This window comes from Streptomyces sp. NPDC001902, from assembly GCF_042891295.1.
Classification (GTDB): domain Bacteria; phylum Actinomycetota; class Actinomycetes; order Streptomycetales; family Streptomycetaceae; genus Actinacidiphila.
In genome coordinates, this window is sequence record NZ_JBIATA010000009.1 from 1 (window position 1) to 57,321 (window position 57,321).

The window sequence follows — 57,321 nt, forward strand, 5'->3', positions numbered from 1 at the left end:
GACAACTTCACCGCCCCGTTCTTCGGTGACGGCAACGTGCTGTCCAACAACTACGTCAACAAGAAGATCACCGGCGAGCTGATCCCGCGCACCGCGGCCGAGGACGGCCGCGCCGCGACCAGCGGCGACTTCGAGGAACTGCAGGACATCGTCGCCGACGACGTCCCGATCATCCCGCTGTGGCAGGGCAAGCAGTACGTGGTGTCCAAGGACAACATCAACGGCCTGGAGTGGACCCTCGACCCGTCCACCATCTTCCGCTTCTGGGAGATCCAGAAGGGCGTCTCGACCTCCTAGCCGCCGCCTGGTCCGGGCCGCCCGGCCCGGACCACGACGCGACGAACGCCCCGGGGACGCTACTGCGCCCCGGGGCGCACCAGTCCGCTCTCGTACGCGTACACCGCCGCCTGCACCCGGTCGCGCAGCGCCAGCTTCGTCAGCACATGCCCCACGTGGGTCTTCACCGTCGTCTCGCTCACGAACAGCTCCGCGGCGATCTCCGCGTTCGACAGGCCGCGCGCCACCAGCTTCAGCACCTCGACCTCCCGCTCGGTGAGGGTGTGCAGCGCCTGCGGCACCGGCTCCTCACCCGACGGCAGCCGCCCCGCGTACTTGTCCAGCAGACGCCGCGTGATGCTCGGCGCGAGCATCGCCTCACCCGCCGCGACCACCCGGATCGCCTGCACCAGCTCGTGCGCCGGAGCGTCCTTCAGCAGGAAGCCGCTCGCCCCCGCACGCAGCGCCTCCACCACGTACTCGTCCAGATCGAACGTGGTCAGCACCAGTACCTTCGCCGGACCGTCCCGGCCCGGCCCGGTGATCTGCCGGGTCGCCTCCACCCCGTCCATCCGCGGCATGCGGATGTCCATCAGCACCACATCGGGCTGCAGCACCCGCACCTGCTCCAGGGCCTGCTGGCCGTCCCCCGCCTCGCCGACCACCGCCAGGTCGCCCTCGGCCTCCAGGATCATCCGGAAGCCCGTACGCAGCAGCGGCTGGTCGTCCACCAACAGGACGCGAATAGCCACAAGATCTCCTTCGCCCTCAGGACTCCCCATTCTTCCCCACCACGGGCAGCGGATACGGTGGGGGAGTCCCCCCGAAAGAGGGGCACACCGCCCGGTGGTCGCACCAGTCGCACAACCGGCTCGGCCGCGGCCGCCAGTCACCCGACTCCGTGGCCCGCGTGATCGCCTCCCACAGGGCCTCCAGCTTCCGGCCCACCGCCCGCAGCTCACCCTCCGACGGGTCGTACGTCAGCACCTCGCCGCTGCCCAGGTAGACCAACTGCAGCCGGCGCGGCACCACGCCCCGCAGCCGCCACAGCACCAACGCGTAGAACTTCATCTGGAACAGCGCCTCGTCCGCGTACTCGGGGCGCGGCGCCCGGCCGGTCTTGTAGTCCACCACCCGCAGGTCGCCCGAGGCCGCCGCGACGTCCAGACGGTCCACGTAACCGCGCAGCGTCAGCCCCGACTCCAGCTCCGTCTCCACGTACAGCTCGCGCTCGGCCGGCTCCAGCCGCGTCGGGTCCTCCAGCGAGAACCACCGCTCGACCAGCCGCGCCGCCTCCTCCAGCCACTCCGCCAGCCCCTGCCCGTGCGCCGCGGCGAACAGCTCCGACAGCTCCGGACGCTCCTCCAGCAACCGCTGCCACTGCCCCGGCACCATCGCCCGGGCCCGGTCCGCCGTCCGCTCCGCCGCCGGCACGTCGAAGAGGCGCTCCAGCACCGCGTGCACCACCGTGCCCCGCGTCGCGGCCTGGCTCGGCTTCTCCGGCAGCTTGTCGATCACCCGCAGCCGGTACAGCAGCGGACACCGCATGAAGTCGGCGGCGCGCGACGGCGACAGGGAGGACGGCGGCCTGGGAGGAACGGCTTCGGTGCTGGTGCCCATGGCAGGACCCTACGGGGTGGCGCCGACAGCCGGTGTCGGGTCCCCGCAACCGGGCAATACCATCGACGTCGGAGCGTCAGCGACACGAGGGGAACCAGTGAGCGAGAGCCAGCAGCCGCCGCCGGGCGGCGAGAGGACTCCCGGACCCGACGACGGGCCCGCCAAACGTCCCCCGGGACCCGGCGGCGGCATCCTCATGGGCCGCTTCTTCGGCGTGCCCGTCTACGTCGCCCCCAGCTGGTTCCTCGTCGCGGCCCTCATCACCTGGGTGTTCGGCGGACAGCTCGACCGCGTCCTGCCCGAGCTCGGCGGCGCCCGCTACCTCGTCTCGCTCTTCTTCGCGGTCGCCTTCTACGCCTCCGTGCTCGTCCACGAACTCGCCCACACCATCGCCGCCCTCCGCTTCGACCTGCCCGTGCGCCGCATCCAGCTGCAGTTCTTCGGCGGCGTCTCCGAGATCGAGAAGGAGTCCGAGACCCCCGGGCGCGAATTCGTCCTCGCCTTCGTCGGCCCGCTGCTCTCCCTCGTCCTCGCCGGGGTCTTCTACCTCGGCATGTACGGCGTCGACCCCGACACCGTCCCCGGCGTACTCCTCGCCGGACTCATGATCAGCAACCTGCTCGTGGCCGTCTTCAACCTGCTGCCCGGCCTGCCCCTCGACGGCGGCCGCATGCTCCGCGCCGTCATCTGGAAGATCAGCGGCAAGGCCATGACCGGCACCGTCGCCGCCGCCTGGACCGGCCGCGCCCTGGCCATCGCGGTCCTCGTCGGCCTGCCCCTGCTCTCGTACGCCGGCGGCATGAGCGACGGCGGGGACGGCGCCACCGGCTTCGACTCCCTCACCGACGCCCTGCTCGCGGCCATCCTCGCCGCCATCATCTGGACCGGCGCGGGCAACAGCCTGCGCATGGCGCGGCTCCGCGAGCACCTGCCCGAACTCCAGGCCCGCTCGCTCACCCGGCGCGCCCTGCCGGTCTCCTCCGACACCCCGCTGTCCGAGGCCCTGCGCCGGGCCAACGAGGCCGGCGCCCGCGCCCTCGTCGTCGTCGACGGCCAGGGCACCCCCACCGCCGTCGTCCGCGAGGCCGCCATCGTCGGCGTCCCCGAACACCGCCGCCCCTGGGTCGCCGTCTCCGGCCTCGCCCAGGACCTCAAGCCCGGCATGAAGGTTTCCGCGGAACTCGCCGGCGAGGACCTCCTGGACACCCTGCGTGCCACCCCGGCCACGGAGTACCTCGTCATCGAGAACTCCGGCGAGGTCTACGGCGTCCTGTCCACCGCCGACGTCGAAAAAGCCTTCCTCGCCGCCATGGCCAGGCCTTCTTCTTAGGGCTCGTTCGCCTCCGGGGCGCTCAAGACGGTGTCGACAGTCGACCGTGCTCGGTCACTCGTTCCTCGCGACCTCCGCGGTCCCCCGGCTACCGCCGGGAGGTGCCCCCACCCTTTCGACACCGTCCGCGCCCCTTTGGCTCACTCGCCGAGGCAGTCCGTCGACGTGCTGCTCCGGAGCAACCCGCAGGGGCGGCTGCCTCGGCCCATCGCGCCCGGTCGGTGCCCACTCGTGCCCTGGCGAGTGAGCCGAAGGGGCGCGCGCCTGTCGAAAGGGAGAGCGCGCGGAGGCTCCGAGGAACGAGGAGCCGAGCACGGTCGACCGTCGACAGGTGCAGAGGGCGCCCCGGAGGCGAACCGAGCCTCAAAAAGGCGAGCGCCCCGGAGGCGAACGGAGCCCTTAAAAATGAACGGTAGGCTTGTCCGCATGTCCGAACCGACCGGTGCCGCCCGCCGTCGCGGGCCCTTCAAGGTCGGGGACCAGGTCCAGCTCACCGATCCCAAGGGACGCCACTACACGTTCACGCTCGAGGCCGGGAAGAACTTCCACACCCACAAGGGTTCCTTCCCCCACGACGAGCTGATCGGTGCCCCCGAGGGCAGTGTGGTCCGAACCACGGGAAACGTCGCCTACCTCGCGCTGCGCCCCCTGCTCCCCGACTACGTCCTGTCCATGCCCCGCGGCGCCGCCGTGGTCTACCCCAAGGACGCGGGGCAGATCCTGTCGATGGCCGACATCTTCCCCGGCGCACGCGTCGTGGAGGCAGGCGTCGGCTCCGGCTCGCTCAGCATGTTCCTGCTGCGCGCCGTCGGCGACCAGGGGATGCTGCACTCCTACGAGCGCCGCGCCGACTTCGCCGAGATCGCCACCCAGAACGTCGAACGCTACTTCGGCGGCCCGCACCCCGCGTGGCAGCTCACCGTCGGCGACCTCCAGGACAACCTCAGCGACGCCGACGTCGACCGGGTCATCCTCGACATGCTCGCCCCCTGGGAGTGCCTGGAGGCCGTCTCCAAGGCGCTGGTCCCCGGCGGCATCCTCTGCGCGTACGTGGCCACCACCACCCAGCTCGCCCGCACCGTCGAGGCGATCCGCGAGCACGGCACGTTCAACGAGCCGTCCGCCTGGGAGACCATGGTCCGCACCTGGCACATCGAGGGCCTGGCCGTGCGCCCCGACCACCGCATGATCGGGCACACCGGCTTCCTGCTCACCGCCCGCCGTCTCGCCGACGGCGTCGAGCCCCCCATGCGGCGCAGGCGCCCCGCGCCCGGCGCGTACGGCGAGGACTACACCGGCCCGGGCGGCGGCAAGCCGGCCACCGGCGGAGCGTAACCACCCGACCCCGAAGCGCCGTCGCCGGCAGGACCGGCGGCGGCGCTTCGTCACACCCCCGCGGACATCTCCCGAAACACGGGCCCCGGTCGTACCAACCGACTGTGACCTGTGGCACCATGCTGGCCACCCCGCTCGACCAACTCCACAGGAGACAGGCGCGTGCAGCCATCCGCAGGGCCGGCCCTTCCGCACACCCGAGCCCGTTCGGTGCACTGGATCACGACCGCCGCGGTGATCGCCGCCGTCATAGGCAGCGCCGCGCTCGTGCAGCCCGCCGGCGCCTCCACGGGCAGGCCCGCCGCGGACGCCAGGACCGGCAAGCCCGCGACCGCCGCCGTGACGCCGCCGGACCCCCGTGCCGCGCACTTCCCCCTGGAATGCGCCGGGGCGCCCGTGGACGTCGTGGACCAGGCGTCGGGAGACCTCGACGGGGACGGCCGCCCCGAGACCGTCGCCGTCGTCCGCTGCCACTCCGAGACCGGCACCCCGCCCAGTGGCCTGTACGTGCTGTCGGCGGACCCCGCCGCCGGCGCCGCCCCGCGCATCGTCGAGACCCTCGTCGATCCCAAGGAGCAGCGCAGCTTCAAGGACCTGAAGATCGACGGCCGCACCGTGCGGGCCACCGTGCTCGGCTACTCCACCGACGACGTGCCCCGTTGCTGCCCCGACCAGATGCGCGACTACAGCTGGGAGTGGAGGTCCGGGACCTACTACGAGATCCCCGGACCGCTCGCGAACAGCGTGTGACAGATCACTCCGCGTCGGGTCCGTACAGTTCTACACTGTCCGAAACCCGACGCACATGAATACAGTCGCCAGGGCAGTCCCTGGCCGAATCCACCACATCGGTCAACAACGGCAGGGGAACCGGGACCGTCGCCCCGGGTGCCTGACGGAGTTCGTCGTCGTCGCCCTTGACGTAGGCGAGCCCGTCGATGTCCAGCTCGAAGACCTCGGGCGCGTACTGCACACAGATGCCGTCCCCGGTGCACAGGTCCTGATCGATCCAGACCTCAAGCGCCTCGACGACTTCCTCGCTCACCGCTACCTCGCCTGCCGTTCATCGTTCGGGAAGGGACAGCCCTTGACGGGCGTTGACCGAACCGACGATACAACCGGCCGCTTTCGGATGGTGATGGCTGGGTATCTCCCTGGCGGGAGGACGTGCGCAAGGGTGAAGATCGGACACACCCAGGACGTCTTTGTGATCTAGGGGTTTCAACCCCTACTGGCCCAGGTAGGGTCTGGAAGCGTCCAGCTCCCCTTGGAGGAGGTGAGGACCGTGGCGGCCCACGACGACGACATCAACCGTGGCGGCCGACCCGCTCGTGGATCGGAAGACCCCATGAGCCAGGTCGCCTTTCTTGAGCAGGAGATCGCCGTCCTGCGACGTAAGCTCGCCGACTCTCCGCGGCACACGAGGATTCTCGAGGAGCGGATCGTCGAGCTGCAGACCAACCTGGCAGGCGTGTCCGCTCAGAACGAGCGGCTGGCCAACACCCTCCGAGAGGCCCGCGACCAGATCGTGGCCCTCAAGGAAGAGGTGGACCGGCTCGCACAGCCCCCTGCCGGATTCGGTGTGTTCCTGCAGGCGAACGAGGACGAGACGGCCGACATCTTCACCGGCGGCCGCAAGCTGCGGGTGAACGTCAGCCCGTCCGTCGAACTGGACGGCCTCCGGCGCGGCCAGGAAGTCATGCTCAACGAGGCGCTCAACGTGGTCGAGGCCATGGAGTTCGAGCGCATCGGAGACATCGTCACCCTCAAGGAGATCCTCGAGGACGGCGAGCGGGCCCTGGTCATCGGGCACACGGACGAGGAACGGGTGGTGCGGCTCGCCGAGCCGCTGCTGGACGGCACCCTCCGCGCCGGCGACGCGCTGCTGCTCGAACCGCGCTCCGGGTACGTCTACGAACGGGTCCCCAAGAGCGAGGTCGAAGAGCTCGTCCTCGAAGAGGTCCCCGACATCGACTACCGCCAGATCGGCGGCCTCAGCAACCAGATCGAGCAGATCCGCGACGCCGTCGAACTGCCCTACCTGCACGCCGAGCTGTTCAAGGAGTACGAGCTCCGCCCGCCCAAGGGCGTGCTCCTCTACGGCCCGCCCGGCTGCGGCAAGACGCTCATCGCCAAGGCCGTCGCCAACTCCCTTGCCAAGAAGGTCGCCGAAGTCACCGGGCAGCCCCAGGGCAAGAGCTACTTCCTGAACATCAAGGGCCCCGAGCTGCTCAACAAGTACGTCGGCGAGACCGAGCGGCAGATCCGGCTGGTCTTCCAGCGCGCACGCGAGAAGGCCAGCGAGGGCACCCCCGTCATCGTCTTCTTCGACGAGATGGAATCCCTCTTCCGGACCCGCGGCTCCGGCGTCAGCTCGGACGTGGAGAACACCATCGTCCCCCAGCTGCTCGCCGAGATCGACGGCGTCGAGGGCCTGGAGAACGTCATCGTCATCGGCGCCTCCAACCGCGAGGACATGATCGACCCCGCGATCCTGCGGCCCGGCCGCCTGGACGTGAAGATCAAGATCGAGCGGCCGGACGCCGAGGCGGCCAAGGACATCTTCTCCAAGTACCTGGTGACGACCCTCCCGCTGCACGGCGAGGACCTCTCCGAGCACGGCGGCTCGCCCGGGGCCACCGTCGAGGCCATGATCCAGTCCGTGGTCGAGCGGATGTACTCCGAGTCCGAGGAGAACCGCTTCCTGGAGGTCACCTACGCCAACGGTGACAAGGAAGTCCTCTACTTCAAGGACTTCAACTCCGGCGCCATGATCCAGAACATCGTGGACCGGGCCAAGAAGATGGCGATCAAGGCCTTCCTCGACCACAACCAGCGGGGCCTGCGCGTCTCCCACCTGCTCGCCGCCTGCGTGGACGAGTTCAAGGAGAACGAGGACCTGCCCAACACCACCAACCCGGACGACTGGGCCCGCATCTCCGGAAAGAAGGGCGAGCGGATCGTCTTCATCCGCACCCTCGTCACCGGCAAGCAGGGCGCCGACACCGGTCGCTCCATCGACACCGTCGCCAACACGGGCCAGTACCTGTAACACGCGACCACCCTCCGGCTGCGGGTGCCCACGCAGGGGCACCCGCAGCCGGAGCATTTCACCCCGGCACCACCCAGGAAAGCGCGTAATGATCTCCCCACCACCGCCATCGCGTTCTAGGCTCAGCGGTACCGCACGAGGGCCAATTGCGAAGCGGTACTTGAGCGACCGGCCCAGCACGGGCCGCAGCCGGGCAAGGAGGGCCGCATGACCGTACGGCGAGTAATGGGCATCGAGACGGAGTACGGGATCTCCGTTCCGGGCCACCCGAACGCCAATGCCATGCTCACCTCGTCCCAGGTCGTCAACGCGTACGCGGCGGCGATGCACCGGGCGCGCCGCGCCCGCTGGGACTTCGAGGAGGAGAACCCACTGCGGGACGCCCGCGGCTTCGACCTCGCCCGAGAAGCCGCGGACACCAGCCAGCTCACCGACGAGGACATCGGCCTGGCCAATGTCATCCTCACCAACGGAGCCCGGCTCTACGTCGACCACGCCCACCCCGAGTACAGCGCCCCGGAAGTCACCAACCCCCGCGACGCCGTCCTGTGGGACAAGGCCGGCGAGCGCATCATGGCCGAAGCCGCCGAGCGCGCCGCCCAGCTCCCGGGCGCCCAGCCCATCCACCTGTACAAGAACAACACCGACAACAAGGGCGCGTCCTACGGCACCCACGAGAACTACCTGATGAAGCGGGAGACCCCCTTCTCGGACATCGTGCGCCACCTCACGCCCTTCTTCGTCTGCCGCCAGGTCGTCACCGGAGCCGGCCGCGTCGGAATCGGCCAGGACGGCCACGAACACGGCTTCCAGATCAGCCAGCGCGCCGACTACTTCGAGGTCGAGGTGGGCCTGGAGACCACCCTCAAACGGCCCATCATCAACACCCGCGACGAACCGCACGCCGACGCCGAGAAGTACCGCCGGCTGCACGTGATCATCGGCGACGCGAACCTGTCGGAGATCTCCACCTACCTCAAACTCGGCACCACCGCCCTGGTGCTGTCGATGATCGAGGACGGCTTCATCAACGTCGACCTCGCCGTCGACCAGCCCGTCCGCACCCTCCACCAGGTCAGCCACGACCCCACGCTGCGCCGCCTGATCACCCTGCGCAGCGGCCGGACACTGACCGCCGTCCAGCTCCAGATGGAGTACTGCGAACTCGCCCGCAAGTACGTGGAGGACCGCTTCGGCACCGACGCCGACGACCAGACCAAGGACGTCCTCGGCCGGTGGGAGGACGTGCTCAACCGGCTCGAGGGCGACCCCATGAGCCTCGCCGGCGAACTGGACTGGATCGCCAAGCGCGAGCTCCTCGAGGGCTACCGGCGCCGCGACTCCCTGGGCTGGGACGCCGCGCGGCTCCACCTCGTCGACCTCCAGTACGCCGACGTGCGCCCCGAGAAGGGCCTCTACAACCGTCTGGAGGCCCGCGGCCGCATCCAGCGGCTGGTGACCGAGGACGAGGTCGTCCGGGCCATGAGCAAGCCTCCGGAGGACACCCGCGCCTACTTCCGCGGCCGCTGCCTGGAGCAGTACGCGGACGACGTCGCGGCGGCCTCCTGGGACTCCGTGATCTTCGACCTCCCCGGCCGGGACTCGCTGCAGCGCGTCCCCACCCTGGAACCGTTGCGGGGCACCCGCAACCACGTCAAGGAGCTGCTGGACCGCTGTCGCACCGCGGAGGAGCTGGTGCGGATCCTGTCGGGCGGCTGAGCAGGGCTGAAATCCGTCCGAACCGGGAATCATCGGGGTGGCCCCCGGACGTTGGGCAATACCGGGGGCCGAAGTCAGACCCTCCTTGTAGGGTCTGATCTTGTAGGACATGGACACCGAGCGGGGTGAGGGACACATGGCTACCAAGGACACCGGCGGCGGGCAGCAGAAGGCCACGCGTTCGACCGAGGAGGTCGAGGAGACCGCGCAGGACGCGCAGGCCGCCTCCGACCTCAAGGAGCGGCAGGAGAAGCTGTCGGACGACGTGGACTCCGTGCTGGACGAGATCGATGACGTCCTCGAGGAGAACGCCGAGGATTTCGTGCGATCATTCGTACAAAAGGGCGGACAGTAGAGCAATTCGGGCATTTCTGCCATTCGGGATGAAGAAATGCTCTACGTGTCAGCGCGTGCTGCCGTCTCTCGCATTCGCTGCCAATAGGTCGAGGTCCGATGGCCTCCAGACGAGCTGCCGGGAGTGCTCCGCGGAGTTCTACCGCCGACGTCAGGAGGCCAAGGGCAAGACGGTTCGTGTCAAGGTGCACGTCCCCCAGGGGCACAAGCGCTGCCCTCAGTGCGGTGAGGTCAAGCCGTACGGCGAGTGGGAGCGCAATGCCATGTCATCGGACGGCTTCGCCAGCTACTGCAAGGCGTGCCGCGCCGAACGCAACCGCGCGGCCTACTTCAAACGCAAGTACGGCATCACCACGGTCGAACTGGACGCCATGATTGCCGGGCAGTTCGGTATCTGCTGCATTTGTTTGGACGCCCCGGCCGAACATGTGGATCACGACCACGGGACGGGTAGGGTCCGTGGCGTACTGTGCTTCAGCTGCAACGCCGCGCTGGGGCAGTTCAAGGATCGGCCCGACGTCATACGGCGGGCGGCCGCATACGTGGAAGGAAACGTGTGGAAGCCAACACTCGTAGCACCGGGCGTCTACCAGCTGCCTTCCTGACGCCTGGCTCGTCCTCGTTCGTGGACTTCCTGGGGGCGCACGCGCCGGCGATGCTCCCGGGCAACCGCACCCTGCCCGCCGTGAAGGGGGCCGTGGAGCTCCCGCACGGCACGACGATCGTGGCGGCGGCCTTCCCCGGCGGCGTGGTGCTCGCCGGTGACCGGCGGGCCACGATGGGCAACGTCATCGCCCAGCGGGACATCGAGAAGGTGTTCCCGGCCGACGAGTACTCGGCGGTCGGCATCGCGGGCACGGCGGGCCTGGCGGTGGAGATGGTCAAGCTGTTCCAGCTGGAGCTGGAGCACTACGAGAAGATCGAGGGCGCCACGCTCTCCCTGGAAGGCAAGGCGAACCGCCTGTCGACCATGATCCGGGGGAACCTGGGGATGGCGCTGCAGGGGCTGGCGGTGGTGCCGCTGTTCGCCGGCTACGACACGGACCGGGAGAAGGGGCGGATCTTCTCGTACGACGTGACGGGCGGGCGTTCGGAGGAGCACGGTTTCGCGGCGACGGGTTCGGGTTCGGTGTTCGCGCGGGGCTCGATGAAGAAGCTGTACAAGCCGGATCTCACGGAGTCGCAGACGGTGACGCTGGTGATCCAGGCGCTGTACGACGCGGCGGACGACGATTCGGCGACCGGTGGCCCGGATCTGGGGCGGCGGATCTTCCCGATCGTCACGGTCATCACCGACGAGGGCTTCCGCAAGCTGACCGAGGCCGAGACGTCGGAGATCGTCCGGGCCGTCCACGAGCGGCGGCTGGAGCTGCCGGACGGCCCGCGGGCCGGGCTGCTCTGACCTGGTCGTCCGAGATGCACTCGCTACTGACAGAAAGGGACGGATAGCCGGTGTCGACGCCGTTCTATGTCTCACCCCAGCAGGCCATGGCCGACCGTGCCGAGTTCGCCCGCAAGGGCATCGCGCGCGGGCGCAGCGTCGTCGTGCTGCAGTACACCGACGGCATCGTCTTCATCGCCGAGAACCCGTCCCGTGCCCTGCACAAGGTCAGTGAGATCTACGACCGGATCGCCTTCGCGGCGGTGGGGAAGTACAACGAGTTCGAGAACCTGCGGATCGGTGGTGTGCGCTACGCCGACCTGCGGGGTTACACCTACGACCGGGACGACGTGACCGCGCGCGGCCTGGCGAACGTGTACGCGCAGACGCTGGGCACGATCTTCTCGAGCGTGGGGGAGAAGCCCTACGAGGTGGAGCTGATCGTCGCGGAGGTGGGCGCGGACCCCTCCGAGGACCAGATCTACCGGTTGCCGCACGACGGTTCGATCGTCGACGAGCACGGTGCGGTGGCGGTCGGTGGCAACTCGGACCAGATCGGCAGTTACCTGGACCAGCGGCACCGTGACGGCATGACGCTTGCGGAGGCGCTGAAGCTGGCGGTGGAGTCGCTGAGCCGGGACAACAACGGCAGTGACCGGCAGCTCACGGCGGAGCAGCTGGAGGTCGCGGTGCTGGACCGTACGCGGCCGCAGCAGCGCAAGTTCAAGCGGATCCTGGGCCGGCAGTTGTCGCGGTTGCTGGAGGGGGAGGGGGCGGCGCCGTCGGTGGAGAAGGCGGAGAAGTCGGAGAAGCCCGCTCCGCCTGCGGCTCCGGTGGAGGGGGACGACGACCTTCCGGAGTTGGACGAGGACGTGTGACGGGTTCCGGCCCGTTGCCGACGCCCCGGCCCGCCTGTGCGGTGGCCGGGGCGTCGGTCGTTTCAGGGGTTGCGTGGTGGGGCGGTGGAGCCGCGGACGACGAGCCGGACGGGGAGTTCGGTGCCGGTGGCGGGGCGGTCGGCGAGGGTGTCGAGGAGTGCGGTCATGCCTCCGGCGCCGACGGCGTCGGCGGGGAGGGTGACGGTGGTGAGTTCGGGTTCGACGGCGGTGGCGAGGGCGGAGTCGTCGTAGCCGGTGACGGAGACGTCGTGGGGGACACGTAGTCCGTGGCGGCGCAGGGCCTTGCAGGCGCCGACGGCGAGGACGTCGTCGTCGCAGATGAGGGCGGTGGGGGGTGGGCCGGGCCGGGTGAGGAGGCGTTCGGTGGCCTGGCGGGCGTCCTCGTAGGTGAGCGGGGAGCGTTCGGTGGGTGGGGTGGTGCCGAGGGTGTCGGCGAGGGCCTGGGCGCGTTCGTGGAAGGTCCAGGTGTCGATGTCGGCGGCGAGGTGGGCGACGTCCCGGGGGTGGTGGCCGAGGCCGAGGACGTGCCGGGTGATCTGGCGCATGCCGTCGGCGATGGCGAGGTTGACGGTGGCGGCGGGGCCGGGTGCGGCGGGGTCGGCGTCGAGCATGACGAGGGGGAGGCCGCCGTCGCCGATGGCGGCGAGGGCGTCGGCGGCCATGGAGGAGGCGATGATGCCGTCGAGGGCGGCGCGGGCGGAGCCGAAGGGGTCGCGGGCGGGGCCGACGCCTTCGGGGGAGGGGTAGAGGACGACGCCGAAGCCGTGGTCGTCGGCGACGCGGGCGGCGCCGGTGTAGACGCGGGCGAAGTACTCGTTGGTGAGGGTGGGCACGACCAGGAGCGCGGTGCGGGTGCGGCCGAGGCGGAGGTTGCGGGCGGCGAGGTTGGGCCGGTAGCCGAGGTCGCGGGCGGCGGTGCGGACGGTGTCGGCGGTGCGTTCGGAGACCCGGCCGCGCCATTTGTCGCCGAGGACGAGGGAGACGGTGGCCTGGGAGACGCCGGCGGCGCGTGCGACGTCGCGTGAGGTCGGGCGCGCTGTGTCGGTCACCGTGGGGGCCTCTTTCGGCTGGGTGGGCGGGTGGCGGCGGGGTGTGCGGCTGGACCGGTGGACTGGGCTCATGGTACGTATGACCCACGACGTTATACGTACAACTAGCGAAGGGGCGGGCATGGGGACCGGTTACGCGGACCTGCTGCGGGCCCGGCACGCGGTCCGGCTGCTGACCGGCACCCTGGTCGGCCGGCTGCCGAACGCGACGGCGGCCCTGGGCATCGTGCTGCTGACCCGCGCGCAGGGCGGCGACTTCGCCCTGGCGGGGGCGCTGTCGGCCGTCTACGGCCTCGCCAACGCCGTGGGGCAACCTTTGCTGGGGCGGGCGGTGGACCGCCTGGGGCAGCCGAGGGTGATGTTCCCGGCGGCGGTGGTCTCGGCCGTGGGCATGGCCGTCTTCGCGCTCTCCGGGCCCCGGCCGCTGCCGCTGGCGTACGCCGCGATGCTGGTCGCGGGCTTCTTCACCCCGCCCCTGGAGGGCGGGCTGCGGGCGCTGTGGCCGGGCGTGCTGAAGCGCGAGGACCGGATCCACGCGGCCTACGCGCTGGACGCGGCCGCGCAGGAGGTCATGTTCGCGGTCGGCCCGCTGCTGGTGACGCTGCTGGTGGCGGCGTTCTCGGAGACGGCGGCGCTGCTGTGGATCGCGGCGGTCGGTGTGGCGGGGGCGCTGAGCGTGGTCACCGCGCCGCCGTCGCGGGCGTGGCGGACGCAGCCGCGCACCCCGGACTGGCTGGGGCCGCTGCGCGCGCCGGGCCTGCGGGCGCTGGTCGGCTCGTTCTTCTTCGTGGGGCTGGCGCTGGGCTCGATCGCGGTGGCCGCGGTCGCGTACGCCGACGAGCACGGCGGCGGGATGGTCTCCAGCTACGTGCTGTCGGGGATCGGCGCCGGGGCGCTGGCCGGCGGGGTGTTCTACGGGGCGCGGCAGTGGGCCGGGGTCCCCGAGCGGCGGCTGCGGCTGCTGATGGCGGGCCTGGCCGTGTGCTACCTGCCGCTGGTGCTGGTGCCGGGCGTCGCGGCGATGTCGGGCCTGGCGGTGCTGGCGGGGTTGTTCCTGGCGCCCTCGCTGGCCTGTGCGTTCGTGGTGGTCGACCGGCACGCCCCGGTGGGCACGGTGACCGAGGCGTTCTCATGGATCGTCACCACGTTCGGGGTGGGCGCGGCGGTCGGCACGGCGGTCGCGGGACCGGCCGCGCAGTACGGCGGGACCGCGGCGGCGTTCGGCGTGGCGGGTGCCGGCGGGGTGGTGGCGCTGGTGGTGCTGCTGGCCAGTGGGCGCTACCTCACGGTTCCAAACCCGGCAAGCGGGACAGAAAAAGATCGAATCGCCGCGGTCGAACCCGGTTTGAGGTCCACGCATCAGGCGTAAGGTCTCATCATGGACCGCCGCATTTTCGGGCTGGAGAACGAGTACGGCGTCACGTGCACGTTCCGGGGACAGCGGCGTCTGTCCCCGGACGAGGTGGCGCGGTACCTCTTCCGCCGTGTCGTGTCATGGGGTCGCAGCAGCAACGTCTTCCTCCGCAACGGCGCCCGTCTCTACCTCGACGTGGGTTCGCACCCGGAGTACGCCACTCCCGAGTGCGACAACGTGACGGAACTGGTCACCCACGACAAGGCGGGGGAGCGCATCCTCGAGGGCCTCCTGGTGGACGCAGAACGACGCCTGCACGAGGAGGGCATCGCGGGCGACGTCTACCTCTTCAAGAACAACACCGACTCCGCGGGGAACTCCTACGGGTGCCACGAGAACTACCTCGTCGCCCGGCACGGGGAGTTCTCCCGCCTCGCGGACATCCTCATCCCCTTCCTGGTCACCCGGCAGCTGCTGTGCGGCGCGGGCAAGGTGCTGCAGACCCCGCGCGGCGCGGTCTACTGCGTCAGTCAGCGCGCGGAGCACATCTGGGAGGGCGTCAGTTCCGCCACGACCCGCTCCCGGCCCATCATCAACACCCGGGACGAGCCGCACGCGGACGCCGAGCGCTACCGGCGGCTGCACGTCATCGTGGGTGACTCCAACATGTCCGAGACGACCATGCTGCTGAAGGTCGGCGCGACCGACCTGGTGCTGCGCATGATCGAGGCGGGCACCGTGATGCGGGACCTGACGCTGGAGAACCCGATCCGGGCGATCCGCGAGGTGTCGCACGACATAACGGGCCAGCGCAAGGTCCGTCTCGCCTCGGGCCGGGAGGCCTCGGCCCTGGAGATCCAGGAGGAGTACTACTCCAAGGCGGTGGACTTCTGCGACCGGCGCGGCATCCGCAGCGGTGTCATCGAGCAGGTCCTCGAACTGTGGGGCCGGACCCTGGAGTCGATCGGCAGCGGTGACCTGGACAAGATCGGTACCGAGATCGACTGGGTGATGAAGTACCGCCTGATCGAGCGTTACCGGGCGCGGGACAACATCACGATGTCGCACCCGCGCATCGCGCAGATAGACCTCGCGTACCACGACATCCACCGCCGCCGCGGGTTGTACTACCTGCTGGAGAAGCGGGGTCAGGCCAAGCGGATCTGCAACGACCTGAAGATCTTCGAGGCCAAGTCCGTGCCCCCGCAGACGACGCGGGCGCGGCTGCGCGGCGACTTCATCCGCCGTGCCCAGGAGCAGCGGCGCGACTTCACCGTCGACTGGGTGCACCTGAAGCTCAACGACCAGGCGCAGCGCACGGTGCTGTGCAAGGACCCGTTCCGGTCGGTGGACGACCGGGTGGAGAAGCTCATCGCCGGTATGTAGGGGCGGTGGCACAGGCGACGCGGGGCCCCGTACGTGTTCGTACGGGGCCCCGCCCACGCCGTAGAGTGGCGCGCACGCCAGACAACGCAAGATCGACCTGATGGGGATCCCCGTGCGCCGACGCTCTCTTCTCCTCGCCGTCCCTGCCGGCCTGCTCACCCTCGCCGGCTGCGGTGACGACAAGTCCGGCAAGTCCGCGACCAGCGCCACCCCGTCGGGTTCCGCGTCCGCGTCCGCGCCGGTGAAGATCGTGGACGGCCCGCTGCCGGACATCACCGCCGGTACGAAGTTCGGCGAGAAGCCGACGGTCGCCAAGGGCACGGGCCAGCCGAGCAAGGACCTGGCCGTCAAGACGGTGATCCAGGGCAACGGCACCACCGTCGCCTCGGGTGACTACCTCCAGGCGAACTACCTGGGCCAGATCTGGGACACGGCCAAGGTCTTCGACAACTCCTGGGACCGGGGCGCGCCGGCCATCTTCCCGATCGGCGTCGGGCGGGTCATCCCGGGCTGGGACAAGGCCCTGGTGGGCAAGAAGGTCGGCGACCGGGTCGAGCTGGCGATCCCCCCGAACCTGGGCTACGGCGCGCAGGGGCAGCCGGACGCCGGGATCAAGGGCACCGACACGCTGGTCTTCGTCGTCGACGTGGTGGACACCTTCAACGGCAAGAGCTCCGCCCAGGGCAAGGCCGTCCCGCAGACCGACGCCAAGCTGCCCAAGGTCGGCACCGGCACCGACGGCAAGGCGCCCTCCATCGAGGTCCCCAAGACGGCCGCGCCGGCCAAGCTGGTCGCCAACTACGTGCTGGAGGGCGACGGTGCGGCGGTCAAGCCCACCGACACCCTGCTGCTGCAGTACAAGGGCGTGGTGTGGGACGGCGGCAAGGAGTTCGACTCCAGCTACAAGAACGGCCAGTTGGCCCAGTTCCCGCTGCAGCAGCTGATCAAGGGCTGGCAGGAGGGCCTGGTGGGCAAGAAGGTCGGCAGCCGCGTCATGCTCGTGGTGCCGCCGGACCTGGGCTACGGCGACAAGGCGCAGCCGGGCATCCCGGCGAAGTCCACGCTGGTGTTCAGCCTCGACATCCTCGCGGTGATGTAAGACTAAGCAGGTTGTCCGCACCTCTTTAGGAGCACGTACGTGAGCATCGAGAAGCCCGAGATCGACTTCCCCGGCGGTGAGCCGCCGGCCGAACTGGTGATCAGGGACATCTGGGAGGGCGAGGGCGCCGAGGCGAAGGCGGGTCAGAACGTCACCGTCCACTACGTCGGCGTGGCCTTCAGCACCGGCGAGGAGTTCGACGCCAGCTGGAACCGCAACTCTCCCTTCAGCTTCCCGCTGGGCGGCGGCCGGGTCATCAAGGGCTGGGACCAGGGCGTGCAGGGCATGAAGGTCGGCGGCCGTCGTGAGCTGACCATCCCCGCGCACCTGGCCTACGGCAACCAGAGCCCGAGCCCGCTCATCAAGCCGGGTGAGACGCTGATCTTCGTGGTGGACCTGCTGTCCGTCTGAGCGGCGTCCGGCCCGACCACGGCCCGTAGCCCCCGCCGACCGGCACCGCCGGCCCGGCGGGGGCTCCGTCGTACGAGGGCCGGCAGGGGCGGTCACCGGAACCGGCCTTCGCTTCAGCCACGCGGCCCGGTCGCGATAGGGTCTCGACGGAGAGCTGAACACGGAAGAAGGTTGCTTCGAGTGGCGATTGCCAAGGCCGAGCGGCTGATGAACCTGGCGCTGTGCCTGATGAACACCCGGCGCCCGGTCAGCAAGCGGGAGCTGCGCGCGTCCATCGAGGCGTACCACGAGATCGGCTCCGACGAGGCGTTCAACCGCATGTTCGAGCGCGACAAGGACGACCTGCGTGAGCTCGGCATGGTCATCGAGACGGTGGAGAGCCTGGACGGTGAGATCGGCTACCTCGCCCGCCGTGACCGCAACCGCCTCCCCGAGATCGCCCTGGACGCCGAGGAGGCCGCCGCGCTGAGCCTGGCCGCGAAGGTCTGGCAGCAGGCGCGCTTCGCCGAGGCCGCCAGCGGAGCCCTGCAGAAGCTGCGGGCCGCGGGCGTGCCCTTCCACGACGAGGGTGACGACGGCGTGCGGGAGGCGGCCGGGCACAGTGCCCTGGAGCCCCGCATCCCCACCCCCGAGCCGGCGTTCGAGCCGCTGATGGTCGCCACCCGTGAGCGCCGCCCCGTCTCCTTCGACTACCGCAAGGCCAACGCCGTACGCCCCGAGCCCCGCCAGGTCGAGCCCTGGGCGCTGGAGTGCTGGCGCGGCCACTGGTACCTGGCCGGCTGGGACCGCGACCGGTCCGCCGTGCGCGTCTTCCGGCTCTCCCGGATCACCGGCCGGGTCCGCACCCGCGGCGGCGCCTTCACCACCGAGGTGCCCGACCACGTCGACGTGCGCGCCGCCGTCGCCAGCTGGGCCGGGGAGGGCGCGACCGCGACCGCCAGGATCCGGCTGCGCCGCGACTCCGGGTACCCGCTGCGGGCCCGCGCGGTGGAGATACTGCCGGTCGACGCCGACTGGGACGAGCTGGAGATCCCGTACGGGCACGGACTGGACGCCTGGCTGGTGGAGTTCGGCCCGGACGTGGTCGTACTGGGGCCCGACGAGCTGCGGGCCGACGTCGTGGACCGGCTGCGCGCCGTCGCCAAGGGCTGAGCGGGGGAGTACGGAGAGATGGCCAACGCGATCGACCAGACGCGCCGGATGCTGTCCCTGGTGACGTATCTGCGCGAGCGCCCCGGCGCCCGCGTGAGCGACGTCGCCCGGGCGTTCGGGGTCACCGAGGCCGAGCTGATCGGCGACCTGAACGTGCTGCCGCTGTGCGGCACGAGCTTCAGGGGCGGCGACCTGCTCGACATCGACACCGACGGCGAGCGGATCTGGTGGCACAACGTGGACGACGTCGCGCAGCCGCTGCGGCTGGCCGCCGACGAGGCCGCCGCGCTGCTGGTCGCCGCCCGTGCCGTCGCCAACCTGCCCGGGCTGCGGGAGAGCGACCGGCAGGCCCTGCTGCGCGCCACCGCCAAGATCGAGGGAGCGGCCGGCGAGGCCGCCGGCGCGTCCTCCCGGCTGTCGGTCACCTTCGAGTCCGAGGGCAGCGTCTTCGCCGACGTCGACCGCGCCATCGCCGAACGGCGCCGGCTGTGGATCCGCTACTACTCGCCGTCCCGGGACGAGCTCACCGAGCGCGAGGTCGACCCGATCCGGCTGTTCGCGGTCGGCCACACCTACTTCGAGGGCTGGTGCTACCTGTCGGAGGACCGGCGCACCTTCCGACTGGACCGGGTCGCCGAGATCCGGCTGCTGGACACGCCCAGCGACCCGCCGCGCGTCGAGCCGCGCGACCTGTCCCAGGGGCTGGTGCAGCCGGCCGGCGACGACCCGGAGGTCGTGATCGAGGTCGGCCCCGGCGGCCGCTGGGTCGCCGAGTACTACCCGCACGACCTCGCCGAGGAACTCCCCGACGGCGGCCTGCGGGTCACCCTGCGCACCCCCGACCCGGGCTCGCTGCGCCGTCTCGCGCTGCGGCTCGGCCGCGACGGGCGGATCGTCTCCCCGGCCGGACTCGCCGGCAGCGCCCGCGACGCGGCCGCCCAGGCCCTCGCGGCCTACGGCGAGTGAGGTGAGCGCCGGCATGGACGACCTCGACACCCTGGACACCCTCGGTACCGTCGGCGACCCCGGCACGACCCCGCCCGGGGTGATCTTCAGGGCCTCCTGCCCGGAGTGCCGGACCAGCTTCGAGCTGTCGGCCGACGCCCTGCGGCTGGCCATCGGCGGCAGCCACCGGACCACCTTCTACTCCTTCACCTGCCCCGACTGCGGCTCCTCCGTCCGCAAGCCGGCGGGCGACCGCATCGTGGAGCTCCTCACCGACGGCGGTGTCCGCACGATGCGGCTGCACATCGGCTGAGCCGCTACGCTCGGCTCCCATGTGGTGGCTCTACCTGTACGTCGGCCTCGCGACCGCCGGCCTGCTCGTGCTCGGTGTCCTCGGCTTGCGTGTGTACGCCGAGGTGCGCGGCCTCGCCCGCCAGGTGGGGCGCAGCAGCGACCGCCTGCGACAGGCCTCCGAGGACCTGCGGCGGGCCGCGGAGCCGCTGGCGCGCGGCGCCGGCGAACTGTCGCGCTGACGACGCCGTCCCGCAGGCCGTGCCCGGACGCCGGGTCGGTGCCGTCCGCGGCACCCTCGTCCTCCCCCCTCCAGGAAGGTACGCTGCTGAAGCGGCCCCGATAGAGCGCGGCGGGGGCGGCAACGGCAAGGACGCCGGGGGATTGCCAGGCGTTTACCCCCGCAGGTTACGATCGCTGGCAGAGCGGACACCGTGTCCACGGACCCGGAGCCCGCTGCTCAAGAACCCATGCCGCCTCGGTGAGAAGGTAAAGCTTATGTTCGGCAGGCTCGGCGCCCCTGAGATCATCCTCATCCTTGTCGTCGTTCTGCTGCTGTTCGGGGCCAAGCGCCTCCCGGACATGGCCCGCGGCCTTGGGAAGTCGATGCGCATCCTGAAGAGCGAGGCGAAGGCGATGAAGTCGGACGACACGGCCGCCCCGCAGGCGCCGGCCGACGCGCCCGCCGACGCCCAGGCCGCACCGAAGACCATCCAGGCCGCGCCCGGTGACGTCGCCAGCGCCCGCCCGGTCTCCGAGACCCAGCAGCCCAGCCAGACGCAGAGCTGACACGACGACACAGGTACGGGCCGCCGGCGGGGACGCCGGCCACCGCGTGAGATGAGGACCTGGGTTGCTCAAGTCTGCCCGCAGTAAGCCGACGAAGGACCCCGAGGGGCGCATGCCCCTGGTGGAGCACCTGCGTGAGCTGCGCAACCGGCTCGCCAAGAGTGTGCTCGCGATCGTCGTCGTGGCGATCGTGGCCGCCTTCTACAGCCAGCAACTCCTGGAGTTCCTGGCCTCTCCGGTACCCAAGTGCGGCCCCGGGGTCGTCAGCAGCGGCGGCAACTGCGCCATCGTCACGTTCGACTCGCTGACGGCGCCGTTCGCGCTCACGATGCAGGTCTGCTTCATGGCCGGCGTCATCGGAGCCAGCCCGGTCTGGCTGTACCAGCTGTGGGCCTTCATCGCCCCCGGCCTGCACCGCAACGAGCGCAAGTACACGTACATGTTCGTGGGCGCGGCGCTCCCGCTCTTCCTGGGCGGCGCCTTCCTCGCGTACAAGATCATGCCGGTCAGCATCAAGGTGCTGATCAGCTTCACGCCCGAGGGCTCGTCCAACCTCCTGAAGCTCGACGGGGTGCTGGACTTCACCATCCGCATGGTGCTGGTCTTCGGCCTCGCCTTCGAACTGCCGCTGCTCCTGGTCATGCTCAACCTGGTCGGCATGGTCAGCGGCCGCCGCATGGCGGGCTGGTGGCGGGCCGTGGTCATGGGCGTCTTCGTCTTCGGCGCCGTCGCGACGCCGACCACCGACCCGGTCAGCATGATCGCCCTGTCCGGTCCGATCGTCGTCCTCTACTTCGGCGCGGTCGCCTTCAGCCTGGTCAACGACCGGCGTCGGCGCTGGCGCAACCCCGACGCGGAACTCTCCGACGACGAGGCCTCCGAGCTGGACCTCACCCCGGAGTCGATCGACACCGGCGAGCGCGTCACGGCCTCCGTGCCCGAGCAGGCCGGGCCCGTCGAGGACGGACGCCGCTCCGGCGACTTCGACGACGCGACCTGACGCCGTGTGACCCCCGGCGGGGCCCCGCCCGGACCAGCCGGGCGGGGCCCCGTCGTCATGGCGCGCAGGAGGCCGTCAGCAGTGGTCGCCCTTCGACGCGACGAAGGCCATGGGCCTGTTCCACGCCACCGTGTGGCCCCTGCCGTCCGCGCCCACGACGGCGCACCCCTTGTTGTTGAACAGCGCGTTGGCCGTGCCCGCGATGGTCGCCCGGTCTGCGACGCCCCCCGATCCTCCCCGCCGGAACACGGCCCTCCGTAGGCCCCGAGGATGATCACGACCCCGCCGGAAGAAGGGGTGCCGGTGATCTCGACGGGTGGACTACCGCACGGTAGGGTCCGCGCGTGACCAGCGAGATCACCCTCATCGCCAACCCCACCGCGGGCCGTGGACGGGGCGCCCGCGCCGCCGGACCGGCCGCGGACGCACTGCGCCGCGCGGGCTTCGGCGTGCGCACCGTCGTCGGCACCGACGCGGCCGACGCTCTGGCGCGGGCCCGCGAGGCCGTCGCGGACGGCACGGACGCGCTGGTCGCGGTCGGCGGCGACGGCATGGTGTCGCTGGCCCTGCAGGCCGTGGCCGGGACCGGCACGCCGCTCGGCGTCGTCGCCGTCGGCACGGGCAACGACTTCGCGCGGGCGACCGGACTGCCGATACGCGAGCCCGCCGCGGCCGGGGAGGCCATCGCGCGGGCGCTGAAGGAGGAGACCGTCCGCGAGATCGACCTCGGCCGCGCCGGCGAACGGTGGTTCGGCACGGTCCTCGCCTCCGGCTTCGACTCCCGGGTCAACGACCGCGGCAACCGGCTGCGCTGGCCCAGTGGGCGGCTGCGCTACGACGTGGCGATGCTGGCGGAACTGGCCGCGCTGCGCCCGATCCCGTACCGGATCACCCTCGACGACGGCGCCGAGACGGAGATCGAGGCGACCCTCGTGGCCGTCGGCAACGGCACCTCGTACGGCGGCGGCATGCGGATCTGCGCCGGAGCCGAACTCGACGACGGGCGCTTCGACGTGTGCGTGGTCGGGCCGTGCAGCCGCAGCACGCTGCTGCGCGTCTTCCCGAGGGTCTACCGCGGCACCCACCTCGGCCACCCCGTGGTGACGGTGCACCGCGCGGCCGCGATCACCCTCGCCGCCGACGGCATCACCGGCTACGCCGACGGTGAGCCACTGGGCCCCCTGCCCCTGACCGCGCGCACCGTACCGCGAGCGCTGCGCCTGCTGGCGCCGCGGTAGCGCGGTGCCGAGCCGCGGGGGCGAGGTTTGTCGGGCTGCGCCCGGCGGGCACGTCCAGCCGCAGCCGGCCGCCCGGCCCGGCGTGCACCGCTCGGGCGGGCCCGGAAGACCCCGGGCGGCCGCACCCCGGCCACCGGCCGCGCCGACCGGAGTCCCTCACCGCGTCCCCCTGCCCCGGCGCCCACTCGGCGGCGGGGGACCACGGCCGCCGCACAGGCCGGCGTCCCGTCACCTCACCTAGTCGGCGATCCTGTGCTGGCCGTCCCCGGACGCGGCCACGGCATCCGCCACCCCTGGCGGCCGAAGCGCCGGACGTCCGGGGGAGCCGTGGGCGAGGGCGTCGTGGGCTCAGGCGGCGGGGGTGGAGCGGAGGGTGTCGACGGCGAGGGTGAGGTCGACGAGTTCGCGGGGGTGGGTGAGGCGGCGGCCGGTGAGCAGTTCCAGGCGGCGCAGGCGGTTGAGGACCGTGTTGCGGTGGCAGTCCATGCGCTCGGCGGCGGCGCGGGGGGAGCCGTCGCACTCCATCCACGTGGCGAAGGTGCCCAGCAGGGACTCGCGTTCCTCGTCGGCGAGCCCCCGCAGCGGGCCGAGGACACGCTCGGCCAGCTCGCCCGCGAGCCGGCGGTCCGAGGCGGCCACGACCGTCGGCATCCGCTCCTCCCACAGCGCCACCTCGCCGTCGGAGGCGCACGTGGGCAGCGCCAGTTCGGCGAGCGTCAGGGCCCGGTGCAGCTGGGCCAGGCCGTGGACGACCGGGCTGACCCCCGCCCGCAGCCCGGGGACGGCGCCCAGGAGCGCGGCGAGCGCCCCGGGGGACCGGTCGCCCAGCAGGACGACCAGGACCTCGCCCGTGCCGCGGGGTGCCCGCAGTACCCGGCTGCCGGCGCCCACCGGGAAGGCGTCGTCGCCGGGCGTGCCGGAGGCCGAGGCCCGCACGCTGGTCACCGCGACGACGAAACGGCCGTCGCCCGGTACGCCCAGGGCCTGGGCGGCGGCGCCCACGCCGAGGCTCTCGGTCCGTCCTTCGAGCAGGGCGCCCAGCACGCGGGCGGCCCGCCTGCTGCCGCCGGCCCCGCCGTCGCCCAGCGTCTCGCGGTAGGCGTCGGCCAGGATCGCGGTCGTGCGCCGGCGGAACCCCCACATCCGCGGGGCGATGTGCACCATGAGCGGGATGTCGCCGGGATGGTGCGCGGCGACGGTGTCGACGAGGTCCTGCCACACGACCGCGCCGCCCACCCCGAAGACGTGTGCCAGCAGCTCCAGCGGCATGCCCCGCTCGGCCTGGCGGCGGCCGGCCTCCCGCATGTGCCGGGCCGCGTCCGCGTCGCGCTCCGGGTCGACGAGCCGGTCCAGGTGCATGGTGATCATCGTCGCGAAACCGTCGAGGGAGCAGTCGGGGTCGTCGGCGTGGTCCACGAAGCCGGGGACCTTGGTGTGCAGCCGGGCCATGACCCGCTCCGACAGCTCGCCGGTCCGCTCCTTCATCCGCAGCGCCGCCGTCCGCAGCAGCTCCCGGGCCGCCTCGTCCTGCGCCTGCGGACGCGCCGTCACCGGGGCGCTCCGGGGCCGTGCGCCGCGGAGATCCGCTCGGCGTCCAGGGCGAGCGCCAGGTGCACCACGTCGCGCGGTCGCGCCACGGAGCGTCCGGTGAGCTCCTCCAGCCGCCGCAGCCGCCTGCGCACCGTGTTGGCGTGGCAGAACAGGGCGGTCGCGGCCTTCTCGACGGAACCGTCGGTGTCCAGCCACGCCCCCAGGGTCTCCAGGAGCACCGTGGCCTCCGTGGCCTCCACGCCCCGCAGCCCGCCCAGGACGCCGGCGGCGACCTCGCTCGCGACGTCCGGGCGGCGGGCGAGCAGCCCGGCCGGGTAGCGGCGGTCGAGGACGGCCACCTCGCCGTCCCGGGTGCAGGTGCGCAGCGCGAGTTCGGCGAGTTCCCTGGCGTGTCCGACCGCGCCCAGCCGGTCCACCTCCGGGCTCAGGCCCGCCCGCGTCCCGGTGGGCACCTCCAGCGCGGCCGCGAAGTCGCCGAGCGTCAGGTCGCCCAGGTCGGCCAGGAGCACCTCGCCGCCGACCGGGAACGCCCGGTGCACCCGCACCCCGGCGGGCACCCCGGCCCGCCGCCGTACGGGCGGAGGGGCCCCCGTCGAGCCCCGTACGACGGCGACCGCGAAGCGGCCGTGCTCGGGCAGGCCGAGGGCGTCCGCTGCCTCGGCGAGGCCCGGGGCGTCCACCCGCCCGGCGAGGAGCCCCTCCAGCGCCCTGCGGCCGCGCTGCCGGTGGAACGTCACCTCGCCGCGGGCCCGCAGGTAGGCGTCGGCCATCAGCCGGCTGTCCCGCTCGAACAGGTCCCAGACCTCCGCGGCGGCGCGGGCGATCAGCTGCGTCCCCTCCGGCCCCCGGCCCTCCCCGGCCCGGACCAGCGCCAGCCACAGCGCGTCACCGGCCGTACGGCAGGCGCCCATCATCGGCTCCAGGGGGAACCCCTGCCACGCCCGGCGTTCCCCCACCCACGACAGGTACGCGGCGGACACCGCGGAGCGCCCCGGGTCGGCGAGCGAGTCGAGGACGGCGGCGACCGAACCCTCGGTCTCCTCCAGCAGTCCGGACGGTGCCAGCGCGGGCTCCCGGTAGGCGGGGTGCCGGTCCCGGATCCGCTCGACGATGTCCGCCGCCACCGGCCCGACCTGCGCGCGCACCTGCAGCGCGGCGGCTCTCAGCATCTCGCGGTGCTCCCGCCCGGAGGCGCCCGCGATGCCCGCGGTGCACATCGGACGCGTCGTGGCGGGGGTGGCCATCCGATCTTCCTCTCGGCTCTGCGGGCGCGGAGCCCGGGTGGGCGGGCACCCGCACGGCATTCCTACCGGCTGGTAGTCCGGCCCCGGAAGACGGGTGACGCAAACGTGACCGACATCCGGACAGAACCCACACATCACCGAACACGCGGTCGTACGGGACGGCTCGGGCGGTGCCGCTGCACAGCCGGGCCCCGGCGCCGTTGGGAACCGCGACCAGAAACGCCCCCGACCCTCGCCGAACCGCCCGCCATCTCTTCCCATGGAGCTCCCGCATCACCGGCCCCGGACGGTGGCCCCCGGCCGCGCCCGCGGCGGCCCCCCGCGGCCCACCCCTCCAGGAGCAAGCACACCGTGACCCGGAAACAGCGCCTCAGGTCCACCGTCGTCCTCACCGCCGCCCTCACCTGCGTCCTCACGGCCTGCGGCGGGGACGAGGGCACCGCCGCGGTCGACGGTCCGGTCGACGCGAACGGCGTCAAGACGGGGCCCGGCATCACCGACTCCACCATCACCCTGGGCGTCCTCACCGACCTGTCCGGCCCGTACGGCCCGCTGGGCCGCTCGGTGCTGCAGGCGGAGAAGCTCTACGCCGACCAGGTCAACGCCGAGGGCGGCGTGTGCGGCCGCAAGCTCAAGCTGCTCGTCCGCGACCACGGCTACGACGTCGACACGGCCGTCGTCCACTACGGCGAGATGGAGCCGAAGATCGCCGCGATGCCGGGCCTGCTCGGTTCGACGATCATCAACGCGCTGCTCGACAGCATCGAGGTCGACGACGTCATGACGACGTCGCTCGGTTACTCCTCGGCCCTGCTCGGCCAGCCCACCCTGACGACCATCAATGCCACCTACGACGTCGACATGATCAACGGCTTCGAGTACCTGGCGGACACCCAGGGCCTCGGGCCGGGCGACCGGGTCGGCTACATCTACCTCGAGGGCGACTACGGGAGCAACGCGCGCCGCGGGGCCAGGTTCGTCGCCGACAAGCGCGGCATGACCCTCGTCGAGAAGAAGGTCGGGCCGGCGCGCAAGGACCTGTCCGAGGAGGTGCGGGAGCTCGGCGAGGCCGGGGTGAAGGCCGTCCTGATCAGCACCAGCCCCGCGCAGACCGCCGCGGCGGTCGGTGCCGCCGCCGCGGGCGGGCTCGACGTGCCGTTCCTCGGCAGCGCCGTCGGCTACGACCCGCAGCTGCTGAAGACCCCGGCGGCGCCGGCGCTGCTGAAGATGCTGCAGCTCGTCGCCCCCACCCCGGCGATGACCAGCGACACCCCCGAGGTCAGGAAGCTCGTCGCGGACTACAAGCGCCGCTACCCGGGGGACCCGCTGGACCAGGGGCTGGAGACCGGGCACAACACGATGGCCGTCGCCGTCCAGGACCTGAAGTCGGCCTGCGAGGCGGAGGACCTGAGCAGGGAGGGCATCATCGCGGCGCACCGCCGGCTCAAGGGGTTCGACCCCGGGCTGGGCCCGGCCCTGGACTTCTCCGACCCGTGGCGGCCCAGCGCCACCCGGAGCTACATCGTCAAGCCGGACCAGGGCGTGCCCGGCGGTCTGGCCGGGGTGAAGGACGCCTTCAAGGTCCCGCTGGTGGAGCAGTACCTCACCACCATCTGAGCTTCCCGGGCGCGGGGCGCGGAGGTGGGGCGGGCGCGACACGCCCGGCCTCCGCGCCCCGGGTTTTGCTTCGGCAAAAAGATCATGTCGGCTGTCAGTGCGGCCCGGTAGTCTCGTTTTCAAGATGAACGAAGAGATGTCTCCCGCCGAGCGGTACGCCGCTTCCCGGCTCCGCGCCGCCGAGCAGGCCACCGCACTCGCGGGCTTCCGCGAGCTGTACGAGTTCGGCCTGGACCCCTTCCAGATCGAGGCCTGTCAGGCCCTCGAGGCCGGCAAGGGCGTGCTGGTGGCGGCACCCACCGGCTCCGGCAAGACCATCGTGGGCGAGTTCGCGGTCCACCTGGCCCTCCGCGAGGGCCGCAAGTGCTTCTACACCACCCCCATCAAGGCGCTGTCGAACCAGAAGTTCACCGACCTCGTCAAGCGCTACGGCGCCGAGCGGGTCGGCCTGCTGACCGGCGACAACAGCGTCAACGGGGACGCGCCGATCGTGGTCATGACCACCGAGGTGCTCCGCAACATGCTGTACGCGGGCTCCCAGGCCCTCGACGGCCTCGGCTACGTGGTCATGGACGAGGTGCACTACCTCTCCGACCGCTTCCGCGGCGCGGTCTGGGAGGAGGTCATCATCCACCTCCCGCAGTCCGTGACCCTGGTGTCGCTCTCCGCGACCGTCTCCAACGCCGAGGAGTTCGGCGACTGGCTGGACACCGTCCGCGGCGACACGCAGGTCATCGTCTCCGAGCACCGCCCGGTGCCGCTGTGGCAGCACGTCCTGGCGGGCCGCCGGATGTACGACCTGTTCGAGGAGGAGCAGGGCTCCGGCACGGGCGGGCAGCGCGCCGCCGTCAACCCCGACCTGGTGCGGCTGGCCCGCACGGAGAACCAGCGCGCCTTCAACGGCCGCGACCGGCGCGGCGGCAGGATGCGCGAGGCCGACCGCGAGCGCGAGCGGCGTCAGCAGCGCAGGATCTGGACGCCCAGCCGGGTCGAGGTCATCGAGCGGCTGGACGCGGAGGGGCTGCTGCCCGCGATCACGTTCATCTTCAGCCGCGCCGGCTGCGAGTCGGCGGTGCAGCAGTGCCTGCACGCGGGCCTGCGGCTCAACAACGAGGAGAACCGGGCGAAGGTCCGGGCCATCGTCGAGGAGCGCACCAAGTCCATCCCCGACGAGGACCTGAACGTCCTCGGCTACTTCGAGTGGCTGGAGGGCCTGGAGCGCGGCATCGCCGCGCACCACGCCGGCATGCTGCCGACCTTCAAGGAGGTCGTCGAGGAGCTCTTCGTGAAGGGCCTGGTCAAGGCCGTCTTCGCCACCGAGACGCTGGCGCTGGGCATCAACATGCCCGCGCGCTCCGTGGTCCTGGAGAAGCTCGTCAAGTGGAACGGCGAGACCCACGCCGACGTCACCCCCGGCGAGTACACGCAGCTCACCGGCCGTGCCGGACGCCGTGGCATCGACGTCGAGGGCCACGCGGTCGTGCTGTGGCAGCGCGCCTTCGACCCCGTCCACCTGGCGGGTCTGGCCGGTACGCGCACCTATCCGCTGCGCTCCTCCTTCAAGCCCTCGTACAACATGGCCGTCAACCTCGTCGGCCAGTTCGGGCGGCACCGCTCCCGTGAGCTGCTGGAGACCTCGTTCGCGCAGTTCCAGGCCGACCGCTCGGTGGTCGGCATCTCCCGCCAGGTGCAGCGCAACGAGGAGGGCCTGGAGGGCTACCGGTCCTCCATGACCTGCCACCTCGGTGACTTCAACGAGTACATGTCGCTGCGCCGGCAGCTGAAGGACCGCGAGGCCGAGCTGTCCCGGCAGGGCGCGAACCAGCGCCGGGTGGCCGTGGCGGACGCGCTGGAGAAGCTCCGCCCGGGCGACATCATCCACGTCCCCGCCGGCAAGTTCGCGGGGCTGGCCCTGGTCCTCGACCCGGGCGTGCCCGCCGGCCGCAGCCCCGGCCACCACAACCGGCACGACCCGTTCCAGCACGACGGCCCCCGCCCGCTGGTGCTCACCGCGGAGCGGCAGGTCAAGCGGCTCGCGCAGATCGACTTCCCGGTGCCGGTCGAGGCGCTGGACCGGATGCGCATCCCCAAGTCCTTCAACCCGCGCAGCCCCCAGTCCCGGCGCGACCTGGCCTCCGCCATGCGCTCCAAGGCCGGTATGGCCGGCATAGCGCCGCAACGGCAGCGCCGCCAGCGCTCGGCCGCCGCGGACGACAACGAGATCGCCCGGCTGCGGACCGAGATCCGCGCGCACCCCTGCCACGGCTGCGACGAGCGCGAGGACCACGCCCGCTGGGCCGAGCGCTACCAGCGGCTCCAGCGCGACACCAAGCAGCTCGAGCGCCGTATCGAAGGCCGCACCAACACCATCGCCCGCACCTTCGACCGGATCTGCGCCCTGCTCACCGACCTCGGCTACCTGGAGGCCGACAAGGTCACCGCCGACGGCCGCCGGCTGGCCCGGCTCTACGGTGAGCTCGACCTCCTGGCCAGCGAGTGCCTCCGTGACGGGGTCTGGGACGGCCTCGGCCCCGCCGACCTCGCCGCCTGCGCCTCCGCGTTGGTCTACGAGTCCCGCTCCGCGGACGACGCCCTGCCGCCGCGGCTGCCCTCCGGCAGCGCCAAGCAGGCACTCGGCGAGATGGTCCGCATCTGGGGCCGCCTCGACGCCCTGGAGGAGGACCACCGCATCAACCAGGCCGAGGGCGTCGGGCAGCGCGAACCCGACCTCGGCTTCGCCTGGGCCGCCCACCGCTGGGCCTCCGGGCACGGCCTGGACGCGGTGCTGCGCGACGCCGACATGCCGGCGGGCGACTTCGTGCGCTGGACGAAGCAGCTCATCGACGTGCTCGGCCAGATCGCCGACGCCGCCCCCGAGGGCAGCCCGGTGCGGCGCAACGCCCGCAAGGCCGTCGACGGACTCCTGCGCGGCGTCGTGGCGTACTCCTCGGTGGGCTGAGCTGCCGCGGGGCTGCGCTACCGCGGGGCCGGGCGGGCGGCCGCGAGGTACGCCCGCCAGCCGCCGTGCTCCGTGATGTCCCGGGCGCCCGTCAGCGCGGCCGGCTCGCACAGGAAGCCCGGGACGGCGGTACCGTCCGCGAGACGGACCGGGCCGAGGGCCATCGGGTGGGGGAGCGCGGCGAGGAGCCGGCCGAGGCCCTCGGCGGGGAGTTCCCACACCTCGCACTCCACGGTCGCGCCCTGGTCCGGTGGCACGCGCACCAGGCCGGGCTTGGGCGGTGTGGTCGGCAGGGCGTACAGCCGGTACTCGGCGGCGGTCGTGGTCGCACGGAGCAACCGGGCGCCCAGGGCCCGCAGTTCGCCGTTGAGCGGCTGGCCCGACAGGTGGGCGCCGACGACCGTGAAGGGGACGGTGGGGCCCAGCAGGCCCGCGATGGCGCTCTGGCGCTCCTCGGTACGGGCGCGGCCCAGCAGCATCACCCCGAACGGCAGGCCGCCGACCTCGCCGGCGGGCACCGCGACCCCGCACATGTCCAGGAGGTTGGCGGAGTTGGTGAACCGGCCCAGGCGGGCGTTGGCCCCGACCGGGTCGGCGGCGACCTCCGCGAGCGTGGGGTGCCCGGGGGCCGTCGGCAGAAGCAGCGCGTCGGCGTCGCCGAGTGCGTCCATGGCGCGGTCCGTGAGCGCGGCCAGCCGCTCACGGTCGGCAAGGAGGCGGTGCGCGGGGATGTCGCGGGCGGCGGTGATGATGCGCGCGACGGTCGGGTCCAGGTCCGGGCTCCCGGTGTGTTTGTCGATGAAGCCACCCACGGCGGTGTAGCGCTCCGCCACGAAGGCGCCCTCGTAGAGCAGCGCCGCAGCGGCGGAGAACGGCGTCAGGTCCACCGGGCGCACCTCCACGCCCGCGGCCGCCAGGCGTCCTGCCGTCCAGGAAAAGGCCTCCGCCCACCCCGGGTCGAGCTCCCCGAGCTGCTCCAGGGGCGGCACCGCCACGCGCCACGGCCCCGGACGGCGGGCGGGCGGCGGCGCCTGCGGCACGTCGGCGACGACACCCAGCGCCCGCTGCGCCTCCGGGAGCGTGCGGGCGAACACCGTGACGCAGTCCAGGCTCGCGCAGGCGGGCACCACGCCCTCCGTCGGCACCAGCCCCCGGGTCGGCTTGATCCCCACGATCCCGTTGAACGCGGCGGGCACCCGCCCCGAACCTGCCGTGTCCGTGCCGAGGGCGACGTCCACGATCCCGAGCGCCACGGCGACCGCCGAGCCCGCACTCGAACCGCCGCTGACCCGCGCCGGGTCGTACGCGTTGCGCACCGCCCCGTACGGGCTCCTGGTGCCGACCAGGCCCGTCGCGAACTGGTCCAGGTTGGTCGTCCCCAGCACCACCGCACCGGCGGCGCGCAGCCGGGCCACGGCGGGCGCGTCGGCGTCCGGCAGGTACGCGTACGTGGGGCAGCCGGCGGTCGTGGGCAGCCCCGCGACGTCGATGTTCCCCTTGACGGCGACCACGGTCCCGGCCAGCGGCAGCGGGTCCGCGGCGTCCAGGGCGGCGGCCTCGGCCTCCACGTCGGCCTGCGGCCGCAGCGTGATCCACACCTCGGGGCGGTCCACTTCGCGGATGCGCGCGTACGCGGCCCGGACCCGGTCGAGGGCGGGGGTGCCGGAGGGGGTCGGAGTGGGCATGTCGGGTTCTCCTTCACGGGTGTCTTCCCGCCCGGTCACCCCCTACCCGGGACGGCGCCGCGATCACGGCACCGGCGCCGATCAGGGCGTGGGTGTGGCGCCCGGGCTGAGGCGGGTGAGGCGGGTAGGCGGGTGAGGCGGGTGCGGTCGGTCGGATGGCGGCCGGTGGTGTCCGGCCGGCCCGGGCGGGTGTCCCGGTCACGGGCACCGGCGGCGACCGGCGGCGACCGGCGGCGACCGGTGGGGCGGGCGGGACGCCCAGGCGTCGAGGATCGGAGGCAGGTGGAGCAGGGGCGGGCTACACGGGGCGCAGCGTGAGCAGCACCGTGCCGGCGTCGACCTGGTCCCCCGGGGTGACCAGGACCGCGTCCACGACGCCGTCCACGGGGGCCTCGACCGGGGACTCCATCTTCATCGCCTCCAGCGCCAGCAGCCGCTGCCCGGCCCGTACCCGGTCACCCGGACGGACCGCGACCTGCCACACCGACGCCGGGAACTCCGCCTCGACCGCGCTGCCGCCCTCGGGCACCGTGACGCCCGCCGTGGCCGCGCCCGCCGCCGGGGACGCGGCCGCCTCCGCACGGGCGAACTCCCCGGCCGCCTCCCACGCGTCCCGCTCGGCGGCGAACGCGGCCGCCTGCCGGGCCCGGAAGGCGCCGATGGACGCGGCGTTGGCGTCGAGGAAGGCCTGGTGCTCGGCGAGGGCGAACTCGCCCTCCTCGACCCGCAGTTCCAGGCGCCCTGCGGCCATGTCGGCCCGCATCTCCAGCAGTTCGCCGGCCTCGACCGGGAACCACCTGATCCGGTCGAAGAACCGCAGCAGCCACGGCCGCCGCCCGGCCGTCGCGCCCCGCCCCCAGACCTGGACGGTGCGGCCCACGAACTGGTAGCCGCCGGGCCCCTCCATGCCGTACACGCACAGGTAGGCGCCGCCGATGCCGACGGAGTTCTCGGCGGTCCAGGTCCGCGCCGGGTTGTACTTCGTGGTCACCAGCCGGTGCCGTGGGTCGAGCGGGGTCGCGACGGGCGCGCCCAGGTAGACGTCACCGAGCCCCAGCACCAGGTACTCCGCGTCGAAGACGGTGCGCCGGACGTCCTCCACCGACTCCAGCCCGTTGACACGGCGGATGAACTCGATGTTCCAGGGGCACCAGGGCGCGTCGTCCCGCACCCCCGCCATGTAGCGGGCGACGGCCTCGCGCGTGGCGGGGTCGTCCCAGGACAGCGGCAGGTGGACGGTGCGGCTGGGCACCACCAGCCGCTCGGCGGGCGGCAGGTGCCCCTCCGCCTCGCGCACGCAGTCCAGCAGCTTGGCCGTGGACAGCACGTCCGGGTCGACGTGCACCTGGAGCGAGCGGATGCCCGGCGTGAGGTCGACGACCCCCGGCAGTCCGGCGGCGGTCAGGTGCTCCGCGAGGGCGTGGACGCGCATCCGCAGGGCGAGGTCGAGCTGCATCGGCCCGTACTCGACGAGCAGGTTGTCGTCGCCGCTGCGCCGGTACGTCACCGACGGACGGCCCTCGCCCTCCGGAAGGCGCCCGAGGACGCCGCCGTCGCCGAGCACGGGTCGCGAGGCGCGCGGCACGACGGCGGGGGAGCGCCGCAGGGCGGCCGCCGTGTCCTCGGTGACCGGCACGAACCGCACGGTGTCGCCGGGACGGAGCTGCCCCAGCTTCCAGCGCTGCCCGGTGACGACGGTCGCCGGGCACACGAAGCCGCCCAGCGAGGGCCCGTCGGGGCCGAGCAGCACGGGCATGTCGCCGGTGTAGTCGACGGCGCCGACCGCGTACGGGGTGTCGTGGATGTTGGAGGGGTGCAGCCCCGCCTCACCGCCGTCGGCGCGGGCCCAGCGCGGTTTGGGCCCGACCAGGCGGACGCCGGTCCGCGCGGAGTTGAAGTGCACCTTCCACTGCGCCGCGTAGAAGTCGCGGACGTCGTCCTCGGTGAAGAACTCGGGCGCGGCGTGCGGCCCTTCGACGGCGGCGACGTGCCACGCGGTGGTGAAGTCCGGTCGCCGGTCCACGGGCACGGGGGTGCCGCCGCAGGGCCCGCCCCCGTGGAGCACGTCCCCGGAGCGCAGCGCCCGGCCGCCGTGGCCGCCGAACCGCCCCAGGGTGAAGGTGGCCGCGCTGCCCAGGTACGCGGGGACGTCGAGCCCGCCGTCGCCGAACAGCACGTACGTCCGCAGCCCCGGGCCCTGCGGAGCCGGTACGTCCAGCTCGCCGCCGGCCGGTACGGTGACCGGCTCCCACTGCGGCACCGGCCTGCCGTCCACGGTCACGGCGACGGGCGCGCCGGTGACGCAGACGGTCGTCGGGTGCGTGAAGCGCAGCCGCGGGCCGAGCAGGGTGCACTCCAGGCCGGGGGCGCCCTCGTCGTTGCCCAGCGCCTCGTTGCCGAGCCGGAAGGACAGGTCGTCCATGGGCCCGCAGGGCGGCACGCCGACGTGCCAGAGCCCGGTGCGGCCGGGCCAGTCCTGGACGGTGGTCAGCGTGCCCGGCCGCTGCACCTCGACGCGTGGCGTCGGGTCGGCGACGCCCTCCAGGGTCGCCGTGGTGTGCACGGCCGCGCGCAGCGCCGGCTCGGCGACGGCTGCCCGCAGCAGGCCGAGGTTGGTCTCGATGCCGCCCACCCGGGTCGCGGTGAGCGCGTGGGCGAGCCGGTCGAGGGCGTCCTCGCGGTCGGTGCCGTGGGCGATGACCTTGGCCAGCATCGGGTCGTACGCGGTGGTCACCTCGGTTCCGGTCTCGACCCAGGCGTCCACGCGGACGCCCTCGGGGAACGCGACCTCGGTCAGCACGCCCGCGCCGGGCCGGTGCCCGCGGCTGGGGTCCTCGGCGTAGACACGGGCCTCCACGGCGTGGCCGCGCGGCGGGCCCGGCTCCCTGACCACGCCGGTGTCGCCCTGCGCGAGGCGCAGCATCCACGCCACGAGGTCGACGCCGTACACCTCCTCCGTCACCGGGTGCTCCACCTGCAGGCGCGTGTTGACCTCCAGGAAGTACGCCTCGTCGCGGGCGGCGTCGTACACGTACTCCACCGTCCCCGCCGAGCGGTAGCCGACGGAGGCGCACAGGTCGCGGGCGCTGCCGGCGAGGCGGCGGCGCACGGCGTCCGGCAGACCGGGGGCGGGGGCCTCCTCCAGGACCTTCTGGTTGCGGCGCTGCAGGGAGCAGTCGCGGTCGCCGAAGTCGACGACGCGGCCGCGCCCGTCGCCGAAGACCTGCACCTCGACGTGGCGTGCCCGCTCCACCAGGCGTTCCAGGAACACGCCCGCGGAGGAGAAGGAGGCCGCGGCCACGCGCCGCACGCTCTCCCAGGCCTCGGTCAGCTCGGTGGCGGAGCGGCAGGCCCGCATGCCGATGCCGCCGCCTCCGCCGGTGGCCTTGAGCATCACCGGGTAGCCCAGGGCCCGCGCCGCCTCCAGGGCGGCGTCGAGGTCCGCCAGCAGCCCGGTGCCCGGCAGCAGGGGCACCCCGGCGGCCTCGGCGGCGGCGCGCGCGGTGTGCTTGGTGCCGAAGAGCGCCAGCTGCTCCGGTGTCGGCCCGACGAAGACCAGGCCGGCGGCCTCGCAGCGGCGCGCGAAGTCCGCGTCCTCGGAGAGGAACCCGTAGCCGGGGTGGACCGCCCCCGCCCCGGTGGCGCGGGCGGCGGCCAGGACGGCGTCGGCGTCCAGGTAGCTGGCCTTGGCCGGGGCCGGGCCGAGCCGTACGGCGTGGTCGGCGAGGCGCACGTGCGGGGCGGAGCGGTCGGGGTCGGAGAAGACGGCGACCGTGCGCAGGCCCATGCGCCGGGCGGTGCGGATGACGCGGACGGCGATCTCGCCGCGGTTGGCGACGAGGAGGGTGTCGAAGGTGGCGTGGCTCACGGCGTGGGTCATGCGCGGCCGCCGGAGACCGTCATCTCGACCGGGGTCGGGTCGAAGCCGTTGCAGGGGTTGTTGACCTGAGGGCAGTTGGAGACCAGGACGAGGACGTCGGTCTCGGCCCGCAGCACGATCCGGAGCCCTGGGGCGGAGATGCCGTCGACGATGCCGAGGGTGCCGTCGGGCTCGACGGGCACGTTCATGTACCAGTTGACGTTGCCCACCAGGTCGCGCTTGCCGAGGCCGTACCTGGCGCCCTCGGCGAGGAAGTTCTCCACGCAGGCGTGCTGCGACCAGGTGTGGTGGCCGTAGCGCAGGGTGTTGGACTCCTTGGAGCAGGCGCCGCCGATGGTGTCGTGGCGGCCGCAGGTGTCCTCCACGACGGTCATCAGCGGGGTGTGCTCGTTGGAGAGCAGCACGCTGCCGGTGGTCAGGAAGATGCCGCCCTGGGCCTGGAGGGTGTCCGGCGCGCTGTAGCGGACGGCCGTGTCGTGGGCGTCGTACACCAGGAAGTCCACGGCCTGGTTGCCGCCCAGGTCGGTGACGGTCAGGCGCTCCCCGGCGCGGACCACCGCGGACCAGGGCGCGCGGGCGGGGACGACGGTGGTCTCGCTGGTCACTGCAGCCCCCTGGCGGCGAGGTGGTCGGCGGTGTTGAGGAAGGCGCGGCGGCCCTCGGGAGTGGCGTCCCACAACGGGTCCCCGGGCGCGGTCGGCGTAGCGCGCCAGGCCAGCACCTCCAGGGGCGTGCAGACGTACTCCGGCCGCGGGTCCAGCGGGTGCGGCACGTTCGCGATCAGCACGGTCAGCGGCTGCTCGGCGCGCAGGGTGACGGACGCGCCGGGGCCCGCGGAGCCGGTGAACTCCAGCTTCCCGTCGGCGACGACGCGGACGCCCTGGAAGAAGGAGACCGACGGCGGCAGGTCGCGCGGCTCCAGGCCGTTCTTCAGCGCGGCCAGCTTCAGCAGCTCGCGACCCGCGGGGGAGGGGCCGTGCGCCGAACCGTCCCCGTACAGCGCGGTGTTGCGGACGGCGGTGGAGGTGCCGCAGAGCGCGTCGTGGCGGCCGCCGGTGTCGGCCACGACCGAGGCGAGCACCCGGCCCTGGTCGGACAGGAGCAGGTGGCCCGCGCCGAGGTAGGCGTTCCACAGCACCTTCACGGTGTCGGCGGTGTTGAGCCGCTCCCAGGGACGGTCGGCGACGTACAGCAGCAGGTGGGCGCAGGCGTCGCCCGTCAGGTCGGTGAGCCGCAGTTCGCTGCCGCGGGCGAGCACCTTGTGCGTGTAGGTGCCCCCCGCGACGGTCTCCGCCCAGACCAGGTCGCGCGGCTCGACACCGGGCGGCGGCCGCTCCGGCCAGTGCGCGGCGGGCAGCACGGGCATGGCGTCCACGCGCGTCCCCTCCTGCGCGCGGGCGTGGTCCCGGGCTCCGTGAGGCGTCCCTGTCGACACGGCGTTCCACCTCCAATTTCTGTCGTCCGACAGAAATTACGTGGCGGTGGATTCGGCGCCGTTGCCCGTGCGTTTCCCGGCGGTTACCGGGTGCTCACGCCCGCGCGGCGCGTGATCCCGGTGGCGCCGGACCGGCGCCCGGTGTGCCGGGGCAGTCGCCCGGACGCCGGGCGGCACCGGTCACTTCGGGGCTCGCCGCGGGGCCGATCGGCTGTGCGAGGATCGAGGCGTGAGCACCACGGGACGGCGTGTCGGGCGGCCGCGCGCGCAGACGCGGCCGGACAGCGGCCTGACCGCCCGCGAGGAACTCCTCGCCGCCGCGGCCGAACTGTTCAGCACGCAGGGCTACGCGGCCACCACGACCCGCGCCGTCGCCGAGCGCGCCGGGATGCGGCAGGCCTCGATGTACCACTACTTCAGCGGCAAGGAGGACCTCCTCGCCGCGCTCCTGGAGGGCACCGTCCGCCCGTCCCTGGACCTCGCGCACTCGCTCGTCGCCCGCACGGACGCCCCTGCCGAGGCCCGGCTGTGGGCGCTGTGCCGGGCGGACGTCGCCCTGTTGTGCGGGGGGCCGCACAACCTCGGCGCGCTCTACCTGCTCCCCGAGGTCCGTGCCGAGCGCTTCGCCGGTTTCCGCGCCGTCCGGGACGAGTTGAAGGCCGCCTACGCCGCCCTGCTGGCCGCGACGGTGCCGGGCGCCGCGCTCGGCGCCGCCGATCTCGCGGTCCGCGCCGACCTCGTCTTCGGCCTCATCGAGGGCGTCATCCTCATCCGGCGCGACAACCCGATCCCCGACGGGCCGGCCTTCGCCTCCGCGACCGCCGACGCGGCGCTGCGCGTCGCCGGCTGCCCGGACGGCGGCCTGGCCACCCTGCACCGCGAGGGCGAGGCCCTGCTGGCGGTGTGACGCGGCCCCTGCAGGTCAGTCCCCGGTCAGCCGGGCCGCCAGGGCGATCAGGTCGGCGACGCGCAGGACGCGGCCGGGCCAGCCCGGTACCGGCACGTGCAGGCGGGCCGTCCAGCGCTCGGGTACGGCCGCGAGGCCGTACACCGCGCCGGCGAGGGTCCCCGTGACGGCGGCGACGGTGTCGGTGTCGCCGCCCAGGTCGACCGCGGCGCGCAGCGCGGCCTCGAAGCCGCCGGTGGTCCGCACGGCCCAGACCGCGGAGCCGAGGCACGGCCAGACGGCGCCGTTGAACTCCGTGGCCAGGCCGGGGTGCCAACCGGGCGCGAGGACGGCGGCCCACCGCTCGTGGAAGGGCTCGGGGACCTGCGCCAGCGCGTCGGCCACGACCGCGGCGGCGACCGGGTCGCCGCCGTCGAGGGCCACGCGTACCAGGTCGTGGAGGATCGCGCTGCCCTCCCAGGCGGCGCGGTCGCCGTGGGTGAGGGCGGCGATCCTGCGTGCGGCGTCGAGGGAGGCCGCGCGTCCGTGTCCGGCGAAGTGGACGGCGGCGGGGGCGGCCCGCATCAGGGCGCCGTTGCCCGCCGCCCGGTGATGCGTCTGGAAGTGCACCGGCGCGGCCAGGTCCCAGGGGTCGCCGGAGGTCAGGACGGCCTCGGTCTGCAGGCCGATGTCCTTGGGGTCGGTGGCCGCCCACCGTACGAACCGCGCGAAGACGTCGGGGAGGTCGAGCGTGCCCGACTCCAGCAGGGAATCGGCCACGAGCACCGCCATCTGCGTGTCGTCGGTGGCCTCACCGGGGTCCCAGCCGCCGCCTCCGCACATCTCGTCACCCGCGCCCGGTGCGGGGAAGCGGGCGCTGAACGCGCCCGCCGGGCCGAACTCGAAGGGCGCGCCGAGCGCGTCGCCGACGGCCGATCCGACGATCGCGCCCGCAGCGCGCGCCTCACGGTGCGTCACTTGTCAGCGCCCGCGCGACTGCCATGCCCGGTGGTCCACGCCGACGGACGGCGCGCCGCGCCGCCCGGTCGCCCTCCGCGACGCGTGGCGGGCTCCGAGCCCGAGGCCGACGGGCAGGAGCACCGTGATGGGCAGTGAGGGCATGACGACCGGGGCGTGATTGCCCTCGGCGACGACGACGATGCCGAGTGCGGCGAGGGCCAGGACCACGGCGGTCCAGTGCGCGGATTTCACGGCTGTACCGTACGCGTCCGCCACGGCAGGCGGGGCATCGGGTCGGCCGCGGACGGGCTTGGGGCCGCGAGCGCCCGGCGCCCGGCGGGGGAGGCGCCTTGTCGGTTTGTCGACGAATAGTGAGTCGCCTCACCCCCCACGCCCGACGGATGGTGACCATGGGCCGGTGAGCCGCAGACGGTCGAGCCGGGTTCGCCGTTGAAGGCTGATCCCGGACGGCCGCCGAAGGCCGAGGGTGCCTTCGCATGGCCGGTGGGACTGCTCCTGTCGGGGATGGCGCTGCTCGTGTCGGGCGCGATCCTCGCCGGACTGCTGGTGGCCGTCGTCGCCGTCGTGTGGGGTCTGCGGGAACGGGGCAGGGTGGAGGCCGCGAAGCGCGCGAACGAGGAGTGGCAGCGGAAGACGATCTGCCTCGTGTGCAAGAAGCCGTTCGTTCACGTGGCGTGGCCCGGGCGCGTGTTCACGTCCCCGGCAGCTGTTCCTGCTCGACGTCGAAGCGCCCGGTCCGCGGTGCCGTGCCGAGTCCGTGTTTGCGCCGGCAGCCGCGGCCCCGGCCCCACAGCCGGGCGTCGTGCGCGGTGAGGGGCCGGTGGCAGTCGGCGCAGAGGACGGTCGGGCGCTCCTGCGCCGGCTGCCCGTCGGGCGACAGGCCGGGCAGGGGTGACGGCTCGGGTGCGGGTACGGCCATACGGCCAGTGTGGCAGCGCCGCCCCCCGGCCGCTGTCGGTGGCCGGTGCCACACTGGTGCCGCACGCCCCTCCCCGAGGTCGAGACGGGGAGGGGCGTCGTGCCGCCGAACTGCCGTGGCTACCGGGTCGGTTCCGGGAGGGCCTCGGCGAGGCGGGCGTTCTCCGCCGAGCGCCCCGGACGCGCCCTCAGCAGCCGCCACGCGACCCCCGCACCCACGCTGCCCAGCAGGAACAGCACGGTGAACCACTGGAAGTACCAGTGGCCGCCGGCCGGGTCGTAGACCGCCGCCCGCGGCCAGGCGAGGTTGACCGTCATGGCCAGCCCGTAGAGCAGGGCCAGCGCGTTGACGGGCAGGCCCCAGCGGCCGAGGGAGAACAGCGGGCGGCCCCGCTCGTCCGTCCCGCCGGCGCCGAAGCGCTCGCCGCGCAGCCGGCGCAGCAGCATCGGGCCGGTGACCATGGCGTAGGCCAGGTACAGCATGGCGATGCAGGTGGTGCCGATGGCCAGGAAGGCGTCCGGGGACAGGAGGTTGAGCAGGCAGAGCGCGGCCGCCGCGACACCGACGACGAGCGCGGGCGCGACGGGCATGCCGGTACGGGGCGAGACCCGGGACAGGCGGGCGGAGAACGGGAGGACGCCGTCGCGGGCCATGGAGAAGAGCATGCGGGTGCCGGCGGTCTGGATGGCGAGCGTGGCCACGGCGATGGCGACGGCGACGTCGGCGAGCAGGGCCTTCCCGACGCCCGCGCCGAGGCTGCTGGTGAGGACGTAGCTCAGGCCCTCCGTCGCGAGCCGCCCGTCGGTGAGGCTCGGGGCGGCGAGCAGTCCGCCGAGGAGGAGCAGTCCGCCGAGGGCGCCGGCCGCGGCGAGGGCGGTGAGGATGGTGCGCGGGGCGGTGCGGCGCGGCGAGCGGGTCTCCTCGCTCATCTCGCCGGCGCTGTCGAAACCGATGAGGACGTACGCGGCGGTGAAGGACCCGACGAGGAGCGCACCGACGGCGCCGCCCTGGCCGCCGGTGTGGAGGGTGACGCCGGGACCGCGCTCGGCGTGCGTGAACAGCAGGACGACGATGAGGCCCGCGCCGATGATCTCCGCGGTGACGCCGACGCGGTTGACGGCCGACATGACCCGGTTGTCGAGCGTGTTGACCACGGTCGTGAGGGCCAGCAGCACCACGCCGAGCAGCGCCGCGTTGGCCGCCCCGGTCGCGGTGGTGGGCGCCGGATCGCCGCCGAGGACCTGGAAGCCCGGCCAGATCGCGGGCAGGACGACCTGCAGGGCGAGCGCGGCGGCCGCCACGACCACCACCTGGCCGATCACCATGATCCATCCGGCGAACCAGCCCCACGTCGGTGTGCTGAGCCGGGTCGACCACTGGTAGATCGCCCCGGACAGCGGGTAGCGGGCGGCGAGTTCGGCGAAGCAGGCGGCGACCAGCAACTGCCCGGCGAGCACCGCGGGCCAGGTCCAGAAGAAGGCGGCACCGCCGGAGGAGAAGCCGAAGGCGAAGAACTGGAAGACCGTCGTCAGGACGGAGATGAAGGAGAAGCCCGCGGCGAAGGAGGCGTAGCGCCCCATGCTGCGGTGCAGTTCCTGGCGGTAGCCGAAGCCGGCGAGGGTGCCGTCGTCGGAGGCCGGCGGGGGCGGCGGGGGAGCGGAGGGCGCGGACGGTGCGGTGGTGGTCATGGCGGACCCCTGTCGCTGGATTCCTGTCGGGTGACAGAAATTAGGGGCGGTCCATTTCGCCCGCGTGTCACGTTCATGTCGGCGACGCTCCAAGGTGCTCACCGCCGTCGGGCGGGCGCGACCCTCCCCGCAATTCGCGATGTATCGCGCTTGTCAGGGAGGGTGACTCGCGATATGTTCGGTCACGGATATACGGATGCGAGTGCGAGGAGGTTCAGGGGCATGGCCAAGCGCCGCAAGCTCGGCAACCCGCTGGCCCTCGCCGTCATGGCGACGCTCGGCGAACGCCCCATGCATCCGTACGAGATCGCCCAGGTGCTGCGGCAGCGGGGCAAGGAGCAGAGCATCAAGATCAATTACGGCTCGCTCTACACCGTCGTGCAGAACCTCGAGAAGCACGGCTTCGTGGAGGTCACCGGCGTGCAGCGGCAGGGCAACCGCCCCGAGCGCACGCTGTACGGGCTGACCGAGGCCGGCCGGGAGGAGCTGCACGACTGGCTCGCCGACCTGGTCGCCGTTCCGGTGCGCGAGTACCCGGCCTTCGAGGCGGCGCTGTCGCTGCTGCTCGTGCTGCCCGCCGACGAGGTGGTCGACCTGCTCACCGAGCGGGTCGCGAAGCTGGAGGTGCAGGCGGCCGGCGTCCACGGCGTGCTCGCCAGGCTCCGGCACGACCTGCCGCGGATGTTCCTGATCGAGACCGAGTACCAGGTCCACATGCTCGAGGCCGAGGCGGAGTGGATCCGCGGCTTCCTCGGCGAACTCGAGAAGGGGACCGTCTCCGGCGCCGCCGAGTGGCGGCGCTGGCATGAGACCGGTGAGATGCCCGGAGCCTGGACGGAGTCCGAGGAGGGGGCCGGGGAATCGGCCACCGCGCGGCACTCCGGGGAGGAGCTGGGGAGGCGGGCCGGCCCCGACACGACACCGACATGAGGAACGCCCCCGGCGCTCGCTGCGGGAACAGCGTGCGCCGGGGGCGGTGACCCCGGACCGGACGGCTGCGGGAACAGTCGCCAGGCGATCGAGGTGCGGCACACCCAGGATAGCCCGGCAGTCCCCCCGCCGATCGGTCCGGCCTTTCGTGGAAGGCCCGTTCACCAGGGCCACCGTGCGGCCCGTCACGGGCCCGCGAACCGACCGATCACCGGGCCGTGCAGGCACGGCCCCCTTGGCAGGCGGAGGAATCTGTCATGAGCACACGCGCGCCCGCGATCGTGGCGCACGACCTCGTCAAGACCTATCCCGGGGACGTGCGCGCCCTCGACGGGATGGGCGTCACCGTGGAGACCGGCACCGTCTTCGGGCTGCTCGGCCCCAACGGCGCCGGGAAGTCCACCACGGTGAAGATCCTGACCACCCTGGCCCGTCCCGACTCCGGCACCGCCCTCGTCGCGGGTCACGACGCCCTGCGCCACCCCGACCGGGTGCGCCGGGCCATCGGTGTCGTCGCCCAGAGGTCGGGCGCCGACCCGGTCGCCACCGGCGCGGAGAACCTGCGGCTGCAGGGCCGGCTGTACGGGCTGCGCGGCGCCGCGCTCGACCGCCGCGTCGAGGAGCTCCTCACCCGCTTCGACCTGGCCGACGCCGCGGGGCGGCCGGTGAAGACCTACTCCGGCGGCATGCAGCGGCGCCTGGACGTCGCGCTCGGCCTGGTCCACCGCCCCGAGGTGCTGTTCCTCGACGAGCCGACCACCGGCCTCGACCCCGAGGCGCGCACCGCGATGTGGGAGGAGATCGCGCGCCTGGCGGGCGACGACGGCCTGACCATCCTGCTCACCACGCACTACCTGGAGGAGGCCGACCGGCTCGCCGAGCGCATCGCGATCGTCGACCGCGGCCGGGTGGTCGCCGAGGGCACCCCCGACGGGCTCAAGGGCGAACTGCGCGGCGACGCCGTGCACGTGGAACTGCGCGAGCCGGCCGGCCCGGTCGACGCCCACCTCCTGGAGACGGCGCTCGGCGAGTTCGCCGGCGTGCGCGAGGCCCGGCTGGACGGCCGCCGGCTCAGCGCCCGCGCCGACGACGGCGCCGCGGCCGTGCCGCACGTGCTCGCCGTCCTGGAGCGCGAGGGCGCCGCCGTCGCCTCCGTCACCGTCGCCCGGCCCTCGCTGGACGACGTGTACCTCCGCTACGCCGGGCGCCGGTTCGCCGACGCCGACACCGCCACCCCCGCGGCCGGGTCCGCGACCGTCCCCGCGCCCGCCGGAGGTGCCCGATGAGCGTCGCGCTCACCCAGACCTGGTACATGACGCAGCGTCATCTCATGGCGTTCTGGCGTCAGCCCGCGTACCTGCTCATCACCCTGGTGCAGCCGGTGATCTGGCTCTTCCTGTTCGGCGCGCTCTTCCGCCGCGTGGTGGAGCTGCCCGGCTTCGGCGGCGGATCGTACCTGGACTACCTCGTCCCGGGCGTGGTCGTGATGAGCGCGCTGTCCTCCAGCATGTGGGCCGGCATGGGCACGCTGGAGGAGATCGAGCGCGGCACCCTCAACCGCTTCCTCACCACCCCGGTCAGCCGCGCCGCGCTCATCAACGGCAACGTCGTCTCCCAGGGGCTCAGTACCGCCCTGCAGTCCGTCGTCATCGTCGCCCTCGGCAAGCTCGGCGGCGCCGACTACCCCGGCGGGGCCGTCGGGCTGCTGGTGCTCGTCGCGGCGTCGGTGCTGCTCGGCACGCTGGTCGGGGCGTTCTCCAACGCCATGGGCATGCTGGTACGGCAGCGCGAGAGCATCATCGGCATCAACACCTTCCTGCTGCTGCCGCTGACCTTCCTGTCCTCCGCCTTCATGGCGCCCGCGCTGATGCCGTCCTGGATGCGGCACGTCGCCGACGTCAACCCGATGAACTGGGCGCTCGTCGCGAGCCGTTCCGCGATGGCCGACAGCCCCGACTGGGGTGCGGTGCTCACCCGCGGCGGCGCGCTGCTGGTGGTGGCGGTCGCCGCGGTCGGGCTGTCGACCCGCACCTTCCGCTCGTACCAGAAGTCGGTCTGAGACCCGGCCGGTACGACGACCAGGCGTGACCCCACGGCGGGGTCACGCCTGGTGCGTACGCGACGTCAGGAAGCGAGCGCCCGTGGCGGCTCCTGCTCCTCCTCGATGCGGCGGTTCCACTCGGGCTTGGAGGCCTGCCAGCCGTCCTCGTCGTGGCCGGTGCGCCAGTACCCCGAGATCGACAGCCGCTCACGCGGCACGCCCAGTTCGACGCGCAGCAGACGACGCAGCTGCTTGACGAAGCCCGCCTCGCCGTGGACGAACGCCTGCACGTCACCCGGCGGGAACTCCAGCCCGGACACGACGTGGAGCAGGGCCTCGCCCACCGGCCGGGAGCCGCGGTGCACCCAGGTGACCTCGGCGTTGCCGGGCGTGGCGAGCTTCTGCTCCTCTTCCGGGCCGGAAACCTCGACGAACACCCGGGCGGGAGCCCCCTCGGGCAGCCGCTCCAGCGAGGCGGCGATCGCCGGCAGCGCGCTCTCGTCGCCCACGAGCAGATGCCAGTCGGCCGCGGAGCCGGGAACGTAGGCGCCGCCGGGGCCGAGGAAGAGCACCTCCTCGCCGGGCTGGACGCGCGCGGCCCACGGGCCGGCCAGGCCCTCGTCGCCGTGGTACACGAAGTCGACGGTCAGCTCGCGCGCCTCCGCGTTCCACCGGCGCACGGTGTACGTCCGGATGCGCGGCCACTGGTCGCGGGGGAACTCGGCGCGGATCCGCTGGATGTCGAACGGCTCGGGGTAGCGCACGCCCTCGACCGGGAACAGCAGCTTGATGTAGTGGTCGCTGTACTCGCCCACGGGGAATCCCGCCAGGCCCTCACCGCCGAGCACCACGCGGATCATGTGCGGGGTCAGCCGTTCCACGTGCTGCACCCGCGCGCGGTTGAGCTGCGGCTTCCTGCGCACCGGACGGTCTGCCATGAGCACACTCCTCGCACTAAGTTAGGCAAGCCTAACCCATCGGGCCGGTCCTGTGCAGCCCGGTCTCGGAAAGATCACGAGATCTTCGAACACCGGTTCCGATCCGCCGTTCTCCGATTTGGATGGGACGGACGCGATCCGACGCTACCCGGGAGGCCGGCGCACATGGGTTCCGACACCGCCACCGCGATCACCGCAGGACCGCGCGGGGTGCCGCTGCTGGGGAACCTCCCGCAGTTCGCCAAGGACCCGCTCGCCTTCTTCACCGCGCTCCGCGAGTGCGGGTCCGGGCAGGTTACCTGGGCCATGGGCCGCACCCCCGCGCGCTTCCTCAATGATCCCGCGCTCATCGGGGAACTGCTCTCGGCCCGCGAGTCCACCTTCTCGCTGCCCGACCTCGGCTGGTCCTTCCGCTACCTGATGGGCGAGGGGGTCGTGGTGGCCAAGGGCGCCGACTGGCGCCGCAAGCGTTCTCTCGTCCAGCCCTCGGTACGGCCCAAGCAGGTGCGCGCGTACGCGGCGACCATGGCCGACTGCGCACGGGAGGTCGCCGACCGCTGGAACGGGGGCGAACGGATCGACGTACGCCGCGAGATGACCGGGCTGACCCAGCGCATCGCCGTACGGACCGTGTTCGGCACCGACGCCGCCGTCCGCGAGGAGGTCATCGGCCGCTGCATGGACGCCGCCCAGCAGCAGATGGGCGCCGAGTTCCGCGGACTGGGCGCGATGCTGCCCGACTGGGTCCGCACCCCGGGGCGGATCCGCTTCAAGACCGCCGTCGACACCCTCGACGCCGAGGTCGCCCGGATCGTCGCCGTCCGCCGTGAGGCCGGCGGCGAACGCGACGACCTGCTCAGCCGGTTGCTGGCCGCCGTCGACGAACACGGTGTCCCGCTCACCGACAGGGAGATCAGGGACGAGACCGTCACCCTCTACAACGCGGGCCACGAGACCACCGCCACCACCTTGACCTGGGCCTGGCACCTGCTGTCCCGCAACTCTCAGGCGCGTGAGGCGCTCACCGAGGAACTGGACCGGGTGCTCGGCGGCCGCACCCCGGGCTTCGACGACTACGCGGAACTGCGCTGGACCGAGGCCGTCGTGAAGGAGACCCTGCGCGTGCGGCCCACGGTCTGGCTCAACCTGGCCGTCGCCGAGGAGGGCGCCGCCCTGGGCGGTGAGCCCGTCCCGGCGGGCACCCAGGTCTGGATCAGCCCCTGGGCCACCCACCGTGACCCGCGCTGGTGGCCGGAGCCCGAGGAGTTCCGCCCGCAGCGCTGGCTGGACGGGGCGCCCGACCCGGTCACCGACCACACCTGGTTCCCCTTCGGCGGGGGCACCCGGGCCTGCCTCGGGGCGCGCTTCGCGATGGTCGAGGCGGTGATCGTGCTGGCCACCCTCGGCAGCCGCTTCCACCTGGACACCGGCGACGAGGAGATCCGCCCCACCGTCGGCCTCACCCTCCAGCCCGACCGGGACGTCCTCGCCGTCACCCGGCCCGTTCCGGCCCCAGCACGCTGAGCAGCCGCTGCAGCGAGCCGCCCAGCCCCCAGCGCTCGGCCAGCGCGGCCAGCTCCTGGGGCCGGTGCGGCTCCCGCGGCAGCTGCGGGGTGAACTCCGGCAGCGGCACGTCGGAGGCCACCCGCACCACCTTGGGCGCGACGGCCACGTAGTCCCCCGCCTCCTGCAGCCGCTTGCGCTGCGCCGGGGTGACCTTCGAGGCGGGGTCGTGGGCGGCGGCCATGATCCCGGCCAGGTCGCCGTACGCCTCCAGCAGCTTCGCCGCCGTCTTCTCGCCGATGCCCGGCACGCCCGGCAGGCCGTCGCTCGGGTCGCCGCGCAGCAGCGCCAGGTCCGCGTAACCGGGACCGTCCACGCCGTACTTGGCGCGCAGCCAGGCCTCGTCCACCACGTCCAGCGAGCCGACGCCCTTGACCGGGTACAGCACCCGCACCCCGCGCGCGTCGTCCACCAGCTGGAACAGGTCGCGGTCACCCGTCACGATGTCCACCGGGCCGGGTGCCCGGCCGGTCAGGGTGCCGATCACGTCGTCCGCCTCGTAGCCGGCGACACCCACCCGGGCGATGCCCAGCGCGTCCAGCACCGCCTCGATCACCGGGACCTGCGGCGACAGGGTGTCCGGGACCTCCTCGACGTCCGAGCCGCCGGGGACCTCCTCGGCGACGCGGTGCGCCTTGTACGAGGGGATCAGGTCCACCCGCCACTGCGGCCGCCAGTCCGCGTCCATGCAGGCCACCAGGTCGTCGGGGGAGTGGTCGGCGACCAGGCGGGCGATGAAGTCCAGCAGCCCGCGCACGGCGTTGACCGGCGTGCCGTCCGGCGCGCGCACCGAGTCGGGCACGCCGAAGTACGCGCGGAAGTAGAGGCTGGCGGTGTCCAGGAGCATCAGGCGTCGAGTCACACGCCGATGATGCCGCACGCCGCCGACACCGTGACCTCCGTCACGGAACGGTTTGCTCCGCTTGGGTCGGGGCAGCCGCCGTCCCGGAGCGGGACAGGAGCGCTCCGCGACCTGCGTGCGGGGGCAGCCGGTCGTCCTCCCTACGACACGTGAGGTGTATGTGTACAGGCTGCAGGCAGAGCATCTGTACAAGGTGTTCGGTGCCGACCCCGAGGACGGCGTGCGCCGTCTGGAGGCCGGAGCCGGACGCGACGAACTGCGCGGGAGCGGTACGACCGCCGCGGTGATCGACGCGAGCTTCGACGTCCGCGAGGGCGAGATCTTCGTCGTCATGGGCCTGTCCGGATCGGGCAAGTCCACGCTGCTGCGCACGCTCAACGGGCTGAATCCCCCCACCGCGGGGCGGGTGCTCTTCGACGGCCGGGACCTCACCGCACTCAGCGCCCGCGAACTGCGCCGCGTGCGCTCGCACGGCATCAGCATGGTCTTCCAGCACTTCGCGCTCTTCCCGCACCGCAGCGTGCTCCAGAACGCCGCGTACGGCCTTGAGGTGCAGGGCGTGGGCCGCAAGGAACGCGAGGAGCGCGCCGCGCGGGCCCTGGAACTCACCGGCCTGTCCGGCTGGGGCGACTCCTGGCCCGACGAGCTGTCCGGCGGCATGCAGCAGCGCGTGGGCCTGGCCCGCGCCCTGGCCACCGACGCCGACGTGCTCCTCATGGACGAGTCCTTCAGCGCCCTGGACCCGCTGATCCGCCGTGACATGCAGGACCAGCTGATCGAGCTGCAGCGCAGCCTGAAGAAGACCATCGTCTTCATCACCCACGACCTGAACGAGGCCATGCGCCTCGGCGACCGCGTCGCCGTCATGCGCGACGGGCGCATCGTCCAGATCGGGTCCCCCGAGGACATCCTGCTGCGCCCCGCCGACGAGTACGTCAGTTCCTTCGTGCACGACGTCGACCGCTCCCGCGTGCTGACCGCCGGCACCGTCATGGAGCCCCCGCACCGCCCCGACGCGGGCGACTGCCGCTGCGAGACGGTCACCCCGCGCACCGCGCTGGCCGACGTCCTGCCGGTCAGCGCGCGGGTCCCGCACCCCGTGGCCGTCCGCGACGAGGCCGGCGACGTGGTCGGCGTGATCGCCAAGGACCGGCTGCTGGCCGCGCTCGGCGACCACGACGGACCGGTGACGCCGTGCACCGACGACACGGCGCAGGCGGCCGTCCCGCACGCCGAGGCCGCCGGGCCGCAGGACGCCGCGCCCAGGGTGCCGGGCCGGCCGCGGAAGGAGGCGGCGCGTGCCTAGGCTGCCCCTCGGCGACTGGACCGACAGCGCCGTCACCTACCTGCGCGACCACTTCGGTCCGCTCTTCGACCTCATCAGCGCCGTCGTCTCCGGCATGTACGACGGTCTGGACGCCGTCCTGCAGGCCCCCGCACCGCTGCTGCTCGCCGGCATCCTCGCGGTCCTCGCGCTGTGGCTGCGCGGTCTGACCGCGGGCGTGCTCTCCTTCGCGGGCCTGGCCGTCGTCGTCTCCGTTCAGCAGTGGGACGAGGCCATGGACACCCTGTCCCTGGTGCTGGTCGCCACCGTGATCACCATCGTGCTCGCCGTGCCGCTCGGCATCTGGTCGGCGCGCAACCGCACCGTCTCCGCCGCCCTGCGCCCGGTGCTGGACTTCATGCAGACGATGCCCGCCTTCGTCTACCTGATCCCCGGCATCTTCTTCTTCGGCGTCGGCCAGGTGCCCGGCATCATCGCCACCATCGTCTTCTCCCTGCCGCCGGGCGTGCGCATGACCGAGCTCGGCATCCGGCAGGTCGACGGCGAGCTCGTCGAGGCCGCGGAGGCCTTCGGCACCGCTCCGCGCAGCACGCTGCTGCGGGTGCAGCTGCCGCTCGCGCTCCCCACGATCATGGCGGGCGTCAACCAGGTGATCATGCTGGCGCTGTCCATGGTCGTCATCTCCGGCATGGTCGGCGGCGGCGGTCTGGGCGCCTCGGTCTTCACCGCCATCAGCCAGGTCGACATCGGCCTCGGCTTCGAGGCGGGCCTGTCCGTGGTCATCCTCGCCATGTACCTGGACCGCGTCACCGGCGCCCTCGGCACCCGGGTCTCCCCGCTGGGCCGGCGCGCGATGGCCGCGGCCGCCTCCCCGCGCGGCCTGCAGCTGTGGAAGTACCGCCCGCAGACCTCCGTCGCCGTCGTCGGCATCGTCGCCCTCGCCCTGGTCGCCGGCGGGGTGAACGTCTTCGGCGCCGCCGACGAGGGGACCGCCGTCCCCGAGGCCGACGACGTCGGCAAGGGCCGCCAGGTCGACATCGGATACATCCCCTGGGACGAGGGCGTCGCCTCCACCTACCTGTGGAAGGAGCTGCTGGAACGCCGCGGGTACGAGCCGAAGGTCACCCAGTACGACGTCGGCGCCCTGTACACCGGCATGTCCGCGGGGCGGGTCGACTTCGAGACCGACTCCTGGCTGCCCGTGACGCACCGGTCGTACTGGGAGAAGTACAAGAACGAGCTGGACGACTACGGCTCCTGGTACGGCCCCACCTCGCTCGAACTGACGGTGCCGTCCTACGTCAAGGGCATCGACTCGCTGGCCGACCTCAAGGGCAAGGGCAAGCAGTTCGGCGGCCGGATCATCGGCATCGAGCCGGGCGCCGGGATGATGAAGATGCTCAACGACACCGTCCTGGACAGGTACGGCCTGGAGGGCGAGTACGAGGTCACCACCGGCTCGACCGCCAGCATGCTCGCCCAGCTCGACCGCTCCATCAAGGCGAAGGAGCCCGTCGTGGTCACCCTGTGGTCCCCGCACTGGGCCTACGACGAGCACAGCCTGAAGAAGCTGAAGGACCCGCTCGGCGCCTGGGGCGAGGGCGACGGCATCCACACCCTCGCCCGAGGCGGCTTCGCCGGCGAGGAGCCGAAGGTCGCGAAGTGGCTCCAGGACTTCAAGCTGAGCGAGAAGGAGCTGACCGGGCTGGAGGGCGCCGTCCACAAGGCCGGCCAGGGCCACGAGCAGGACGGCGCCCGCGACTGGCTCGACGCCCACCCCGGTCTCACGGACCGGCTCGCCCCGGTCGGCTGACCGGACCCCGACGCCGGACGGCGCGGCACCCGGCACGTCCCCTCCCTCGTGCCGGAGCCGCGCCGTCCGGCCCTCCCCGTCCCGCGGGGATGGATACGGTGGGGGACATGACCCGTCGCGACTCCGGCCCCGCACGGCGTGTGGTCTCCCTCGTCCCCTCGCTCACCGAGGCGGTGGCGACCACGGCGCCCGCCCTGCTCGTGGGCGCGACCGACTGGTGCAACCAGCCGGCCGACCTGCGCGTCACGCGGGTACGGGGCACGAAGAACCCCGACATCGCGGAGATCGTGCGGCTCGCTCCCGACCTGGTGATCGCCAACGAGGAGGAGAACCGCGAGCCCGACCTCGCGGCGCTGCGCGCGGCGGGGCTGACGGTGCTGGTCACGGAGGTGCGCAGCCTTCCGCAAGCCTTCCGGGAACTGCACCGCGTCGTCGTCGAGGCCTGCGGCCTGCCGCGCCCGGTCTGGCTCGACGCCGCGGAGAAGACCTGGGCGTCGCTGCAGCCCGCGGCCCACCCCCGCAGGGCCGTCGTGCCCGTCTGGCGCCGGCCGTGGATGGTGCTCGGCCGGGACACCTTCGCCGGCGACCTGCTGGCCCGGCTGGGCGTCGAGAACGTTTACGGGACCCACCAGGAGCGGTATCCGCGGGTGCCGGTCGACGAGCTCACCGGCAGCGGGGCGGACCTCGTCGTGCTCCCGGACGAGCCGTACCGGTTCACCGCGGACGACGGGCCCGAGGCGTTCCCGGACATACCCGCGGCCCTGGTCAGCGGCCGTCACCTCACCTGGTACGGCCCGTCCCTGGCCGAGGCGCCGGCCGTGCTCGCCGCCGCCCTCGCCCCGCCGGCCCCCGCCGGGCCCGCCCCCGCCCGGCGCGGCGGCTGACCCGGGGCGCCCGCGCCGTGGAAGCCCCCCGGCGCACGCGGGCCCGTGGCCGTCGCGTGCGCCGGGGAGGGACCTGGGTCAGCCGCGCGCCACGGCCGTGAAGACCGTGCGCCCGGACCCGACCCGGTAGACGGCCCGGCCGTCCTGGACACCCAGGTACGTGGCGTGGCTCCCGGCGGCGGTGTAACGGCCGCCCGCCACCACGGGCAGGGCGACCGTCGCCGTCACGTTGACCGGCACCTCGACCGTCGTGTCCACCCCGTGCCGGTTCCGGCGCCAGTCGACGCCGACGGTGCCGCGCTCGGTCCACTGGCTGCCCGAGGCGTGGCTCACGCCCGAATCCGCCGGGGCGATCCGCACCGACGCGCCGCCCGGGCTGGTCACCGTGAGCCCGAGCACACCCTCCAGCACCCCGACGACACCCGCGCCGCCCCAGCCGTGCGACATGCTCTCGCTGCTGCTCTGCGAGACCTGGCCCGGCGCGCAGTCACTGCTCGCACACCCCGGAGTCCACTGCTCCCACAGGAAGGTGCCGCCCTCGGCCAGGACCTGCGCGGGCCCGTCGGCGGAGGGATCGGTGAGGATCCGCACCAGCGTGTCCGGCCGGTCGACGACCCGCAGCGCCTCCAGCAGGGTCCGCAGCGTCATCGGCCCCTGCCGCATCCCCTGCCGGGACAGCTCCGCGCCCAGCGCGGCGTACTCCGAGGGCTCCGCGACGCCGTAGGCGACCGGGAAGCTCTGCGCGTGCTCGCCCTGATGCGCGATCAGGGCGCCGTCCGAGGACAGACCGTCCGACCACAGCCCGGTGCCGCCGTCCCGCAGCCGCTCCCGCATCGCCGCCGTCAGCTCGTCCGCGCGGCCGGCGTAGACGTCGCGGGTGGCGTGGTCGCCGAGTGCGTCGGCGGCCTCGGCCACCGACCGCATCGCGCCCACCCCGAGGGCGTTGACAACGGTGCGGTTCACGTTGCCGTCGGTGACGTAGCCGTACCGCATCGGGGCGGGCCAGTCGATGATGCCGTGCAGGTAGGCGCCGCTGCCGCCGGGCAGGTCGGCGACCAGACCGCGGTCGTCCACCGCCGAGGAGATGTAGTCCGCCACGTTGCGCATCACGGGCAGGGCCCGGGCGAGCAGTTCGCGGTCGCCCGTCGTGCGGTAGTAGCGCATCACCCACTCGGGGAACATCTCGGTGTAGTCGGGGATGTCCCGCTTGGCGTCCCCGTTGGGGTAGACGGAGTTCAGGGCGCCATTGGGCCAATAGCGAGCCTGGGAGTTCATGAAGGACTCGATGGCCTGACGGGTCAGGCTGCGCTCGCCCGACGCGGCCATCGTCGCGAACGACTCGTCCACGGTGTCGCCGAGGAACTGGCCCTTCTCACGGGTCGGGGTGTCCAGGAAGACGTTCTGCGCGGACTGCAGCGCCGAACGCTGCATCAGCGAGAAGACCTGGTCCAAGGTGCCGTCGCTGCTGCGGAACGTCGCGGGGTGGGCCGCGTCGGTGTTCTGGACGACGGCGGTGACGTCCCGCGTGGTCAGCTTCTCGCCCGGGTCGCTGATCTGCAGGTAGCGCCAGCCCCAGTAGGTGAAGGCCCGGGCGGTCTGCGCACCGTCCTTCTCGGTGTAGTGGAAGCGCATGTTGCTGCCCTGGGTGTCCAGACCCGACGTACCCGCGCGGGAGTTCTCCACCCAGCTCGCCGCGGCGTGGTCCTTGCCCAGAGGACGGTCCAGGGTCACCGTCGTGCCGTCCACCGCGCTCACGGTGCGGGTCTCGGGGTGCCCGGCGCCGTACCCCGTGGCGGGCGCGTCCACCACGATCTCGTCGCCCGCGTGGACGTTCGCCGCGTTCGCCAGCGTCACGGAGGCGTCCCCGGCCCGCACGGCGGCGGTCAGCGTGGAGTTGCTGCGCCGGTAGCTGGTGGTGAACGTCAGCTGCCGGCCGGCGGTGCCGGAACGCAGCCGCACCGAGGGCACCGCGGCGTACACCTTGCCGAAGTCGGCGAGGACCGTGCCGTCGGGCAGGTGCAGCAGCGAGACCGGGTGGACGGTCTCCTGCGTGAGGTGGGCCTGCAGCGCCGACAGATGGGTGAAGGCGCAGGGGGACGAACCTCCCTCGTAGGGAGCGCAGTTGTCCGGGTTCGGCCGCGGGTGGGCGCCGATGACGGTGGCCGCGGCCCAGCCGGAGTCGTCGTAGCCGGGGGTGTTCCAGCCGGCGGGCTCGACCGTGGCGTCGTAGTACTCGACGCGGTCGCCGGCGTCGCCGTTGCGGTAGGTCAGGGTGTCGACCCGCTGCGGCTCGTAGCGGTGGACCTTCCAGGTGCCGTCGGAGACCGCCACGTCGCGGGTGCCGTCCGCGTGCTCGACCACCACCTTGACCAGCAGCCCGGAGGGGCCCTCGGGGGCGTTCGGACCGTTGGCCCGGCCCTGGCACTTGCAGGACCAGTAGTGCGTCAGCACGCCCACGGCCAGGTCCCGGTCCGCCTTGACGCCCTTGACGGCGGCGACGTCGTAGAAGCCCTCACCGGCGTACTCGTAGGACGAACTGCGCTGCACGGTCTTGCCGTTGACGTCGACCTGCCAGTCGCCGGAGGCCGCGACGTACACCCGGGTGCCGACCACGGGGCTGCCCGCGGACACCCGGACGACCTTGCGGGCCGCCGTCCACTCGTTGCTCGCGTCGTTCCCGGTGGCGGGACGGCGGATCCACTGGGCGCCGGACCAGTCCTGGTCCGTCAGGCCCGTGCCGAAGGACGCGCCGGCCGAGTAGGGGGAGGCCTCCCCCGCGCGGTCCCACGTCCGCACCTTCCACTGGTACGCCGTCCCCGGCGCCAGCGCGGGCCCGCCGTACGGCACCCAGGACTGCTCGGAACCGCGGACCTTGCCGCTGTCCCAGACGGTGCGGCCGCCGGGGACGCGCACGACGACCTGGTAGGCGGTCTGGACCTCGTCGGAGTCGCTGTCGCGGGGCAGCCAGCCGAAGCGCGGCGCGGCGTCGATGGCGAGCGGCTCGGTGCGGTCGTCGACCGTCAGGCCACCGGGGGCGCCCGGGGCGTGGTTGCGGGGCGCGTGTGCGTGGTCGGCGTAGGCCTGGGGCGTGGCGGCGGCGAGCGTCAGGCCGAGGGAGAGGGCGAGGAGGGCGAGGCGGCGGCGGGGGAGGGGCGGACGTCGTTTCATGGACACCTCTCGGCGGGGTTAGAACGTTTCAATCCGCAGGCGTATGTTATTGATACGTTTCAATCCTGTGACCGGGGTGAGCCTAGGCAGGCCCGTCTGCCCTGTCAACGCCCCCTCGTGTGCGGCCCGCTTGCGTCCCGGGGTGCCCCCGCCCGCCCTCCCTCCCCCAGCCTTCGGCCGGGGGATCCCCATGGGGGCACCCCGCCACACCCCCTGCTGTCGTATGGGCGGCTGACGGCCGGTGGGGGTTCGGAGAGCGGTCCGGGGTTGCCGCAGGTGCCTACTTACCCCCCACCGGCCGTCATGCGCCCGCACTACGGGAGGGGGTGTGGCGGGGTGCGCCCGGAAGCGACGAGCGGCGGACCCGGGCGCCGAACGACGTAGGGCCAAACCGCGAGCGCTGTGGGGGTCCCCCCGGCCGAAGGCTGGGGGAGGGAGGGCGACGGGGAAACCCCCACCAACAACCACAACGACGCCGCACACAACCGCCGGGCAGCCCGGCGCAGCCGCCCGCAGGCGCAAACAACCCGCACACAACAACCGGCCCCAAGGGACACCCCCCGCACAACATCTACGCTGCACGCATGAGCGACCCCCACTTCCGCCCCGTCACCCGCCACGACATCCCCGCCGTCGTGGCGATGTTCGCCGACGACGGCCTCGGCCGCGGCCGCGAGACCCCGGACGACCTGGAGCCCTACTACGCGGCGTACGAACGCGTCGTCGCCGACCCCGGCCAGCACGTGGTCGTCGCCGAGCGGGACGGCACGCTCGTCGGGGTGCTGCAGCTGTCGGTGATACCGGGCCTGTCACGGCGCGGCACGACGCGCTCCGTCATCGAGGCGGTCCGCGTGCACCGCGACGCCCGCGGCGGCGGCCTGGGGACGCTGATGATCGAGTGGGCGGTCGAGGAGTCCCGCCGCCTGGGGTGCACGCTGGTGCAGCTGACCTCGGACCGGGCCCGCGCCGACGCGCACCGCTTCTACGAGCGCCTCGGCTTCACCGCCTCGCACGTCGGCTTCAAGCTGCAGCTCTGACCGCTTCAAGCGGCAGCTCTGACCCCTTCGAGCGGCAGCTCTGACCGCTTCAGGCAGCAGCTCCGACCGCCGCGGCGACCAGCGCCCGCATCACCCGCTCGTCCTCGTCCATCTCGGGGTGCCACTGCACCCCCAGCACGAAGCGGTCGCCCGGCAGCTCCACGGCTTCGGGCGTACCGTCCTCGGCGTGGGCGCCGACCACCAGGCCCCGGCCCAGGGTGTCCACCGCCTGGTGGTGGTACGTGGGCACCGTCATGGCCTCCGGCACCGCCTCCGCGTAGCGCGTGCCGGGGACGGGCTTGACGGTGTGGCCGCCGAACGCGCCCACCCGGGGGCCGCGGTGACCGTCGATGTGCTGCACGAGCGTGCCGCCGAGGGCGACGTTGAGCAGTTGCATGCCCCGGCAGATGCCCAGCAGGGGCAGCCCGGCGGCGAGGGCGGCGTGGAGGAGGGCGAGCTCCCAGGCGTCCCGCTCCCGCGCGGGCGGGTCGGTGCGCGGGTCGGGCTCGGCGCCGTACCGCGCGGGCTCGACGTCCGGGCCGCCCGCGATCACCAGCCCGTCCAGCCGGGCCACGGCGTCCGCGGCGTGGGCGGGGTCGTCCGGCGGGAGCAACGCGGCGAGGCCGCCGGAACGCCGTACGAGCAGCGGGTACCCGGCGGGGAGCAGGGCGGCGGGCAGGTCCCAGCCGCCCCAGCGGGCCGAGTCGACCCAGTAGGTGCTGACACCGATCAGCGGACGGGCCACGGGAGCCTCCCTGCGACGCGCGGATTTCTCCTTGCACCGTACCCAACTGGGCCCCGGGCCCGTACTTTTGGATCACCTGTCGGCCGGTAGGAGAGGTGATCACCCGTGGTGCACCGAACAGCCCCGCTCAGCACCGACGACCTGCGACGACGTGTCGACTCCGGAGAGATCGACACGGTGGTCGTCGCCTTCACCGACATGCAGGGCCGGCTGCAGGGCAAGCGCTTCGCCGCACGGCACTTCCTCGACGACGTCCTGGAGCACGGCACCGAGGGGTGCAACTACCTGCTCGCCGTCGACGCCGACATGAACACCGTGGACGGCTACGCCCTGTCCTCCTGGGAACGGGGCTACGGCGACTTCGCCATGCACCCCGACCTCGGCACCCTGCGGATCACCCCCTGGGACGCCGCCACCGCGCTCGTCGTCGCCGACCTGCGGCTGCTGGACCACGGCTCCACGCCGGTGGCCCCCTCGCCCCGCCAGATCCTGCGCCGCCAGACCGAGCGGCTCGCCGAGCGCGGCTGGTC

The 57,321-nt window shown here is 73.0% G+C and carries 51 protein-coding genes and 1 pseudogene (1 of these 52 only partly in view); 33 read left to right on the forward strand and 19 right to left on the reverse strand.

The genetic code is table 11. The features are described 5' to 3' along the window. Positions 1-297 (forward strand): annotated as a pseudogene (locus ACFYYN_RS16700) (ABC transporter substrate-binding protein); the annotation flags it as partial. Positions 298-356: 59 nt separating this feature from the next. On the opposite strand, the gene ACFYYN_RS16705 reads toward ACFYYN_RS16700, so the two are convergent. Together ACFYYN_RS16705 and ACFYYN_RS16710 are read right to left on the reverse strand one after the other, a co-directional pair. Continuing rightward, positions 357-1,028 (reverse strand): response regulator, encoded by a 672-nt coding sequence (locus ACFYYN_RS16705; protein WP_499510942.1) that lies wholly within the window; start codon positions 1,026-1,028, stop codon positions 357-359. A gap of 16 nt (positions 1,029-1,044) precedes the next feature. Next, entirely contained in the window at positions 1,045-1,896 is an 852-nt protein-coding gene (locus tag ACFYYN_RS16710; RefSeq protein ID WP_500546403.1) for a RecB family exonuclease, read from the reverse strand. A gap of 97 nt (positions 1,897-1,993) precedes the next feature. Here ACFYYN_RS16710 and ACFYYN_RS16715 point away from each other — a divergent pair, with 97 nt between their 5' ends. The 3 genes from ACFYYN_RS16715 (at position 1,994) to ACFYYN_RS16725 (ending at position 5,311) form a co-directional block, all read left to right on the forward strand. Further along, positions 1,994-3,226 (forward strand): site-2 protease family protein, encoded by a 1,233-nt coding sequence (locus ACFYYN_RS16715; protein WP_500546405.1) that lies wholly within the window; start codon positions 1,994-1,996, stop codon positions 3,224-3,226. A 426-nt stretch (positions 3,227-3,652) separates the two neighbouring features. Beyond that, a complete protein-coding gene (locus ACFYYN_RS16720; RefSeq protein WP_499510939.1) occupies positions 3,653-4,561 on the forward strand; it encodes a tRNA (adenine-N1)-methyltransferase in 909 nt (302 codons plus the stop codon). Between the two features lie 162 nt (positions 4,562-4,723). Beyond that, entirely contained in the window at positions 4,724-5,311 is a 588-nt protein-coding gene (locus ACFYYN_RS16725; RefSeq protein WP_500546406.1) for a hypothetical protein, read from the forward strand. Between the two features lie 4 nt (positions 5,312-5,315). On the opposite strand, the gene ACFYYN_RS16730 is transcribed toward ACFYYN_RS16725, so the two are convergent. Continuing rightward, on the reverse strand, positions 5,316-5,606 hold the full coding sequence (locus ACFYYN_RS16730; protein ID WP_450386264.1) for a ferredoxin: 291 nt from the start codon (positions 5,604-5,606) through the stop codon (positions 5,316-5,318). A 240-nt stretch (positions 5,607-5,846) separates the two neighbouring features. Here ACFYYN_RS16730 and arc point away from each other — a divergent pair, with 240 nt between their 5' ends. From arc to prcA, 6 genes are all read left to right on the forward strand, one after another. Next, positions 5,847-7,613 (forward strand): proteasome ATPase, encoded by a 1,767-nt coding sequence (gene arc / locus ACFYYN_RS16735; RefSeq protein WP_500330674.1) that lies wholly within the window; start codon positions 5,847-5,849, stop codon positions 7,611-7,613. 207 nt (positions 7,614-7,820) lie between these two features. Continuing rightward, entirely contained in the window at positions 7,821-9,332 is a 1,512-nt protein-coding gene (gene dop, locus ACFYYN_RS16740; RefSeq protein ID WP_499510936.1) for a depupylase/deamidase Dop, read from the forward strand. Between the two features lie 136 nt (positions 9,333-9,468). After that, positions 9,469-9,687: a ubiquitin-like protein Pup gene (locus tag ACFYYN_RS16745; protein WP_354798988.1), complete on the forward strand. Its 219-nt coding sequence runs from the start codon at positions 9,469-9,471 to the stop codon at positions 9,685-9,687. Positions 9,688-9,949: 262 nt separating this feature from the next. Then, positions 9,950-10,291 carry an endonuclease VII domain-containing protein gene (locus ACFYYN_RS16750; protein WP_500546407.1) on the forward strand — a complete coding sequence of 114 codons (342 nt, stop codon included), beginning with the start codon at positions 9,950-9,952 and terminating at the stop codon, positions 10,289-10,291. Further along, a complete protein-coding gene (gene prcB, locus ACFYYN_RS16755; RefSeq protein ID WP_500546408.1) occupies positions 10,243-11,088 on the forward strand; it encodes a proteasome subunit beta in 846 nt (281 codons plus the stop codon). Before ACFYYN_RS16750 ends, prcB begins: the two co-directional genes overlap by 49 nt. Before the next feature lie 50 nt (positions 11,089-11,138). Further along, complete coding sequence (gene prcA, locus ACFYYN_RS16760) at positions 11,139-11,945, forward strand: proteasome subunit alpha (protein ID WP_500330669.1); 807 nt, start codon at positions 11,139-11,141, stop codon at positions 11,943-11,945. A gap of 62 nt (positions 11,946-12,007) precedes the next feature. On the opposite strand, the gene ACFYYN_RS16765 is transcribed toward prcA, so the two are convergent. Beyond that, a complete protein-coding gene (locus ACFYYN_RS16765; protein ID WP_500546409.1) occupies positions 12,008-13,087 on the reverse strand; it encodes a LacI family DNA-binding transcriptional regulator in 1,080 nt (359 codons plus the stop codon). A 49-nt stretch (positions 13,088-13,136) separates the two neighbouring features. Between ACFYYN_RS16765 and ACFYYN_RS16770 the strand changes: the two genes are divergently transcribed. The 10 genes from ACFYYN_RS16770 (at position 13,137) to tatC (ending at position 21,442) form a co-directional block, all read left to right on the forward strand. Further along, positions 13,137-14,384, forward strand: coding sequence for an MFS transporter (locus ACFYYN_RS16770; RefSeq protein ID WP_500330665.1), 1,248 nt, complete (start codon positions 13,137-13,139; stop codon positions 14,382-14,384). Between the two features lie 9 nt (positions 14,385-14,393). After that, complete coding sequence (gene pafA, locus ACFYYN_RS16775) at positions 14,394-15,755, forward strand: Pup--protein ligase (protein ID WP_499510930.1); 1,362 nt, start codon at positions 14,394-14,396, stop codon at positions 15,753-15,755. A 100-nt stretch (positions 15,756-15,855) separates the two neighbouring features. Next, positions 15,856-16,854 (forward strand): FKBP-type peptidyl-prolyl cis-trans isomerase, encoded by a 999-nt coding sequence (locus ACFYYN_RS16780; RefSeq protein WP_500546410.1) that lies wholly within the window; start codon positions 15,856-15,858, stop codon positions 16,852-16,854. A gap of 39 nt (positions 16,855-16,893) precedes the next feature. Further along, positions 16,894-17,265 carry an FKBP-type peptidyl-prolyl cis-trans isomerase gene (locus tag ACFYYN_RS16785; protein ID WP_499510929.1) on the forward strand — a complete coding sequence of 124 codons (372 nt, stop codon included), beginning with the start codon at positions 16,894-16,896 and terminating at the stop codon, positions 17,263-17,265. A 180-nt stretch (positions 17,266-17,445) separates the two neighbouring features. Next, positions 17,446-18,417 (forward strand): helix-turn-helix transcriptional regulator, encoded by a 972-nt coding sequence (locus tag ACFYYN_RS16790; protein ID WP_499510928.1) that lies wholly within the window; start codon positions 17,446-17,448, stop codon positions 18,415-18,417. Positions 18,418-18,435: 18 nt separating this feature from the next. Further along, the gene (locus tag ACFYYN_RS16795) at positions 18,436-19,383 is read left to right on the forward strand and encodes a helix-turn-helix transcriptional regulator (RefSeq protein WP_499510927.1); all 948 of its coding nucleotides are present in this window, start codon (positions 18,436-18,438) and stop codon (positions 19,381-19,383) included. A 13-nt stretch (positions 19,384-19,396) separates the two neighbouring features. Further along, positions 19,397-19,675: a hypothetical protein gene (locus ACFYYN_RS16800; RefSeq protein ID WP_499510926.1), complete on the forward strand. Its 279-nt coding sequence runs from the start codon at positions 19,397-19,399 to the stop codon at positions 19,673-19,675. 19 nt (positions 19,676-19,694) lie between these two features. After that, on the forward strand, positions 19,695-19,895 hold the full coding sequence (locus tag ACFYYN_RS16805; protein ID WP_500330659.1) for a hypothetical protein: 201 nt from the start codon (positions 19,695-19,697) through the stop codon (positions 19,893-19,895). A gap of 256 nt (positions 19,896-20,151) precedes the next feature. Continuing rightward, entirely contained in the window at positions 20,152-20,442 is a 291-nt protein-coding gene (gene tatA, locus ACFYYN_RS16810; RefSeq protein ID WP_500546412.1) for a Sec-independent protein translocase subunit TatA, read from the forward strand. A gap of 112 nt (positions 20,443-20,554) precedes the next feature. Beyond that, entirely contained in the window at positions 20,555-21,442 is an 888-nt protein-coding gene (gene tatC, locus ACFYYN_RS16815) for a twin-arginine translocase subunit TatC (RefSeq protein WP_500330655.1), read from the forward strand. Positions 21,443-21,517: 75 nt separating this feature from the next. Here tatC and ACFYYN_RS16820 read toward each other — a convergent pair whose 3' ends face one another. Continuing rightward, complete coding sequence (locus ACFYYN_RS16820; protein WP_500546413.1) at positions 21,518-21,691, reverse strand: hypothetical protein; 174 nt, start codon at positions 21,689-21,691, stop codon at positions 21,518-21,520. Between the two features lie 95 nt (positions 21,692-21,786). Between ACFYYN_RS16820 and ACFYYN_RS16825 the strand changes: the two genes are divergently transcribed. Continuing rightward, positions 21,787-22,680 (forward strand): diacylglycerol kinase, encoded by an 894-nt coding sequence (locus ACFYYN_RS16825; protein WP_500546414.1) that lies wholly within the window; start codon positions 21,787-21,789, stop codon positions 22,678-22,680. A 348-nt stretch (positions 22,681-23,028) separates the two neighbouring features. On the opposite strand, the gene ACFYYN_RS16830 is transcribed toward ACFYYN_RS16825, so the two are convergent. Both ACFYYN_RS16830 and ACFYYN_RS16835 read right to left on the reverse strand, forming a co-directional pair. Further along, positions 23,029-24,231, reverse strand: coding sequence for a PucR family transcriptional regulator (locus ACFYYN_RS16830; RefSeq protein ID WP_500546416.1), 1,203 nt, complete (start codon positions 24,229-24,231; stop codon positions 23,029-23,031). Then, on the reverse strand, positions 24,228-25,475 hold the full coding sequence (locus ACFYYN_RS16835; protein ID WP_500546417.1) for a helix-turn-helix domain-containing protein: 1,248 nt from the start codon (positions 25,473-25,475) through the stop codon (positions 24,228-24,230). Before ACFYYN_RS16835 ends, ACFYYN_RS16830 begins: the two co-directional genes overlap by 4 nt. A 351-nt stretch (positions 25,476-25,826) precedes the next feature. Between ACFYYN_RS16835 and ACFYYN_RS16840 the strand changes: the two genes are divergently transcribed. Together ACFYYN_RS16840 and ACFYYN_RS16845 are read left to right on the forward strand one after the other, a co-directional pair. Further along, positions 25,827-27,092: an ABC transporter substrate-binding protein gene (locus ACFYYN_RS16840; protein WP_500546418.1), complete on the forward strand. Its 1,266-nt coding sequence runs from the start codon at positions 25,827-25,829 to the stop codon at positions 27,090-27,092. Between the two features lie 124 nt (positions 27,093-27,216). Next, positions 27,217-30,051, forward strand: coding sequence for a DEAD/DEAH box helicase (locus ACFYYN_RS16845; RefSeq protein WP_500546419.1), 2,835 nt, complete (start codon positions 27,217-27,219; stop codon positions 30,049-30,051). A gap of 17 nt (positions 30,052-30,068) precedes the next feature. On the opposite strand, the gene ACFYYN_RS16850 is transcribed toward ACFYYN_RS16845, so the two are convergent. From ACFYYN_RS16850 to ACFYYN_RS16865, 4 genes are all read right to left on the reverse strand, one after another. Next, a complete protein-coding gene (locus ACFYYN_RS16850) occupies positions 30,069-31,736 on the reverse strand; it encodes an allophanate hydrolase (RefSeq protein WP_500546420.1) in 1,668 nt (555 codons plus the stop codon). Between the two features lie 298 nt (positions 31,737-32,034). After that, positions 32,035-35,604: an urea carboxylase gene (gene uca, locus ACFYYN_RS16855; RefSeq protein WP_500546421.1), complete on the reverse strand. Its 3,570-nt coding sequence runs from the start codon at positions 35,602-35,604 to the stop codon at positions 32,035-32,037. A gap of 8 nt (positions 35,605-35,612) precedes the next feature. Beyond that, a complete protein-coding gene (locus ACFYYN_RS16860; RefSeq protein WP_500546422.1) occupies positions 35,613-36,221 on the reverse strand; it encodes an urea amidolyase associated protein UAAP2 in 609 nt (202 codons plus the stop codon). Further along, positions 36,218-36,982, reverse strand: a complete 765-nt coding sequence (locus ACFYYN_RS16865) for an urea amidolyase associated protein UAAP1 (protein ID WP_500546554.1) — start codon at positions 36,980-36,982, stop codon at positions 36,218-36,220. The genes ACFYYN_RS16860 and ACFYYN_RS16865 overlap by 4 nt, the downstream gene beginning before the upstream one ends. 298 nt (positions 36,983-37,280) lie before the next feature. On the opposite strand from ACFYYN_RS16865, the gene ACFYYN_RS16870 reads away from it, so the two are divergent. Continuing rightward, positions 37,281-37,958 carry a TetR/AcrR family transcriptional regulator gene (locus tag ACFYYN_RS16870; protein ID WP_500546423.1) on the forward strand — a complete coding sequence of 226 codons (678 nt, stop codon included), beginning with the start codon at positions 37,281-37,283 and terminating at the stop codon, positions 37,956-37,958. Between the two features lie 15 nt (positions 37,959-37,973). Here the strand turns inward: ACFYYN_RS16870 and ACFYYN_RS16875 are convergent, their stop codons facing one another. The 4 genes from ACFYYN_RS16875 to ACFYYN_RS16890 all read right to left on the reverse strand — a co-directional run bounded on the left by ACFYYN_RS16875 (position 37,974) and on the right by ACFYYN_RS16890 (position 41,525). Beyond that, positions 37,974-38,915, reverse strand: coding sequence for an ADP-ribosylglycohydrolase family protein (locus tag ACFYYN_RS16875; protein WP_500546424.1), 942 nt, complete (start codon positions 38,913-38,915; stop codon positions 37,974-37,976). Between the two features lie 3 nt (positions 38,916-38,918). Then, the gene (locus ACFYYN_RS16880) at positions 38,919-39,149 is read right to left on the reverse strand and encodes a hypothetical protein (RefSeq protein WP_500546425.1); all 231 of its coding nucleotides are present in this window, start codon (positions 39,147-39,149) and stop codon (positions 38,919-38,921) included. A gap of 460 nt (positions 39,150-39,609) precedes the next feature. Continuing rightward, positions 39,610-39,837, reverse strand: coding sequence for a DUF6011 domain-containing protein (locus ACFYYN_RS16885; RefSeq protein WP_500546426.1), 228 nt, complete (start codon positions 39,835-39,837; stop codon positions 39,610-39,612). Positions 39,838-39,956: 119 nt separating this feature from the next. Then, the gene (locus tag ACFYYN_RS16890; protein WP_500546427.1) at positions 39,957-41,525 is read right to left on the reverse strand and encodes an amino acid permease; all 1,569 of its coding nucleotides are present in this window, start codon (positions 41,523-41,525) and stop codon (positions 39,957-39,959) included. Between the two features lie 222 nt (positions 41,526-41,747). Here ACFYYN_RS16890 and ACFYYN_RS16895 point away from each other — a divergent pair, with 222 nt between their 5' ends. The 3 genes from ACFYYN_RS16895 (at position 41,748) to ACFYYN_RS16905 (ending at position 44,514) form a co-directional block, all read left to right on the forward strand. After that, positions 41,748-42,455: a PadR family transcriptional regulator gene (locus ACFYYN_RS16895; RefSeq protein WP_500546428.1), complete on the forward strand. Its 708-nt coding sequence runs from the start codon at positions 41,748-41,750 to the stop codon at positions 42,453-42,455. 257 nt (positions 42,456-42,712) lie between these two features. Further along, entirely contained in the window at positions 42,713-43,741 is a 1,029-nt protein-coding gene (locus tag ACFYYN_RS16900; protein ID WP_500546430.1) for an ATP-binding cassette domain-containing protein, read from the forward strand. Beyond that, a complete protein-coding gene (locus tag ACFYYN_RS16905) occupies positions 43,738-44,514 on the forward strand; it encodes an ABC transporter permease (RefSeq protein WP_500546431.1) in 777 nt (258 codons plus the stop codon). The genes ACFYYN_RS16900 and ACFYYN_RS16905 overlap by 4 nt, the downstream gene beginning before the upstream one ends. Before the next feature lie 65 nt (positions 44,515-44,579). Here the strand turns inward: ACFYYN_RS16905 and ACFYYN_RS16910 are convergent, their stop codons facing one another. Then, complete coding sequence (locus tag ACFYYN_RS16910) at positions 44,580-45,434, reverse strand: siderophore-interacting protein (protein WP_500330625.1); 855 nt, start codon at positions 45,432-45,434, stop codon at positions 44,580-44,582. A 165-nt stretch (positions 45,435-45,599) separates the two neighbouring features. Here ACFYYN_RS16910 and ACFYYN_RS16915 point away from each other — a divergent pair, with 165 nt between their 5' ends. Further along, complete coding sequence (locus ACFYYN_RS16915; RefSeq protein ID WP_500546432.1) at positions 45,600-46,958, forward strand: cytochrome P450; 1,359 nt, start codon at positions 45,600-45,602, stop codon at positions 46,956-46,958. On the opposite strand, the gene ACFYYN_RS16920 is transcribed toward ACFYYN_RS16915, so the two are convergent. Then, complete coding sequence (locus ACFYYN_RS16920; RefSeq protein ID WP_500436493.1) at positions 46,927-47,844, reverse strand: 5'-3' exonuclease; 918 nt, start codon at positions 47,842-47,844, stop codon at positions 46,927-46,929. The genes ACFYYN_RS16915 and ACFYYN_RS16920 overlap by 32 nt on opposite strands. A 175-nt stretch (positions 47,845-48,019) precedes the next feature. Here ACFYYN_RS16920 and ACFYYN_RS16925 point away from each other — a divergent pair, with 175 nt between their 5' ends. The 3 genes from ACFYYN_RS16925 to ACFYYN_RS16935 all read left to right on the forward strand — a co-directional run bounded on the left by ACFYYN_RS16925 (position 48,020) and on the right by ACFYYN_RS16935 (position 51,841). Further along, entirely contained in the window at positions 48,020-49,165 is a 1,146-nt protein-coding gene (locus ACFYYN_RS16925; protein ID WP_500546555.1) for a quaternary amine ABC transporter ATP-binding protein, read from the forward strand. Further along, a complete protein-coding gene (locus ACFYYN_RS16930) occupies positions 49,158-50,957 on the forward strand; it encodes an ABC transporter permease/substrate binding protein (protein WP_500546434.1) in 1,800 nt (599 codons plus the stop codon). The genes ACFYYN_RS16925 and ACFYYN_RS16930 overlap by 8 nt, the downstream gene beginning before the upstream one ends. 107 nt (positions 50,958-51,064) lie before the next feature. Beyond that, entirely contained in the window at positions 51,065-51,841 is a 777-nt protein-coding gene (locus ACFYYN_RS16935) for a helical backbone metal receptor (protein WP_500546435.1), read from the forward strand. A gap of 78 nt (positions 51,842-51,919) precedes the next feature. Here ACFYYN_RS16935 and ACFYYN_RS16940 read toward each other — a convergent pair whose 3' ends face one another. After that, entirely contained in the window at positions 51,920-55,009 is a 3,090-nt protein-coding gene (locus tag ACFYYN_RS16940) for an alpha-L-rhamnosidase-related protein (protein WP_500546436.1), read from the reverse strand. Positions 55,010-55,593: 584 nt separating this feature from the next. Here ACFYYN_RS16940 and ACFYYN_RS16945 point away from each other — a divergent pair. Further along, entirely contained in the window at positions 55,594-56,046 is a 453-nt protein-coding gene (locus ACFYYN_RS16945; protein ID WP_500546437.1) for a GNAT family N-acetyltransferase, read from the forward strand. Between the two features lie 49 nt (positions 56,047-56,095). On the opposite strand, the gene ACFYYN_RS16950 is transcribed toward ACFYYN_RS16945, so the two are convergent. Beyond that, positions 56,096-56,791, reverse strand: a complete 696-nt coding sequence (locus ACFYYN_RS16950; protein WP_500546438.1) for a gamma-glutamyl-gamma-aminobutyrate hydrolase family protein — start codon at positions 56,789-56,791, stop codon at positions 56,096-56,098. Between the two features lie 105 nt (positions 56,792-56,896). Here ACFYYN_RS16950 and ACFYYN_RS16955 point away from each other — a divergent pair, with 105 nt between their 5' ends. After that, positions 56,897-57,321 carry the start of a glutamine synthetase family protein gene (locus tag ACFYYN_RS16955; protein ID WP_500546439.1) on the forward strand. Its footprint extends 952 nt past the window's final position, so the window shows 425 of its 1,377 coding nt (coding positions 1-425); the start codon lies at positions 56,897-56,899; the stop codon falls past the right edge of the window.

Bases quoted from the DNA above. Each gene is read 5' to 3' on its own strand.
- ACFYYN_RS16885 (WP_500546426.1), bottom strand. From the start codon at position 39,837: ATGGCCGTACCCGCACCCGAGCCGTCACCCCTGCCCGGCCTGTCGCCC.
- ACFYYN_RS16845 (WP_500546419.1), top strand. From the start codon at position 27,217: ATGAACGAAGAGATGTCTCCCGCCGAGCGGTACGCCGCTTCCCGGCTC.
- ACFYYN_RS16935 (WP_500546435.1), top strand. From the start codon at position 51,065: ATGACCCGTCGCGACTCCGGCCCCGCACGGCGTGTGGTCTCCCTCGTC.
- ACFYYN_RS16905 (WP_500546431.1), top strand. From the start codon at position 43,738: ATGAGCGTCGCGCTCACCCAGACCTGGTACATGACGCAGCGTCATCTC.
- ACFYYN_RS16765 (WP_500546409.1), bottom strand. From the start codon at position 13,087: ATGAGCCCAGTCCACCGGTCCAGCCGCACACCCCGCCGCCACCCGCCC.
- ACFYYN_RS16720 (WP_499510939.1), top strand. From the start codon at position 3,653: ATGTCCGAACCGACCGGTGCCGCCCGCCGTCGCGGGCCCTTCAAGGTC.
- ACFYYN_RS16710 (WP_500546403.1), bottom strand. From the start codon at position 1,896: ATGGGCACCAGCACCGAAGCCGTTCCTCCCAGGCCGCCGTCCTCCCTG.
- dop (WP_499510936.1), top strand. From the start codon at position 7,821: ATGACCGTACGGCGAGTAATGGGCATCGAGACGGAGTACGGGATCTCC.
- ACFYYN_RS16910 (WP_500330625.1), bottom strand. From the start codon at position 45,434: ATGGCAGACCGTCCGGTGCGCAGGAAGCCGCAGCTCAACCGCGCGCGG.
- ACFYYN_RS16940 (WP_500546436.1), bottom strand. From the start codon at position 55,009: ATGAAACGACGTCCGCCCCTCCCCCGCCGCCGCCTCGCCCTCCTCGCC.
- tatC (WP_500330655.1), top strand. From the start codon at position 20,555: ATGCCCCTGGTGGAGCACCTGCGTGAGCTGCGCAACCGGCTCGCCAAG.
- ACFYYN_RS16780 (WP_500546410.1), top strand. From the start codon at position 15,856: ATGGGGATCCCCGTGCGCCGACGCTCTCTTCTCCTCGCCGTCCCTGCC.
- ACFYYN_RS16745 (WP_354798988.1), top strand. From the start codon at position 9,469: ATGGCTACCAAGGACACCGGCGGCGGGCAGCAGAAGGCCACGCGTTCG.
- ACFYYN_RS16770 (WP_500330665.1), top strand. From the start codon at position 13,137: ATGGGGACCGGTTACGCGGACCTGCTGCGGGCCCGGCACGCGGTCCGG.
- ACFYYN_RS16945 (WP_500546437.1), top strand. From the start codon at position 55,594: ATGAGCGACCCCCACTTCCGCCCCGTCACCCGCCACGACATCCCCGCC.
- ACFYYN_RS16890 (WP_500546427.1), bottom strand. From the start codon at position 41,525: ATGACCACCACCGCACCGTCCGCGCCCTCCGCTCCCCCGCCGCCCCCG.
- ACFYYN_RS16795 (WP_499510927.1), top strand. From the start codon at position 18,436: ATGGCCAACGCGATCGACCAGACGCGCCGGATGCTGTCCCTGGTGACG.
- ACFYYN_RS16850 (WP_500546420.1), bottom strand. From the start codon at position 31,736: ATGCCCACTCCGACCCCCTCCGGCACCCCCGCCCTCGACCGGGTCCGG.
- ACFYYN_RS16920 (WP_500436493.1), bottom strand. From the start codon at position 47,844: ATGCTCCTGGACACCGCCAGCCTCTACTTCCGCGCGTACTTCGGCGTG.
- ACFYYN_RS16800 (WP_499510926.1), top strand. From the start codon at position 19,397: ATGGACGACCTCGACACCCTGGACACCCTCGGTACCGTCGGCGACCCC.
- ACFYYN_RS16750 (WP_500546407.1), top strand. From the start codon at position 9,950: ATGTCATCGGACGGCTTCGCCAGCTACTGCAAGGCGTGCCGCGCCGAA.
- ACFYYN_RS16895 (WP_500546428.1), top strand. From the start codon at position 41,748: ATGGCCAAGCGCCGCAAGCTCGGCAACCCGCTGGCCCTCGCCGTCATG.
- ACFYYN_RS16915 (WP_500546432.1), top strand. From the start codon at position 45,600: ATGGGTTCCGACACCGCCACCGCGATCACCGCAGGACCGCGCGGGGTG.
- tatA (WP_500546412.1), top strand. From the start codon at position 20,152: ATGTTCGGCAGGCTCGGCGCCCCTGAGATCATCCTCATCCTTGTCGTC.
- ACFYYN_RS16900 (WP_500546430.1), top strand. From the start codon at position 42,713: ATGAGCACACGCGCGCCCGCGATCGTGGCGCACGACCTCGTCAAGACC.
- ACFYYN_RS16865 (WP_500546554.1), bottom strand. From the start codon at position 36,982: ATGCCCGTGCTGCCCGCCGCGCACTGGCCGGAGCGGCCGCCGCCCGGT.
- ACFYYN_RS16805 (WP_500330659.1), top strand. From the start codon at position 19,695: ATGTGGTGGCTCTACCTGTACGTCGGCCTCGCGACCGCCGGCCTGCTC.
- ACFYYN_RS16835 (WP_500546417.1), bottom strand. From the start codon at position 25,475: ATGGCCACCCCCGCCACGACGCGTCCGATGTGCACCGCGGGCATCGCG.
- pafA (WP_499510930.1), top strand. From the start codon at position 14,394: ATGGACCGCCGCATTTTCGGGCTGGAGAACGAGTACGGCGTCACGTGC.